This window comes from Micromonospora sp. NPDC049679 (genome assembly GCF_040659735.1).
In the GTDB taxonomy this organism is placed as follows: domain Bacteria; phylum Actinomycetota; class Actinomycetes; order Mycobacteriales; family Micromonosporaceae; genus Micromonospora_I.
On the sequence record NZ_JBFANZ010000012.1, the window covers coordinates 56,976 to 114,646 of the forward strand.

Sequence of the window (57,671 nt, forward strand, 5' to 3'; positions counted from 1 at the left end):
GACGTCCTGGGGCGACAGAACCCTTTTCCCTCGTTCGCCGACGTGCTCTACCAACTCTTCTACGGTCTGCTCCTGGCCGGCCTGCTCCTGCTCCCGGACCGCGGGCTGCGTGGGCGCGACCGCCCCAGCCTGCTCGACGCCCTGGCCCTGACCGCGGGGCTCGGCCTGCTCTCGTGGATCTTCCTGATCAGCCCGCACATCCAGGCTCAGCACGTCACGCCGCTGCAGCGCGCCGCGTCAATCTCCCTACCCCTGTGGGATGTGCTGATCCTGGCCGCCGGAGCGCAGCTCATCTCGTCGGCCCGGCGCAATCCGAGCGTGCTGCTGCTCGCCGTCGGCGGCGTGGGGGTGCTCATCTCGGACGTGCTCTACGGGCTCAGCCAACTGCGCGGTTCCTGGGAGATCGGCGGCCCGGTGGACCTCGGCTGGACGGTGTTCTACGTGAGCTGGGGGGCGGCCGCGCTGCACCCGTCGATGGCCGCACTGACCGAACCGCGCACCAGCCGGCCCCGCGAAGCCGGCAACCTGCGTCTGTTGCTGCTCGGGCTCTCCTCCCTCATCCCGCCCGCGGTGCTGCTCGTCGAGGCGACCGCCGGGCACGTCAGCGACGGTGCGGTCATCGCGCTCCTCTCCGCGCTGATGTTCCTGCTCGTCCTGGCCCGACTCGCCGGAGTGATCGCCACCCACCGCCAGGCCGTCGCGCGGGAACGGGGGATCCGCCGGGCCAGCACGGCCCTGGTCTGGGCGACGAGCGCGGAGCAGGTCGCGACCGCCATCCGGGTCGCGCTCGCCGAACTCCTGCCCCGCGGCGTGGATTACCGGGTGGTGCTCGCCGAGGAGCCGACGTCCGGGCCCTGGCCGGCGCCGACGGACGGTGGCCACGTGGCGCGGTTGGTGACGACGGCGAGCCTCGATCGGGCACTCGCCGCGCTGCTCGGTGACTTCGACGCGGCATGGCAGTGTCACATCACGGTGACCGGCCGCCCGGCGGGGAACCCGCACATCGGCACGCTCTACGTCGCGGCGCCCCGTTCCGCGCTGCTCACCGTGCACGAGTCCGTCGAGGCGCTGACGGCCCAGGCGGCGCTGGCGCTGGAACGCATCGCACTCAACCAGGAGATCAACCGACGGAGCAGCGAGGAATACTTCCGCACGCTCGTGCACAACACCGCTGATGTCATCCTGATCGTCGACGGCGAGGACCGGATCCGCTACGACAGTCCCTCGGCGGCGACCGTGTTCGGGCCGGACCCGCTGGCCGGTCGCGCGCTCCCCGAGCTCATCCATCCGCAGGACCGTGCCGATGCCCGCGAGCTGCTGACGCTGATGCGGGCGGGCAGCGGCGACACGGCCGACGCCGACTGGGCGGTGGTCACGGCGACCGGTCGCCGCATCGAGGTCGAGGCCTCCTGTCGCGACCTGCGCGCCGATCCCACCGTCGATGGTCTGGTCATCACCCTGCGCGACGTCACCGAGCGGCGGGAACTGGAACGCGAGCTCACCCACCGCGCCTTCCACGACTCGCTCACCGGCCTGGCGAACCGCGTGCTGTTCCAGGAGCGGGTCCAGCAGGCGGTGACGCGCTCCCGCCACGCCGGCACCGTCGCGGCGGTGCTCTTCATCGACATCGACGACTTCAAGGTGGTCAACGACACGATGGGGCACTCCGCCGGCGACGAACTGCTGATCGCGGTCAGCCGGCGGCTCGCGCGGTGTCTGCGCGCCCATGACACCGCCGCCCGGCTCGGCGGGGACGAGTTCGCGGCGGTCGTCGAGGACGCGGCGGATCCGGCCGAGGTGGAGGAGGTGGCGCAGCGGCTGGTCGCCGCGTTCGCCGAGCCGTTCCGGCTCGCCGACGGCGTGGTCAGCACGACGGCGAGCGTGGGGGTGGCCACGACCGCCGAGACGTGCGAGGGGCAGGATCTGTTGCGCCACGCCGATCTGGCGCTCTATGTGGCCAAGGGCGCGGGGAAGAGCCAGTGGCGCCGCTACCAACCGGCCCTGCACACGGCTGTCCTCGACCGCATGCAACTGCGCACCGAACTCGACCAGGCGCTGGCGAGCCCGGAGTTCGCGGTGCAGTACCAGCCGATCGTCGCGCTGGAGACCGGCCGACCCGTCGGTCTCGAAGCCCTCGTACGCTGGCACCACCCCACCCGCGGCCTGCTCACCCCGGCGCAGTTCATCGACCTCGCCGAGGAGAGCGGCCTGATCGTCCCGATCGGTTACTGGGTGCTGGAGCGGGCGATCACCGACGCGGTCGCGTGGTCGACGGAGCTCGGCCCGGAAGACGCCCCGTACGTCACGGTCAACGTCTCGGTCCGACAGTTCCGCTCCCCCGGCTTCGTCGAGCGGGTCCTCGGTCAACTCGACGAAGCGGGCCTCCCACCCGAGCGACTGGTTCTGGAGATCACCGAGAGCCTGTTGCTCCGCGATGACGAGCGGGTCTGGACGGACCTGGCGGCGCTGCGCGCCGCCGGCGTACGGCTCGCGATCGATGATTTCGGCACCGGCTACTCCTCGCTGAGCTACCTGCGCCAGGTACCCGCCAACCTGCTCAAGATCGAAAAGTCGTTCATCGACACGATCCTGGTCGAACCCGACCAGCGCTCGCTGGTCGAGGGGATCCTCGGGCTCGCGCACACCCTGGGACTCGAGATCATCGCCGAGGGCATTGAAGACCCCGCCGAACGGCGGGTGCTCGCCGAGATCGGCTGCCAGTTCGGCCAGGGCTACCTCTTCGCGAAGTCGATGGACTACGACGACATGATCAAATGGACCCTCGCCGCACGACACGCCATCTGACCAACCGCGAGGTCCCCCGTGACGTCCACCCCGCATCTTGCCGACCTGGCCCGCCTTTCCAGCAGCAGCCCGATCTACGACGCCGTGATCGAGGAGGTCCGAGGGCGGCACATCCGCATCGGCGACCGGTGGTTGGTCGACTTTGCCTCCTGCAACTACCTCGGCTTCGATCTCGACCCCGAGATCATGGCCTCGATCGGCGAGCAGGTCCGCCGCTGGGGCACCCACCCGAGCTGGTCCCGACTCCTGGGCAACCCGCGTCTCTACCCGCGGATCGAGGAACGCCTGGCCGCGCTGCTCGGCGCTCCGGACACGCTCGTCCTGCCCACCGTCACGTTGATCCACATGGCCGTGGTGCCGCTCCTCGCCGACGGAGGCACCGTCTTCCTCGACAGCCGCGCGCACAAGACGATCTACGACGCCGCCCGGTACGCGCAGGGGCTCGGCGCGACGCTCCGGCCGTTCCGCTCCGGCGATCTGCAACAGCTGGACGAGTTGCTGGGCAGCGCCCCCGCGACCGGGCCCCGGCTGGTCTGCATCGACGGCGTCAACAGCATGACCGGCAACCTGCCCGACCTCGAGGGTCACCTGCGGATCTGCCGGCAGCACGGGGCGCTGCTCTACGTGGACGACGCACACGGCTTCGGCGTGATCGGCGAGCGGCGCGAGGACGAGAGCTCCCCGTACGGGAGCCGCGGCAACGCCGTCGTCGCGCATCTCGGACAGAGCTACGACGACCTGATCCTGGTCGGCGGCTTCTCCAAGGCGTACTCGTCGATGCTGGCGTTCCTGGCCCTGCCGACCGCGCTGAAGGAGCAGCTGAAGCTCACCGCGCCCCCGTACCTCTACTCCGGTCCCTCCCCCACCGCGTCGCTCGCCACGGTGCTGGCCGGCTTCGACGTCAACGAGGCCCGCGGCGACGCCCTCCGGGCCCATCTGCACCGCCTCACGGCGCGGGTCCTCGACCACGTCCATGCGAGGGGACTGACCACGCCGAACACGACCGGCACGCCGATCGTCGAGTTGCCGCTCGCGCCCGGGCGCGACCTGGGCGAGATCGCCGACGCGCTCTGGCGACACGGCATCTACGTCACCTTCGCCGCCCATCCCCTGGTGCCTCTCGCCGAGGTGGGCATCCGCCTGCAGTTGACGGCCGCGCACACCGACGCCGACGTCGACCAGCTCGTCGCCGCGCTCGACGGGCTCGCGGAGGAGGAGTTTCTGCGCCGCGTCGGGTGAGATCCGACCGGCGTAGGACGAGTACCAGACCAGGACGCGCGCGACATTCCGCTGGTGATCCTCAGCCGGGACGGAGGCGCCGCTGACTACTGTGGTGGCGTGCAGCCAGAGACCAGCCCGGACAGCGGGCCGCTCGACGCCGTCGAGCAGGAGCTCACGGTGCTGCTCCGACGGGCGCGTGGGGCGTATCACCGCGCGGCCCAGGAATTCGATCCGGACCTCGACCCGGCGGCGTACGGGCTGTTGCTGCGATTGGACGAGGTCGGCAGCTGCCGGGTGACCGACCTCGCCGTCTTCTTCGGGATCGGCAAGCCGACCGTGAGCCGCCAGCTGCAGCTACTCGAACGGGCGGGCATGGTGCATCGCCGGCCGGACGCGGAGGACGCCCGCGCGGTCCGCTTCGCGCTGACCGCGCTGGGGTCCGGACGGCTCGCCGCGGTACGACAGGCGCGCCGCGACCGCCTCCGCGCCGGCCTGTCGGTGTGGCCGGCACACGATATCGAGCTGCTCGGCCGCCTGCTGGCGCGCTTCAACGCGATCGAGTTCTGACTTCCTCCGCAGTAGCCCACCTCTCCACTTATTTGGTTGTCTCAAGCAATGACAGTGATATCGTTGCCTCAGGCAACTACAAGGGAGACGTGATGGGTAGCCGGGAAGCCGCGTGCGCCGCTCTGGCGTCCGAAGTCAACGCGCTCGGATCGGCCCGTCGCGACCTCGTCCGTCACGTCGCCGCCGGCACCGTGAGCATCGGTTGCCTCGCGCCACTCGCCGCCCTCAGCGGGACGGAGGGGCTGCGCATCAGCGAGATCGCCCAGCGGACCCGGGTCGACATCTCGGTCGCCAGCCGGCAGATCACGGCGATGGAGGCCGCCGGGATGGCGCAGCGTTGCGCCGACCCGCACGACCGGCGGTCACACGTCGTCCGCCTGACGGACAAGGGGCAGCGGGAGCTCGACCGCCTCCGGAGCGAGGCCGGCGCCTTCGTCGAGAGCACGCTCGCGGACTGGTCGCTGAATGAGATCGACCAGCTCATCGAAGGGGTACGCCGGCTGCGCCGGACGTGGGAAGAGGCGCTGACGGCGCCGGGCAGCACAAACCGATCGTGAACCGACGGGCCACGCCCCGGTTCGCAAGACACCTGAACCAGCAAAGGAAGTCATGACTGTTTCCACCGAGGCGGCGCCGACCGCGCCACCCAAGGTCCGTCGCGAGGTGCTCGAATCACTGATCGGCCTCATGCTCGGCATGTTCGTCGCGATCCTGTCGAGCTCGGTCGTCTCCAGTTCGCTGCCGAAGATCATCTCTGACCTCAACGGTTCGCAGGCGTCGTACACCTGGGTGGTGACCGCGACGCTGCTGGCGATGACCGTCAGCACGCCGATCTGGGGCAAACTCGCCGACCTGTTCAACCGCAAGCTGCTGGTCCAGCTCTCGTTGATCCTCGTCGTCGTCGGCTCCGGGCTCGCCGGACTCGCGCATTCCACCGAGATGCTCATCGGCTTCCGGGTGGTCCAGGGCCTCGCCGCCGGCGGCCTCACCGCGCTCTCGACCGTGGTGATCTCCGACCTGATCTCGCCGCGGGAACGCGGCCGCTACATGGGCATTCTCGGCGGCGTGATGTCCGTCGGCATGGTCGGTGGCCCGCTCCTGGGCGGCGTCATCACCGACACGTCCTGGCTCGGCTGGCGCTGGAACTTCTACGTGGCGGTTCCCTTCGCCGTGCTGGCGATCATCGTGCTGCAGAAGACGCTGCACCTGCCGAAGCTGCCCCGGCGGGCGGTGCGGATCGACTATCTGGGCGCGACGCTCATCGCGGCCGGGGTCTCGCTGCTGCTGATCTGGGTCACTCTCGCCGGCCAGAAGTACGCGTGGGCGTCCTGGCAGACGGCGGCCATGGTGATCGGCGGAGTGGCGGTGTTGGCCGCTGCGGTCGCCGTCGAGCTGCGCACCGCCGAACCGATCATCCCGATGCGGCTGTTCCGCAACCGCACCGTCGTGCTCGCCATCATCGCCAGCGTCACGGTCGGCGTCGCCATGTTCGGCACCTCGGTCTTCCTGAGCCAGTACATGCAGATCGCGCGGGACAAGACACCGACCCAGTCCGGGCTGCTCACCCTGCCCATGGTGCTCGGCTCGCTCGCCGCGTCCATCGTCGTCGGGCAGATCATCAGCAAGACCGGCCGGTGGAAGCGGTGGATGGTCATCGGTGGTCTGCTGACCATCGCCGGGATCGCCCTCATGGGCACGATCGGGTCACACACCAGCTTCGTGCTGCTCTCGGTCTACATGGCGGTGCTCGGTCTCGGCGTCGGCATGACGATGCAGAACCTGGTGCTGGTCGTGCAGAACTCGATCAACATCCGCGACATGGGCGCGGCGACCGCCACGGTCACCTTCTTCCGCAGCATGGGCGGCGCGATGGGGGTCTCGGCGCTCGGCGCCCTGCTCGGCAACCGGACCGCGACGCTGATCGCCGACGGGTTGACCCGGCTCGGCATCCCGACGCCCGGCGGCTCCGGCGGACACGCCATCCCCAACCTGGCGGCCCTGCCGGGCCCGGTCCGGACGGTCGTCGAGGACGCGTTCGGTCAGGGGGTGGCGGAGCTGTTCCTGGCCGCGATTCCGCTCGCGGTGATCTCGCTCGTCGCGATCCTCCTGCTCAAGGAGGTGCCACTGGGCACGAAGACCGGCGTCGAGCTGGCCCGCGAGGAGCTGGCCAACGAGGCGGCCGGGCAGGCCGGCGTGCCAGCCGACCTGGCGCCGTTGACGTCCGCCCCGACCCGCGCCGCCGACAGCCCCCGCTGAGTTCGCCGATCTTGCAGCTGTGGCCCGCACATATCGCCACGGGACGCCGGATAGAGCCGGCCACGGCTGCAAGATCGCGGGCAGCGGTCGCTACTCCGGTCGCACACCCGCAGCGACCCAGATCGTCAGCGCGGCGAGCAACTCCCCCCGCGCGGCCGCCCCGTCCACCGCCGCGAACCAGCCCTCCCACATCTCGTCGGGCACCATGCCGGCCGGCATCAGAGACCGACGGTCAAACATGGGCAGCACCGCCGCGGCGTCGTCGGGATCGGTGAAGCAGCAGGTGACAGGCTCGGTGATCACGTCGACGAGCCCGGCCCGCACCAGCCGGCGGCGCAACGTGCGCCCCATCGAGCGGTCATGCAGCATGCTCCCGCTGGCCACGTGCCGCCGCAGCGCCACGGTCAGCTCGTCCGGGATGCCGTCGGTGGTCAACGACTCCCAGTCGGTGTCGACCAGACAGACCCGCCCGCCGGGACGCGTGATCCGGACGAGTTCCGCGACCGCCGAGTCGGGATCGTCGAGGTGCTGCAGCACCCGTTCCGAGCGGACCCGGTCGAAGGTCCGGTCGGGAAACCCGAGCGCCGTCATGTCGCCGACGACGTACCGCACCCGGCTCCCGTCGTGGCGCAGCGCGGCGATCGCCACCGTGGCGGCGGAGAAGTCGGCGGCCACGACCTCACCGGTCGGCGCCACCAGCGCGGCGAGCTGCCGAGCCACCTCCCCGGCGCCGCAACCGGCATCGAGCACGCGCTGGCCCGGCAGGGGCAGTAGCGCCGTCTGGGCGGCCCGGCGCACCCGTCGGATCTCCGGCTGGGCGGCCAGCGCGTCGAGGCTGGCGATCAACCCGGCCAGCACCTCGGGCGGCAACTGGTCGAGCTGGGCGAAGGGTGTCCGGGTCGGCGGGTCGTCCCCCATGCCGCCATTCTCGCCACCCGCGCCCGCCGCAGCGGCCCATCCCCGATTACGACGCGGTATTCAGCGGGAGAAAGACCGCCGACGGATGCTCCGGATCATGGAAGATGTCCCGCTCGCCGGCGTACCGGCGGCCCCGGGTCTTCCACCGCTGGCGGCGCAGCCAGTCGAGCGTGTCCATGCCGTCGGCGTGCTCGTGCAGCGCGCGCCACGGTCACGGCCGGCTCCCCTCCCGCGAGGCGTTTCACCGGTTATCCCTGGTGTTCGTCGGGGCGGGTCAGAACGCCAGGCACTCGCACTCGGTCATCAGCGCGCGCACGTTCTCCACGTAGCGGGGATTGGGGATGACGATCCCGTCCTTCTCCGTGTCGACCGCGCCGTAGCCGTAGTTGTAGCTGGCGATGATGGCGTTGAGTAGGCAGGGACTGCGGTGGTCGGCGCAGTCCGCGGCGTCGAGGGTGTAGTCGCCGTCGAAGTAGACGTCGCCGAAATACTTGATCAGCCAGGCGAGGACGTTGGCCCCGAGCGTGGCGTTGTCGCGATAGTCATTGATGTCGTACGACTGACCGAACCGGCCGTTCATCCACTCGGCGGTGTCCGGCATGACCTGCATCAGCCCGACCCCGGTGTCACAGGCGATGATGTTGGACTGCCAGCCACTCTCCTGCCAGGCGGTCGCCTTCACGAGGTTGAGCGGGACCCGGATGCTCGGCGCGGAGGTGGGCCAGTACGTCCTGCCCGCCGCGTCGGTGAGCGCCTTCTTGGCCTCCGCCCGGGAAACCTGGGTACCCACGCGCTTGGGCGTGCAGTTGCTCGCCGCGGGCTTTGGCACCGGAGGCGGGAGCTTGACCTCGGTGGGCGGCTTGCGGCGCGGCGCCGGCTTGGCGGGCGCCTTCGTGGTGCGACTCGGGCGCGGCGTGGGGCTCGCGGTCGCGCTCCGCGTCGGCGCGGCGGTCGTGGGCACCACGGTCGGCTCGGTCGTCGGCGAGGCCGCCGCGACGTCCGACGTGATCGCGACGGGTGACTGCCCTTCGGCTGGGCGATCGTTGCCGCAGCCGGCAACGACCGACGCCAGCATCGTCAACACCACCACCGCCGCGCCGCCGCGTGCACCGCTTCTCATTGACCCTCCCGGGCAATCCGCGCGGCGCTGCGATCCCCACGCGCCGCGACCGCACCCTAACAGCGATGCCCGTCACAGTTGGGGGCCCGCTCGCGCGCCCGGTCTGCGCGCACACGGCCGGCCGAGGCGCGTGGCCTGAGCCCCCGACCCCTGTTTTCCAGGGCGGCGTGGCACGGCCACCCGCCCCGCAACGGCCCCGAACGGCCCGGAACGGCCGAGACGTGACACAGGCCACGGCCCCGCGCGGGTAGCAGGGCACCGCCGCGGCGGGGCACAATGCCGGGTCGCGGCGTACGCTAGGAAGCCGACCAGCAGCAGGGTGGCCGCATCGGGCACCAACAGCCCGACGATCACCGCGCCGCGACGATCAACGCGGCGACGACGGAGACCAGGAGCGACGCCACCACCCTGCAGCAGCGTCATGACCCACGTCGGGCCGCGCCCCCGCGCCGCAGATTCCCACGGAACAGACATTTGTCGGAACATCCTGGGCAACCGCAGGTGACCCGGCGTCAAGCCACGACCTACCGCCACGAGAATGGAACCCATGCAGACCCGCTCCGACCTCCGCAACGTCGCCATCGTGGCGCACGTCGACCACGGCAAGACCACCCTCGTGGACGCCATGCTGCGCCAAGGCGGCCAGTTCCACAGCCGCGCGGAGATGACCGACCGCGTGATGGACTCGATGGACCTGGAGCGGGAAAAGGGCATCACGATCCTGGCCAAGAACACCGCGATCAGCTACGTCCCGGGTGACGGCGAGCCGGTGGTCATCAACATCATCGACACCCCCGGCCACGCCGACTTCGGCGGCGAGGTCGAGCGCGGGCTCACCATGGTCGACGGCGTGGTGCTGCTGGTCGACGCGAGCGAGGGCCCGCTCCCGCAGACCCGCTTCGTGCTGCGCAAGGCGCTCAAGGCGCGGATGCCGATCATTCTCGTGATCAACAAGGTCGACCGTCCCGACGCCCGGATCAAGGAGGTCGTCGACGACACGTACGAGCTCTTCCTCGACCTCGACGCCGACGCCGACCAGATCGACTTTCCGATCGTCTACGCCTGCGCCCGCGACGGCATCGCCTCGATGACGCAGCCCGCCGACGGCACCGTGCCGACCGACAGCGACAGCCTCGAGCCGCTCTTCCGCACCATCCTGGAGACGATCCCGGCGCCCGCTTTCGAGGAGGGCGCGCCGCTGCAGGCGCACGTGACCAACCTTGACGCCTCGCCGTTCCTCGGCCGGCTGGCGCTGTGCCGGGTGCGCGAGGGCATCATCCGCAAGGGCCAGACCGTGACCTGGTGCCGCACGGACGGTTCGATGCAGAAGGTGCGCATCTCCGAACTGCTGATGACCGATGGGCTGGACCGCAAGCCGGCCGAGCAGGCCGGGCCGGGCGACATCATCGCCGTCGCCGGCATCCCGGAAATCATGATCGGCGAGACGCTCGCCGATGCCGACGACCCGCGGCCGCTGCCGCTGATCACCGTCGACGAGCCGGCCATCTCGATGACCATCGGCACCAACACCTCGCCGCTCGTCGGCCGGGTCAAGGGTGCCAAGGTCACCGCACGGATGGTCAAGGACCGGCTGGACAAGGAACTGATCGGTAACGTCTCGCTGCGGGTCCTGCCCACGGAGCGGCCGGACGCCTGGGAGGTGCAGGGCCGTGGCGAACTCGCCCTGGCCATCCTGGTCGAGCAGATGCGCCGCGAGCAGTACGAGCTGACCGTCGGCAAGCCGCAGGTGGTCACCAAGGAGATCGACGGCAAGACCTGCGAGCCGGTGGAGCGACTGACCATCGACTCGCCGGAGGACTTCCTCGGCGCGATCACCCAGCTCCTCGCGACCCGCAAGGGCCGGATGGAGCAGTTGGTCAACCACGGCACCGGCTGGATCCGGATGGAGTGGCTGGTTCCGGCGCGCGGCCTGATCGGCTTCCGGACCGAGTTCCTGACCGAGACCCGCGGCACGGGCATCCTGCACCACGTCTTCGAGAAGTACGAGCCGTGGTTCGGCGAGCTGCGCACCCGCAACAACGGGTCGCTGGTGGCCGACCGCTCCGGCGTGGTCACCCCGTTCGCGATGATGAACCTGCAGGAGCGCGGCACGCTCTTCACCGAGCCGACCACCGAGGTGTACGAGGGCATGATCGTCGGGGAGAACTCCCGCGCCGACGACATGGACGTCAACATCACCAAGGAAAAGAAGCTCACCAACATGCGCGCGGCCAGCTCGGACGAGACCGAGAAGCTGATCCCGCCGCGCAAGCTGTCGCTGGAGCAGGCGCTGGAGTTCTGCCGCGAGGACGAGTGCGTCGAGGTCACCCCGGTGGCCGTGCGTATCCGCAAGGTGGTGCTCGACCAGACCGCCCGCGGTCGCGCCGCCGCTCGACGCAAGCACCAGGGCTGACGGCCGGCTCAGCCGTTACCTCTTCGTCGCCGGTCAAGGGCGTGTTCGTTCGATCTCCGATCGGGTGAGCATGCCCTTGACCGGCGCGAAAGGCCTTGATCCACGCGAAAGTCCTTGATCGCGTAGTCTCCGCGCATGACGTGGGAGAGCCTCGACGCGCGACTCGCCGCCACGCCGGGCACCGTCTCGGTCTACGTCGCCCGGCTCGGGCACGCCCCGGCGTACACCCGGCTGCCCGACGTGCCGCACTACGCCGCGAGCACGATGAAGATCGCCGTCCTCGCCGCGCTCCACCGCGCCGCCGAGGCCGGCACGCTCCACCTCGACACCCCGGTTCCGGTCCGCGACGTGTTCGACTCGGCGGCCCCCGACGCGCCCCGATTCGCCTGCCAGCAGAGCTACGACAACGACGACGCGGTCTGGGCGCGGGTCGGCGGCGAGGCGACGCTGCGATGGCTCGCCCAACGGATGATCATCAAGTCGAGCAACCTCGCCACCAACATCGTCCTCGGACACGTCGGCCTGCCCGCCGTCGCGCGGGTCTGGGACCTGGCGGGCGCCCGGCACAGCGTCACCGGACGCGGCATTGAGGACTTCGCCGCCCGCGACGGCGGCATCACCAACGAGGTCACGGCCGCGGATCTCGCCGCGCTGCTCGGCGCCATCGCCCACAGCGCGCGCCCGGCCGAGGCCGATCCGGGTCAGCGCGACCCGATCGCCGGCCCGCAGGCGTGCCGCGAGATGCTCGACGTCCTCTTCGCGCAGGAACACCGCGAGGACCTGGCCGCCGGGCTGCCCGACGGGACCCGCATCGCCCACAAGAACGGCTGGGTGCACGGGGTGCGCCACGGCGCCGGTGTGGTCTTCCCCGACGACGCTCCCCCGTACGCCGTGGTGGTCTGCACGACCACCGAGTTGGCCGACGGCAGGGCCGCCGAGGGCGGGCACGGCGATGACGAGGCCTGCCGGCTGATCGCCGCGGTGTCGGCCGCGGCGTGGGAACACCGGCAGCGGCTCACTCCAGCAGGTGCGCCCGCAGCGCCGTGATGATCCGGTCATCGAGCCCGAGACCCACTCGCAGGTAGCCGTCGAACGAGCCGTACACCCGCTCCACCTCCGCGTACGCCGCGTCCAGGTACTCCGCCCGCACCTCGAGCACCGGGCGGACCGCGTCGACGTCCAACTCGGCGTGCCGGCGCCGCATCGCCCGCAGGATCGCCTCCTGCGTCCCCGCGCTGAGGTCGTTGCTGCGCAGGTAGTCGGCGCGGATCGCCGCCTCGTCGACGCCGAGCGCGGTCAGCAGGATCACCGCCAGCCATCCCGTGCGGTCCTTGCCGGCGCTGCAGTGGAAGAGCAGTGGCAGGTGCGCCGGGTCGGCCGCGAGCCGCACAGCCCGGGCGAACCCGTCCCGCGCCCCGGCCCCGGTGACGAACCAGCGGTAGATGTCGGCCATCGCGCCCGACGTCCCCTCGGCCGCGAGCGCCGCGTACGCGCCGAGATCGTGGCCGGACAGCACCGCCGACAGATAGGTGAAGACCGGATGCTCCGCGTCGAGCACCGGCAGGTGGACCACCCGCGGATCGCCCGGCAGGCGGTCCGGAGCCCCCACCGAAATCTCCGACACGTCACGCAGATCCAGTACGCACGCCACACCGAGCTTGCCGAGTACGGCCACGTCGTCGTCGCCGAGCCGACCGAGCGCGCCGGTGCGGACCAACATCCCGGTACGCACCCGCCGACCGCCGGCACCGACCAGCCCACCCAGGTCGCGACTGTTCGGCGCGCCCACGAGAGTCCAACCCTGCTCCGCCATTCGCCCCTCCGAGGTGACGATCATCTGGGGATAGGGTGCCTCACATGACGATCGCGGAGGTACGCACCCACCGGCTCAGCGCACCCCTGCACACCCCGTTCGTCACCGCGCTGCGCCGGGCCACCACAGTGGAGACCCTGGTGGTGGAGATCATCGACACCGACGGGCGATCCGGGTTCGGCGAGGCGCCCCAGGTGTGGCAGGTGACCGGGGCGTCGATCGACGGGTCGGCGGCGTGCGTGCGCGAGTTGCTCGGTCCGCTGCTGACCGGCCGCGACCCGGATGATCTGGTGACCCGCTGTCGGGAGGTGCAGCGGGCGGTGGCCGGCAACGAGGCGGCGAAGGGCGCCGTCGACGTGGCGCTGCACGATCTGGCCGCGCGGCGGCTCGGCGTACCCCTGGTCCGGCTGCTCGGCGGCACGGCGCTGCGGGTGCCGACCGACGTGACCCTCTCCGCAGGGGACGCCGACGCGCTCGGCGCGGCGGCGCGCGAACGGGTCGGCGAGGGTTTCGCGATCCTGAAGGTGAAGGTCGGCACGGACGCCGCCGGCGATCTGGCGCGGGTGCAGGCGGTTCGCGACGCGGTCGGGCCGCGGGCACGGATCCGACTCGACGCCAACCAGGGCTGGACGCCGCGCGAGGCGGTCCGGGTGATCCGCGGCATCTCCGACGCCGGCCTCGACATCGAACTCGTCGAGCAGCCGGTGCCGCGCTGGGACCTGGACGGGCTCGCCTGGGTCAGCGACCGGGTGGACGTGCCGATCCTCGCCGACGAAGCGGTTTTCGGCGTACGTGACCTGGTCGAGGTGATCCGACGGCGCGCTGCCGACATGGTCAACGTCAAACTGGCCAAGTGCGGTGGCCTCGCCCCGGCACGCACGCTGCTCGGGCTGGCGGAGGCGCATGAGCTCGGCACCATCGTGGGCTCGATGATGGAGACGCAGATCGGGCTGGGCGCGGCGGCGAGCCTGGTCGCGGCGTACGGCACCACCGCGGTGAGTGACCTGGACGCGGCCTGGTGGCAGGCATCGTCGCCGGTGCGGGGCGGCATGCGGTACGAGGGCGGCGAGGTGGTGCTCCCCGACGCGCCGGGACTCGGCGTCACCGGACTCGGGTGACGACGCGTTGCGGACATTCGTTGACGTACACGATCGTTTCCAGCGGGTCGACTCACCCGCGGAAGGTGAGGGGTGGACCGTGGTTCTGCAGCCGGGCCGGGAGGCCCTTGTCCGGGTCGCGGTCGCGACCCTGTGGGCGCGCCCGGAGGCCGTCCGTCCGATCGACGCTCCCGCGCTCGCGCCGCTGACCGATCTCCCCGCCTGGGTTTCCGGCATGGACGCCGACCAGCAGGTCGGCGACGCCGTGCTCAGCCAGCTTCTGCTCGGCGAACGGGTGCTGGTCGAGGAGGTGCGCCCGGACGGTTGGGCGCGCATCGTGGCGGTCGAGCAGCCCGCGGCGAAGCTCGACCCCCGCGGCTACCCGGGTTGGCTGCTCGCCACCCAGCTGGCGCCCGCGCCGGATCCGACCTCGAAAGACGGAAGCCTGGTGGTCGACGCGACGGTCACCGCTCTGCGTTCCGCGCCGGACGGCGACGTGGTGCTTCCCGGTGTCATTCTCGGCACCCGGCTCACCCCGGACGGGCCGGCGCAGCAACGATGGCGACCGGCGCGGGTGCCCGGGCATCCTGTCCCGCTCTGGGCGCCGACGGAGGACCTGGCGCCGCTACCGGACCGCCCGCCGACGGCCGCCGAGGTCCTCGCGGTCGCCTCCCGGCTGCGCGATGTGATCTACGTCTGGGGCGGCGTCTCCGCGTACGGGATCGACTGCTCGGGCCTGGTCCACCTGGCCTGGCGCCGCTTCGGCGTGCGGTTGCCACGCGACGCCGACGACCAGGCGCGGGCGACGACCCCGCTGGCGCTGGGTGACGAGCGCCCGGGCGATCTCTACTTCTTCGCCCGCCCCGGGAAGAACATCCACCACATCGGGATCGTGACCGCCGAGCCGGACGCGGACGGGCGGCGGATGCTGCACGCCTGCTACACGAGGCGTCGGGTGGTGGAAGAGCGGCTGCCGGAGGACCGCACGGCGACCCTGGTCGGCGCGCACCGCGTCTGACAGCGCAGGGGCCCCGCATCGCGGGGCCCCTGCATCGTGCTGTGGCGATCAGCTCACGCGTCGATCAGCGCGCGCTTCTTGTCCTTGCTCGACTTGATCAGGCTGGCGACCGTGGCCGTGCCGAGCGCCCCGATGATCACGGCGAGCGAGAGCCAGATCGGCACGTGCGGCGCCCACGGGATCGGCTCGCCACCGTTGAGGAACGGCAGGTTGTTGTCGGCGAGGGCTTCCAGCACCAGCTTGACGCCGATGAAGCCGAGTACGGCGGCGAGGCCGATGTTGAGGTAGACCAGTCGGTCGAGGAGGCCGCCGAGCAGGAAGTAGAGCTGGCGGAGCCCCATCAGGGCGAAGACGTTGGCGGTGAAGACCAGGTAGGGCTCCTGGGTGATGCCGAAGATCGCCGGGATGGAGTCGAGCGCGAAGATCAGGTCGGTCGTGCCGATCGCGATCATCACGATGAGCATCGGGGTGAAGAGGCGCCGTCCGGCCGCGTCGGTGGTGGTGATCCGCGCGCCGTCGTAGCTCTTCGACAGCGGCAGGGCGCGGCGGCTCCACCGGATCAGCATGTTTTCCGAGAAGTCATCCGCGTCCGGCTCGCCCTGCTTCAGGAAGTTGATCGCGGTGTAGACAAGGAAGGCGCCGAAGATGTAGAAGACCCACGAGAACTGGGAGATGAGCGCGGCGCCGGCGGCGATGAAACCGCCGCGCATGATCAGCGCCAGCACGATGCCGATGAGCAGCACCTTCTGCTGGTACTGCCGGGGCACCGCGAAGCGGCCCATGATGATCACGAAGACGAAGAGGTTGTCGACCGAGAGGCTGTATTCGGTGAGCCAGCCGGTGTAGAACTCGCCGGCGCGCACGGCTCCGGAGGTGACCCAGATCCCGACACCGAACAGCAGCGCGAGCCCGACGTAGAAAACGACCCAGAGGCCCGATTCGCGCATGCTCGGCTCGTGGGGCCGGCGGCCGATGATCAACAGGTCGACGGCGAGCACTGCGGTCAGCGCGACCAGAGTCGCGATCCACACCCAGGTAGACACGTTCAAGCTTAACCTCCGGCAGACACGCGACACCGCCGAGCGGGCCCGCCCGCGGAAGGACGTGCCTCGATGACGATGTGCATTGGGGTGACTGTCGGAGGTCTCTTCCGCCACCGACCCGCCGGCCGCTCAGGGCCGATGGTGCGGTGACCGACGGCGCCGGGTCGAGACCGGCGAACCGGCCGACGACCGTGCTGACGACGCAGTCGCGGGGGAATACTCCCCTCCTTCACCGCCATTCTCCCTCAGTCCCGCAGGAAAGCGCGAATCGACTCCCCTGCGATCTTTGTGCCGCTGCACACCCCGTACGGCGTCCTAGGAGGCTGGGCTGAAAGGAATGATCGGCTCCGCCAGCGCCCATCCCCCGGCGAGCAGGTCGTCGCAGGCCGCCACCGCCCTGCGCAGCCGCTCCTCGTGCCCGCCGCGCAACTCCAGCACCGGCACCCCGGACGCCGCCAGCACCTCACGGAACCGCCCGGTCATCCACGCCCGCAGGTGCTCTCCGTCGCGCAGCCCGTCGTCGGCGAACGGCACGTCTCCGTGATCGGTCAGCAGGTAGAGATCGGGCTGCCGGGCCGCCCCGCGAACCGCGGCCGACGCGGAGCCCAGGTAGCGCTCCTCCCACAACGCCGTCGCCCGCGCATCCGTGTCGCAGAAGAGCAGCGGCCCGCTGCGCCGCGCGGCCGCGTCCTCGGCCGCCTGCTGCTCCCGCACCACCTCGGCGAAGTCGGCCCGGTCCCAGCGCACGTCGAAGACCGTCGCCGCCGGCTCCACCGCGCGCAGCTCCGCCAGCTTGCGCGCGGTCAACTCGCGGCCGTACTCCGGCACCCACACCGTCCGGTAGTGCGCCGCGAGCGCCCCGGCCATCGTCGTGGTCCCCGTGGACTCCGCGCCGACCACCACCACCCGGCGGACGAACCAGGCCCGCACCGGCGCGCTGAGCCACCGCCAGGCCGCGACCGGGTCCGCCCGCACCGCGGTGCCGGAAACCGGCACGGCCACCCGATCAGGATCAACACACACGGGTACGGCCGAGAAGCGACGCGCCAGCTCCTCGCCGTACGCCTCCGACGTGAACACCGCGTCGACCCGTGCGTCGCCCGCGGCCGCCCGGAACAACGCGCAGTGCGCGTCCCACACCGCCGGGTCGGCGTAGTCGACCGGATGGTCGTCGTAGACCCCGACGACCGTGACGTGCGGGCTGCCGCCGTGCACCTCGCGCATCCAGGACACCCGCAGCTCCAGCGGGATCGACTCGCGGCGTGACGGCGCCACGACCACGGTGACCCGGTCACAGCGTGCCGCCGCGGCATCGATCAGCGCGTGGTGCCCCGCGTGCGGCGGGTAGAACTTCCCCACCACCAGCCCGTGGCCGAACCGGCTCATGCGTTGACCGGCGCCGGTCCAGCCGCGGCCGGCCGCGCGTCGGCGACCCGGCCCAGGTCGGCCCGCCAGGCCCGCAGCCCCAGCACGCAGAGCGCCAGGAAGACCACGTAGAGGCCGGCGGTCAGGTAGAGCCCCTTGTAGGCGTAGAGCGGGATGTAGATCAGATCTGCCGTGATCCAGATCCACCAGCTCTCCACCCGCTTGCGCGTCTGCCCGTACGTGGCCAGCAGCGACAGCGCGGTGGTCAGGGTGTCCGCCAACGGGACGGTGGAGTCGGTCACCCGGGTGAGCAGCACCCAGAGCGCCGCGGTGAGCAGCATGCCCGCGACGGTCAGGCCGACCCACTCCCCCCGGCTCGTACGGCTCACCGTCAGCCGGCTCCGCTCCGCGCCGCCGAAGAGCCAGTGCCACCATCCGTACAGGCCGAGCGCGACGTAGACCAGCTGCAGCCCCGCGTCGGCGTAGAGCCCCGCGGTCCAGAACAGCAGCATCAGCAGCAGCACGTTGGCGATCCCGGTGGGCCAGTTCCAGACCTGCTGACGGGCGACGAGCCAGACGTTGACCACGCCGGTGACAAATCCCAGTACCTCCCCCCAGCTCGTCGGCGTGCCGGCCACCGTGAACGCCGCACTGGTCAACCACTCGATCACTGCCCCGCTCCCCTCCCCTAGATCATCTGGCGGCTAACGGTAACCCCGGTCTGTCCACGGCTGGCGCGCCGTGCGAGGCTGCCGGAATGGTGCTTGAGGTTGCGCTGATCGACGTGGTCGCCGGTCAGGAAGACGATTTCGCGGTGGCGTACGCGAAGGGGCATGAGGTGCTCGCCGGCACTCCGGGATGCCGATCGGTGCGGATGACCCGCGGCATCGAGTCGCCGTCACGGTTCGTGCTGCTCGTCGAGTGGGACTCGATCGCCGCCCATGAGGAGAACTTCCGGGCCACGGAACGCTTCACCACGTGGCGTTCCCTGATCGGCCCCTACTTCGCCGGCGCGCCGCGGGTCGAGCACTTCACCGACGTCGCCCCCGACCCGGTTCCGCCAGCCACGCGGTAGCCGCGCGGAGGTGGCATGCGGCTCCTGATCGTCACCGCCGGATCGCGGGGAGATGTCGCGCCGTACACCGGGCTCGGCGTACGGCTGCGCGCGGCCGGCCACGACGTCACGCTCGCCGCCCACGAGTCCTTCGCGAAGATGATCACCGGCGTCGGGTTGGGGTTCCGACCGATGCCCGGCGACCTACGCGCCCTGCAACACACGGCCAGCGGGCAACGGCTGCACCGTGCGGGGCCGACGGCACGGGGACTGATCGAATTCGTCCGGCTCGGGCATCGCCTCATCGACGAACTCGGTGACGGCATCGCGGCGGCCGCCGAACCCGGCGCGGACGCCCTGCTGCTCTCCGCGACCACGGCGCCGCTGGGCTACTCCGTGGCCGAGCGCCACCGCATCCCGACCCTGGGGGTCTTCCTGCAGCCGATCCACCCCACCGGGGCCTTTCCACCGGTCATGATCGCCCGCTCGCTCGGGGGGTGGGGCAACCGGACCGCGGGGCGGCTGCAGTTGGGCGTCGCCCGCACCATCTATGCCGCGCCCTCCCGCCGGCTGCGCGCGCGGTTGGGGCTGCCACCGACCTCCCTCGCCGCCCTGGAACGGCGCTCCGAGGCCGCGCACCACCCCATTCTGCACGGCTTCAGCCCGACGGTCGTTCCGCGCCCCACCGACTGGCACCCTGGGCTGGACGTGGTGGGCTACTGGTGGCCGGCGACCCTCTCCGGCTGGGCCCCGCCGCCGCGGTTGGTTGATTTCATCGCCGCCGGGCCGCCCCCGGTCCTCGTCGGCTTCGGCAGCATGGCCAGCGAGCGCGACGGGCTCAGCGAGCTGATCGTTCGCGCGCTGCACCGCGCCGGCGTACGGGGCCTCATCCAGTCGGGCTGGGCCGGAATCTCGGGAGCCAGCGCCGGCAGCGACACGATCATGACCATCGGCGACGTGCCACACGAGTGGCTTCTCCCGCAGTTGGCGGCCGTGGTCCACCACGCCGGCGGCGGGACGACCGCCGCAGGGCTCCGCGCCGGCCTGCCCGCGGTGCCGGTCCCGATGCTCGCCGACCAGCCCTTCTGGGCGGCGCGGCTCGCCGCGCTCGGCGTGGCCGCGGACACCATCCCCGCCAAGCAACTCAGTGTGGACCGGCTCGCCGCCGCGATCCGCGCCGCCGTGTCGCAGCCGGCCTACGCCGAGCGGGCCCGCGCCCTCGCGGCGACGCTGGCCGCCGAGGACGGGGCGGGCGCGGTCGTCCGGGCCGTCGAGCGCGTCGCGCGATCGCGCGGAGGGTGACTGGTCGGTGAGAGCGGAGCCGGACGGTCCATGGCGTGGAGGACCATCCGCCGTCCGCCGTCCGCCGTCCGCATGCGCCGCAACGCCTGGACCACGAGTGCGGTGCGGATTGCGCGGCGTACCCGGCGGTTTGCTGCGGACGCACTGCGGCCACCGCGACCGGGCCTCCGTCGGCGTGTGCCGCCCCGACCGACCGCGCCCTCGGCGGCGTAGCGGCGCCGGAGGAACGTCTCCGCCGTGGCCATCGGCAGCCCACGGTCGACCGCGAGGCAGCGGGCAGCTCAGGCCGGGGCCGTGGGAGCGGCCCATCGTAGTTCCGTGGCGCGACGGCGGTCAGCGGACCCCGGCGACATCCATCGCGCGCAGTTCCTTCTTCAGCTCCTGCACCTCGTCACGGATCCGCGCCGCGAGCTCGAACTGCAGCTCGCGGGCCGCCCCCAACATCTGGTCGTTGAGCTCCTGGATGAGCTGGGCCAGGTCGGCCCGCGCCATCCCCGCCCGCGATGGTGTCGCCGCGGCCTTACCGCGGCTGCGGGTCTCCGGCACCGGCGCCTTGCCCCGCGAGATCTGCCGGCCCGCCCCGCCGACGATGGCGCCCCCGGCTCCGTGGCCGGCCAGCGCCCCCTCGGTGTCCTCGGACTCACGGTAGATGTCGTCGAGAATGTCGTGGATCTTCTTGCGGAGCGGCTGCGGCGAGAGGCCGTTGGCCTCGTTGTGCGCGACCTGCTTGGCCCGCCGTCGGTTGGTCTCGTCGATCGCGTCCGCCATCGACGGCGTCATCTTGTCGGCGTACATGTGCACCTGGCCGGAGACGTTGCGCGCCGCCCGGCCGATGGTCTGGATCAGCGACCGGCCGCTGCGCAGGAAGCCCTCCTTGTCGGCGTCGAGAATGGCCACCAGCGACACCTCGGGCAGGTCGAGCCCCTCCCGCAGCAGGTTGATGCCGACCAGGACGTCGTAGTCGCCCTTCCGCAGCTCACTCAGCAGCTCGACGCGGCGCAACGTGTCGACCTCGGAGTGCAGGTAGCGGACCCGGATGCCGTGCTCCAGCAGGTAGTCGGTCAGGTCCTCGGACATCTTCTTGGTCAGCGTGGTGACCAGGACCCGCTCGTCGCGCTCGGTGCGCAGCTTGATCTCGTGCATCAGGTCGTCGATCTGGCCCTTGGTGGGCTTGACGATGACCTCGGGGTCGATCAGCCCGGTCGGTCGGATGACCTGCTCGACCACCTCGCCGGCCGCCTGCTCCAGCTCCCATGTGCCGGGCGTCGCGGAGAGGAACACCATCTGACCGACCCGCTCCAGGAACTCGTCGAAGCGCAGCGGGCGGTTGTCCTGCGCGCTCGGCAGCCGGAAACCGTGGTCGATCAGCATCCGCTTGCGCGAGGCGTCGCCCTCGTACATGCCACCGATCTGCGGAATGCTCACGTGGGACTCGTCGATGACCGTGATGTAGTCGTCGGGGAAGTAGTCGAGCAGGCAGTGCGGCGGGCTGCCGAAGTCGCGGCCGTCGATGTGCATCGAGTAGTTTTCGATGCCCGAGCAGAACCCCACCTGCCGCATCATCTCGATGTCGTAGGTGGTACGCATCCGCAGCCGCTGCGCCTCCAGCAGCTTGCCCTGCCGATCCAGCTCGGCGAGCCGGTCCGCCAGCTCCGCCTCGATGTCGCGGATCGCCCGCTCCATCCGCTCGGGGCCCGCCGCGTAGTGCGTGGCGGGGAAGATGAGCAGCTGGTCGACCTCCTTGATGATGTCGCCGGTGAGCGGGTGCAGGTAGTAGAGGCGCTCGATCTCGTCACCGAAGAACTCGATCCGGACCGCCAGCTCCTCGTAGGCCGGGATGATTTCCAGGGTGTCGCCGCGCACCCGGAACGTGCCCCGGTTGAAGGCCAGATCGTTGCGCGCGTACTGGATCTCCACCAGGCGGCGCAGCAGCTTGTCGCGCTCGATCTCCTGACCGACCTTGACCTTCGCCGCCCGGTCCAGGTATTCCTGCGGGGTGCCGAGACCGTAGATCGCCGACACCGTCGCGACGACCACGACGTCGCGGCGGGTGAGCAGCGACACCGTCGCGGAGTGGCGCAGCCGCTCCACCTCCTCGTTGATGGAGGAGTCCTTTTCGATGTAGGTGTCGGTCTGCGGAATGTAGGCCTCGGGCTGGTAGTAGTCGTAGTAGGAGACGAAGTATTCGACCGCGTTGTGCGGCATCAGCTCGCGGAACTCCTTGGCGAGCTGGGCGCAGAGAGTCTTGTTGGGGGCCAGCACGAGGGTGGGGCGCTGCAGCCGCTCGATGAGCCACGCCGTCGTCGCGCTCTTGCCGGTGCCGGTCGCGCCGAGCAGCACGTTGTGCCGCTCGCCGCGACGGACCCGTCGCTCAAGCTCGGTGATGGCCGCGGGCTGGTCGCCCGCGGGCTGGTAGTCACTGACAACCTGGAAGCGGCCGTCGAGTCGCGGAATGTCAAGCGCCATGCCAACAAAGTTACGCCGACCCTGTGACAACCTGGCGCGGACGACGATCCGTGCACGATCAGCTTCGATATGGCCATTGTGTGCTGGAGATCACCGGACTACCGTGCTAGAGGTAGGCCGCTCGCGGCGGCCGACCGGGTTAACGATCGGGCCTCCACACCGGCTGGTCGACCCGGACGCTGTGGTTGCTGCCCCGGCACCTCGCTGGCGTGCGCACCAGACGCGGTCGCGCAGAGGCGCAGATCGGTCGCCGCGAGCGCCCCTGAGGCCACTCCGTTACCTCCCGGTTGATCCCGCAAACGTCACCTTCGACCGATAAAAGCGTTCAACTACGCGTGACGTCCTCGCCCCCGGGCGCAAAGCCGCCGCACGCCGACCGCCGTCGACCGGTGGCTCTCGCCACGCTCCTGTGCCTCGCCGCCGGCGCCGCCGTCGGCCTCGCCGGTGGCCTGCGCTCGTGTGCGCCGACCGCCACACCGGTCGACCAGACCCGCCCGCTCTCCACCGCCGAAGCCCAGCGGCTGGCCACCATGCGGGTGCACAACTACCGCGACGCCCGCGCCGGCCTGCGGGCCACGCTCGGACGGCCCGGCAGTGAGCTCCGCCTCACCGGGTGGGTCGACTGGGGCCGTACCCTGGCCTATTTCGCGGTGAGCGGGCCGGGGGCGCAACAGCAGTACGGCCTACTGCAGGCCGTACCGGGGGTGATCGCGACCCGCGCGGCCGCCCCGACGCCGCAGGCGGGCGCCGCGACCCCGCAGGCTGCGGGCCCCGCCCCCGCGACGCCGCCGCCGGCGCCGCCACGGGACGCGTGGCGGGTACGCCCGGCGAGCGCCGGCACCCCGCACCCCGGCCCGCTCGACTCGTTCATCGCGCTTCTCTTCGCCATCGCCCATACCCGCCCCGACCCGGTAGACCTGCTCGCCCGGAGCGACGCCCGATGGCTCGGGCGGGAACGGACCGGCGGAGCGGCGGTCGATGTGCTGCTGGGGCCCGCGGTTCCGCCCCAGGCAGCACCCGCCACGCCGGCCGGGCCGGGCCGGCAGGCCGCGCCACCGAGCACCGGGACGCCGGCCCACCGCACTCCCGGCCCGACGCCCCCCACCTCCCTCGCGGCGATGGGCGGCGCGGTCCGCTACTGGCTCGACGGGGACGCCCGGCTGCACCGGCTCGAGGCCCTGCTCGCCGACGACATCCCCGTAACGGCGGATTTTGATCGGACGCAGCGCCCGACGCTCACCGCGATCGCCGCCCTCGGCGGACGTCCGGTGACCCCGCGCGCGGTGACCACCGCCGAGGCACGACTCCTGGCCCGCATGCGGCAACGCAACCTCGGCAACGGCGGGGCGCGGGTCGCCCTCGCCGTGCCGACGGTGCCCGACGCCAACCTGCGCGGCACCGGATGGGTCGACTGGCGCGAGCCCACGCTCTACCTCCGGCTGCGCGACCTCGACCGCCCTGCTGAACCGGCGCTGTTGCGCGCGGCCCAGGCCGGCGTGGCGCTCCGCCCGGCGCCGCAGAAGGCACCTACAGGCAACGACGCCATGCCTCCACTTCCCCCACCGGCCGGCGGCTGGACCGTCGTGCCGTGGGAACGGCGCGGCGACGCGCGCGGCGGACTCGACCTCGACCTGCTGGTCAACGAGGCGGTGTCGATGGGAAGCCCGAGTCCGGACGACGCGCAGGCGCTGCGCCGCTCCGCGGCGTGGCTGCGGTCCGACCGCATCGGCTCGACCAGCGTCGCCGTCTTCGAGATCCCGAAGCCGGCCGAAAAAGGGGGTGCGCGTGGGAGCGCACGGCTGCGCTACTGGGTCGACCGTTCCGGGCTGCTACGCCGGCTGGAGCTGCGCACCCGCACCGGCGCCTTCGCGCAGCTCGATCTGACCCCCGCGGAGGTGCCCCGGCTCCGCGCGCTCCCCGCGCCCTGAATGGCGGTGCCGCCTACGGCTGCCAGCCGGTGCTCGCCGCCCAGCGTTCCGCCCGCCCGAACACCTCGTCGAACCATGGTTCCTTCGCGGCCGCGTACGACTCCGCCGAGCCGCCCGCCGCGGCGAGTTCGCGCTTGAGCGCCAGGTATCCCGACCGGGCGCCCTCCTCGGCGCGCAGGTAGTCGCGGAGCAGCAGGGCGTACCGCCACCCGGGCGAGCCGACCACGCGCACGTGCAGGTGGGCCGGTCGGGCGGGGTCCGCGCTGCCGTGCAGCCGCTTCCCCCACGCCGCCGGGTCGGACGCCGACGGCTTCGGCGCGTCCCACCAGTCGCCGGGGCAGGGCGGGAAGCCGGCATCGGCGAGCCGGTCGGCCAACGCGTCCGCCTCGTCCAGCGATTCGACGGTGAGTTGAAGGTCGATGACGTCCTTGGCGGGCAGTCCCGCCACGGCGGTCGAGCCGATGTGGTCGACCCGCCGCGAACCGCCGAGCGCGTGCCGGATCCGGTCGGCGAGCCGGACGAACTCCTGCGGCCAGGTCGGGTCCGAGTCGGCGAGCACCACCAGCGGCGCGCGGCGGGCGGGCCGCCGCGCGCGCAGATTCCGCTCGTACGGGACCAGCCGCTCGTGCCACACCGCGTCGACGGCGGCTTCCAGCTCCGCGAGGGGCCCGTCGTTGCGCAACAGCACGTCCGCGACCGCCCGCCGCTGCGCGTCCCCGGTCTGCGCCTGGATGCGGGCGTACGCCTGTTCCTCGGTCATGCCCCGGTCACCGACGAGCCGGCTGATCCGGATGTCCTGGGCGGCCTCCACCACGATGACCAGGTGATAGCTGGGCGCGAGCCCCACCTCGACGAGGAGCGGCACGTCGTTCACGACGATCGCGTCGGGGCCGGCCGCGGCGGCGAGCTGCTCGGTGCGGGCCCGGACCCGGGGATGGGTGATGGCTTCGAGCCGGCGGCGGGCGGGGTCGTCCCCGAACACCACCGCCGCCAGGGCGGGCCGGTCCAGCGTGCCGTCGGGGGCGAGCACGCCCGGCCCGAAGGCCGCGACGATCTCGCGGAGCCCGTCGCTGCCCGGCGCCACCACCTCGCGGGCGATGCGGTCGGAGTCGACGATCACGGCACCGTTGGCGGCGAACCGCGCGGCCACCGCGCTCTTGCCGGCTCCGATCCCGCCGGTGAGTCCCACCATGAGCATCCGGACAGTCAACCGGATCGCGCGACGCGCCACCGTCGCGGGGTCGATGTTCACCCCCGGCAGACCGGCTTTGCCGCCGCGCTCGCATGATCGCCGTGACCGGGGAGGTGATGACCGGACACGCCGGGGCAATCCCTGATCGCTCGGGTCGCGGGACGGAAAATGGCGGAGGCCCCGCCCGCGACGTGTGTCGCGGGCGGGGCCTCCGCCGTTGTGCGGGCTAGCTCAGCTCTTGCCGCCGGCGAGCTTCTCGCGCAGAGCGGCGAGCGCCTCGTCGGTAGCCAGGGTGCCGGCGGGCTCCTCGGCCTGACGGGCCGGGGCCGGGGTCGACGACGAGGTCGCACCGGCGCTGGGCGCGGGCGGGTTGGCCGCCGCGTCCGCGTCGGCCTCGCGAGCCGTCTGCACCTGCTTGGTGTGGGCCTCCCAGCGGGTACGCGCCTCGGCGTACTGGGTCTCCCACGTCTCGCGCTGCTTGTCGAAGCCCTCGAGCCACTCCCCGGTCTCCGGGTCGAAGCCCTCGGGGTAGATGTAGTTGCCCTCGGGGTCGTAGGTCGCAGCCATGCCGTAGAGGGTCGGGTCGAAGTGCTCCTCGCCCTCGACGAAGCCCTCGTTGGCCTGCTTCAGCGACAGCGAGATCCGACGACGCTCCAGGTCGATGTCGATGACCTTGACCATGACGTCCGAGCCCACCTGGACGACCTGCTCCGGGAGCTCGACGTGCCGCTCGGCCAGCTCGGAGATGTGCACCAGGCCCTCGATGCCGTCGTCGACGCGGACGAACGCACCGAACGGAACGAGCTTGGTGACCTTACCCGGGACGATCTGCGCGATCGCGTGCGTCCGGGCGAACTGACGCCACGGGTCCTCCTGCGTCGCCTTCAGCGACAGCGAGACCCGCTCGCGGTCCAGGTCGACGTCCAGGACCTCGACCTCGACCTCCTGGCCGACCTCGACGACCTCGGACGGGTGGTCGATGTGCTTCCAGGAGAGCTCGGAGACGTGCACGAGGCCGTCCACGCCGCCCAGGTCGACGAACGCGCCGAAGTTGACGATCGAGGACACGACGCCCTTGCGGACCTGGCCCTTCTGCAGCTTGTTGAGGAACTCGGTGCGAACCTCGGACTGCGTCTGCTCCAGCCAGGCACGGCGGGACAGGACCACGTTGTTGCGGTTCTTGTCCAGCTCGATGATCTTGGCTTCGAGCTCGCGGCCGACGTACGGCTGCAGGTCGCGCACGCGGCGCATCTCGACCAGGGACGCGGGCAGGAAGCCCCGCAGCCCGATGTCGAGGATGAGGCCACCCTTGACCACCTCGATGACGGAGCCACGGACGACGCCGTCCTCCTCCTTGATCTTCTCGATCGTGCCCCACGCGCGCTCGTACTGCGCCCGCTTCTTCGAGAGGATCAGACGCCCCTCCTTGTCCTCCTTCGTGAGGACCAGGGCTTCAATGTGGTCACCGACCGACACCACCTCGGCGGGGTCCACGTCGTGCTTGATCGACAACTCGCGCGAGGGGATGACGCCCTCGGTCTTGTAGCCGATGTCGAGCAGGACCTCGTCCCGATCGACCTTGACGACGGTGCCTTCGACAATGTCGCCGTCATTGAAGTACTTGATGGTCTCGTCGATCGCGGCGAGGAAAGCTTCCTCGGAACCGATATCGTCGATGGTGACCCTGGGGGCGCTCGAGGTGGCCTCGATGCTGCTCGTCATGTGGGCGGTTGCTCCGGATCGGATGGGTGTCACAGCTGGCTTGGGTGTCGTCGCAGTGACCTGTTTGCGCCAGCGGATCTGTCGCCGGGCCCAGCACGTGAATCACCGAAGGAATCTTGTGCTGTGTCCGTCGACCGCGGACCTGCTCCCTGCCGAGGCACACGATCCGCGAGCGCATCGACTAGCTTACCGTGCGCATTACCACAGCGTGCAAGGCCTCCCAGCTTGTCACGGAAGAGCGTTTCCAGATCGCAGGAAAACGCCCTGACTGGGCGGTATGACTGTCGCCGGCATCACACTCCACGGCCGCGCGCGGGCACCCCGCACCCCGGCCGTAGCGTGCTCGTCGTGAGTGACGACGGAGCGCAGCGCGCCGACGGACCGGGCGTGGAGCGGCGGGAGGTGAGCGACGCGCAGAGCCGCGTCGCGAGCCGGCGCTGGTGGGACCAGGACGCGGACGACTACCAGGCCGAACACGGTTCCTTCCTGGGCGAGGTCGACTTCGTGTGGTGCCCGGAGGGGCTCCGCGAGGCCGACGTCCGACTCCTGGGCGACGTGCGGGGGCAACGGGTGCTGGAGCTGGGGTGCGGGGCCGCGGCGGCCGCGCGGTGGCTGGCCCGCGAGGGTGCCGCCGTGGTCGCGCTGGATCTCTCCGCCGGCATGTTGCGGCACGCCGCCACGGCGGCACAGGCCTCCGGCGTACGGGTGCCGCTGGTCCAGGCCGACGCCCTCACCCTCCCCTTCCCCGACGCGGCGTTCGACACCGTCTGCACGGCTTTCGGCGCGGTGCCGTTCGTGTCCGATTCGGCGGCCGTGATGCGCGAGGTGTTCCGGGTGCTGCGCCCCGGCGGACGGTGGGTCTTCTCGGTCACGCACCCGATGCGCTGGATCTTCCTCGACGACCCGGGCGAGGGAGGCCTGGTCGCCGTGCACTCGTACTTCGACCGCCGGCCCTACGTCGAGTACGACGCCCACGGCGTCCCCACCTACGTGGAGCAGCACCGGACGCTCGGCGACCGGATCCGGGAGATCGTGGGAGCCGGCTTCACGCTGCGCGACGTGATCGAGCCGGAGTGGCCGGAGGGACACGACCAGATCTGGGGGCAGTGGAGCCCGCTGCGCGGCCGGCTCTTCCCCGGCACGGCGATTTTCGTGGCCGACAAACCGGATCGGGATGCGTAGGCTGACCGGGTGAGCGCCGAACCGATCGCTGACGAACTGCCCGCGCCGTGGCAGCCGGACCCCGTGCGGCAGCGGCTCGCCGACTACACCCTCGAAGACCTGCTCAACCTCCCCCCGGACGCCCCCCGCGTCGAGCTTGTCGACGGAGTCATCCACGTGGTCCCCTCCCCCACCGAAGACCATCAGGACATCACCGGTCTGCTCTGGTCGTGGCTGCGCACCCACGCGCCCCGCGAATACAAGGCCGTCATGGCGGTCGGCGTCGCGGTCACCGCGCGGGACACCCGCGAGCCCGACGTCCTGTTGCGGCACGCCGGCGGCGAGACGAGCCGGCACTTCTTCACCCCCGAGCAGGTGGTGCTCGCCGTCGAGGTGGTCTCGACCAGCACCCGGCGAACGGACCGGCTGATCAAGCCCGTCGAGTACGCCGCCGCCGGCATCCCGTTCTACTGGCGCGTCGAGCAGGACCCGGTGCACGTCTTCGCCTACCGGCTCTCGGCGCAGCCGGGTCTGAGCGGGCGGCGCGAGTACGAGTTGGTCGCCGAGAGCGCGCAGCTGCTGGAGTTGCCGCAGCCTTTTCCGCTCGCACTGCCGATCGCGGAGATCACCCCGTAGGCGCCACCGCACTCCGCCACACTCCGTGACGACCACCCGGCAAATCCGTAATGGATCCGTGGTTGGTGCCATCCGGCCCGGGTATTCGATGGGCGAAGGCAGGTAGTCATCACGGAGGAGGGCACAGTGACTGACAGGAACGCTCGTTCGGTGCGGACCGGTGAAGTTCAGCAGCGCGCCCGTGAGGCCGGGATCCAGGACGTCGAGGCGAAGAACAAGCGGCAACTCCTGGACGAGATGAGTGCCCGGCAGGGCGCTGGAGCCAGCCGTGGTGGTGGCCGTGGTGGTGGCGGTGGCGGGCGCCGCCGATAACGCCGAGTGATGCGGTGGCCGGCCGGCGCCGCGTGGACAGCGGACCATCAGACCGGCCACGAACCACAGCGGCGGGCGCATCGGCTACGGCCGGCGCGCCCGCCGCCATTGTGGCGTGGATCAGTGGTCGGCGCTGTTCCAGTCGCGGCCCAGTCCCACCGACACCTCCAGCGGCACCGAGAGCGGATAGGCGCCCCCCATCTCCCGACGCACCAACGCCTCCAACGCCTCGGTCTCGCCGGGCGCCACCTCGAAGATGAGTTCGTCGTGGACCTGGAGCAGCATCCGCGAGCGCAGGTCGGACGCGCGCAGCGCGGTGTCGACGTGCAGCATGGCGACCTTGATGATGTCGGCGGCCGAACCCTGGATAGGCGCGTTGAGCGCCATCCGCTCGGCCATCTCCCGCCGCTGCCGGTTGTCGCTGACCAGGTCCGGCAGGTAACGCCGACGACCGAGGATCGTCTGCGTGTAGCCGTCGCGGCGCGCCTGCTCGACGACCGCCTCCAGATAGTCGCGGATCCCGCCGAACCGACCGAAGTAGTCGCCCATCAGCCCGCGGGCCTCGTCGGCGGAGATGTTGAGCTGCTGGGAGAGGCCGAAGGCGCTCAGGCCGTAGGCCAGGCCGTAGTTCATCGCCTTGATCCGGCGACGCTGCTCCCCGGTGACCTCGTCCACCCCCACCCCGAAGACCGACGAGGCCGTGGTGGCGTGGAAGTCCGCGCCCGAGTTGAACGCCTCGATCAGCGCCTCGTCCTTGGACAGGTGCGCCATGATGCGCATCTCGATCTGGCTGTAGTCGGCGGTCAGCAGGCACTCGTAGCCCTCGCCCACCACGAACGCGCGCCGGATGCGACGCCCCTCCTCGGTGCGGATCGGGATGTTCTGCAGGTTGGGGTCGGTCGACGACAGCCGGCCGGTGGCCGCCACGGTCTGGTTGAACGTGGTGTGGATGCGCGCGTCGTCGGAGACCGACTTGAGTAGGCCGTCCACCGTGGACTTGAGCTTGGCGACATCGCGGTGCCGCAGCAGGTGTGCCAGGACCGGGTGCGGGTTCTGCGCGTAGAGCCACTGCAGGGCGTCGGCGTCCGTCGTGTAGCCCGTCTTGATCTTCTTGGTCTTGGGGAGCCCCAGCTCGGTGAAAAGGATCTCCTGCAACTGCTTGGGCGAGCCGAGGTTGAACTCCCGCCCCACCACCTCGTACGCCGACTGGGCCGCCGCCTTGACCTCGGCGGCGAAGTGCGCCTCCAACTCCGACAGGTAGTGCGTGTCCGCGGCGATGCCGACCCACTCCAGCCCGGCCAGCACGTCCACCAGCGGGAGCTCCACCTCGGCGAGCAGCCGTCCGGACTGCTCGCCGTCGCGGGACAGCTCCGCGTCGATCGCGTCGGCCAGGTCCAGGGTCGCCCGGGCCCGCAGCATCAGGTTCTGCTCGGCCTCGCCGTCGTCCCCCAGTCCGTCGAGGGTGAGCTGACCGCTCTCCGGCAGGTCCACCCGCAGCTCACGGTGGAGATAGCGCAGCGCCAGGTCGACGAGGTCGTAGGAGCGCTGGTCGGGACGCGCCAGGTAGGCCGCGAGCGCGGTGTCGCGGACCACCCCCCGCAGAGTCCAACCGTGCGCCGAGAACGCCAGCAGCGCCGGCTTGCTGTCGTGCAGCACCTTGGGGCGCTCGCGGTCGCCGAGCCATTGCGCCACCGCGACCTCGTCGGCGGCGTCCAGCCCGGCCGGGTCGAACGACGCGGCCGTCCCGTCGGCGGTCGCCAGCGCGATCCCGGTCAGCGATCCGGTGCCCCGGCCGAAAGCGCCGGCCACCGCGACCCCGACCGAAACGCCCGGGCGGGCGTGCGCGGCCAACCACGGCGCCACCGCGCCGGTGGCCAGGATCTCCCCGGACAGCTCGAAGCCGGCTTCGGCCTCGGGCTCCACCGACTCCAGGTACTGGTAGAGCCGGTCGCGCAGGATCCGGAACTGCAACGCGTCGAAGACCTGGTGGACGGCCTCACGGTCCCAGCCGGGCCAGTGCGCCTCCGCCGGCCGCACCGGCAGCTCGAGATCGGAGACGAGACAGTTGATCTCGAAGTTGCGGATCACGTCGGCCAGCCGCTCGCGCAGGCTGTCCCCCGCCTTGCCCTTGATCTCGTCGGCGTGCGCGATGACCCCGTCGAGGCCGCCGTACAGGTTGATCCACTTAGCGGCCGTCTTCGGTCCCACACCCGGCACGCCGGGCAGGTTGTCACTGGACTCCCCGACGAGCGCCGCCAGATGACGGTAGTGGTCGGGGCCGACACCGTATTTTTCGGTGATCGCGGCGGGGTCCATCCGCGCGAGGTCGGAGACGCCCTTGCGGGGGTAGAGCACGGTGACCCGGTCGCCGACCAACTGGAAGGCGTCGCGGTCGCCGCTGCAGATCAGCACCTCCATGCCGGCGTCGCGCCCCTGACAGGCGAGCGTCGCGATCACGTCGTCAGCCTCGTAACCCGGCATCTCCACCGCCGGGATCCGCAACGCCGTGAGGACCTCCTTCACCAGGCTGACCTGGCCGGCGAAGTCGGCCGGGCTCTCCGCGCGCCCCGCCTTGTATTCGGCGTAGCGCTCCGTGCGGAACGAGCGGCGGGAGACGTCGAAGGCGACCACGATGTGCGTGGGCCGCTCATCGCGGAGCACATTGATCAGCATCGAGGTGAAGCCGTAGACCGCGTTGGTCGGCTGCCCCGTCGAGGTGGAGAAGTTCTCCACCGGCAGGGCGAAGAACGCCCGGTAGGCCAGCGAGTGGCCGTCGAGAAGGAGCAGGCGGGGAACGTTGTCGGTCACGTCAGACGACTCTAGTCGGGGACTCCGACGAAACGACGCCGCGCCCCGCGCTCCGAGCGCGGGGCGCGGCGTCGACGCGTGAGCTAGAGCACCTTGCCGAGAAACGCCTTGGTGCGATCGTGCTGCGGATTCGCGATCACGTCCCGCGGCGCGCCGGCCTCGACCACCACGCCGTCGTCCATGAAGATCAACGAATCCCCGACCTCGCGGGCGAAGCCGATCTCGTGGGTGACCACGACCATCGTCATCCCCTCCTGCGCGAGGTCCTTCATCACGTCCAGGACCTCACCGACCAGCTCGGGGTCGAGCGCGCTGGTCGGCTCGTCGAAGAGCATCAGCTTCGGGCGCATCGCCAGCGCCCGGGCGATCGCCACCCGCTGCTGCTGCCCGCCGGAGAGCTGACCCGGATAGGTGCCGACCTTGTCACCCAGGCCGACCCGCGCCAGCAACGCGGTCGCCCGCTCGCGGACCTCGGCCTTCGACTCCCGCCGGACCCGCAGCGGCGCCTCCATGACATTTTCCAGCGCCGTCATGTGCGGAAAGAGGTTGAACCGCTGGAACACCATGCCGATCGACTGGCGTTGCGCGGCGACCTCCTTCTCGCGCAGCTCGTGCAGCTTGCCGCCGCGCTCGCGGTAGCCCACGAGGTCACCGTCGACCCAGATCCGGCCGCCGTTGATCTTCTCCAGGTGGTTGATGCAGCGCAGGAAGGTCGACTTGCCGGAGCCGGACGGGCCGATCACGCAGCAGACCTCGCCCGGCCGGACCGCCAGGTCGATCCCCTTGAGCACCTCGAGCGGGCCGAAGGACTTGTGCACGTTCTCCGCCCGGACCATCAGGTCCGCTGTCGATTCCGTCATGCCTCCCCCATCCGACCGCCGGTCTCCGCGGTGATATTGCGCAGCCGCATCCGGGCCCGCTGGCTCTGGCCGTAGCCCCGCGAGAAGTGCCGCTCCAGGAAGTACTGCCCGACGAGCAGGACGCTGGTGAGCAGGAGGTACCAGAGGCAGGCCGCGACATACATCGGGAAGGGCAGGAAGGTGCGGTTTCCGATCGCGTCGAGCTGGAAGAACAGCTCGATGGAGTACGGCACCGCCATCAACAGCGACGTGTCCTTGAGCATGGCGATGGTCTCGTTGCCGGTGGGTGGGATGATCACCCGCATCGCCTGCGGCAGCACGACCCGGCGCAGCGTCTGCCCCCGGCTCATGCCCAGTGCCGTCGCCGCCTCGCCCTGCCCCTCGTCGACCGACTGGATGCCGGCCCGCACGATCTCGGCCATGTACGCCGCTTCGGAGAGCGCGAGCCCGAGAAGCCCCGCCATGAAGCCGGTCAGCAGGTCACGGGAGGTGAACCCGAAGGCCCGGAGTTCCAGGTTGTCGATGCCGAACAGCTTGCCGATCTGGGTGTCGAACGGCACCCCGAACTCGATACGGCTCCACAGGATGCCCAGGTTGCCGAAGACCGCCAGCAGCACCAACCGGGGCACCGCCCGGAAGAACCAGGTGAACAGCCACGCCACCACGCGCAGGATCGGGTTGGTGGACAACCGCATGACCGCGACAATGACGCCCAGGATCACCCCGAGGGTCATCGCAGTGACCGTCATCAGGATGGTGCCCTGGACCAGCCCCTGGATAACCGGCGGCCGGAACATGTTGTCGACCATGAACGACCATTGGAAGGCGTCGTTCGTGAGCAGTACGTGCACGAACATCGCGGCCAGTACGGCCAGCACGGCGACCGCGGCCCATCGGCCGGGATGCCGCACGGGCACGGCCTTGATGGGTTCAGGCCGTGCCCGCTCGGGTGTCACTTGCGTCATCGTCATGACAGTGAAATCAGGGGTTGATCGCCGGATCGGTGATCGCGCCGCCCTGAACCTTCCATTTCTCGAGGATCGTCTTGTAGGAGCCGTCGGAGATCAGGGCCTTCACCGCGTCGCGGACGGCCTCGGCGAACGCCGTCTGGTCCTTGCCGACCACGTACCCGTACGGCGCGGCCTCGTAGGGGTCGCCCAGCAGGTCCAGCTGCCCGTTGGACTGCGTCACCGCGTAGACCCCGACCGGGTAGTCGGCGAGCATCGCGTCGTCCTTACCGGACACGACCGCGGTGGTCGCCTGGTCCTGGCCCGCGTACTGGTCGATCGTGATCGCCGGCTTGCCGGCATCGGTGCACGCCTTGGACCGCTTGGTGATGTCCTCGACCTGCACGGTGTCCTTCTGGACGGCGATCTTCTTGCCGCACGCGTTGTCGATCGCGACGCCGGCGGCGTTGCCCTTCTTGGTCGCCCACTGGGTGCCGACCTGGAAGTAGCTCACCATCTGCGCCGTCGCCTTGCGCTCCGGGTTGACCGTGAACGACGAGACACCGATCTCGTACTTTCCGCTGCCGACACCCGGGATGATGTCGCCGAAGGTCGACGGCACGAACTCCGCCTGCAGCCCGAGCTTGCCGGCGACGGCCTTGAACAGGTCGACGTCGAAGCCGATGACGGTCTTGCCGTCGGTGTCCATGAACTCGGCCGGGGCGTAGGTGGCGTCCGTGCCCACCAGGATCTTGCCGTCCGACTTGATGGCGTCCGGCACCTTGGCGGCGAGGGCCGCGTCGACGGACGTCGCGACACTGGGTCCGCCGCCCGGCTGGCTCGTGCTCTCCTTCTCACCGCACGCGGTGAGCGAGAAGGCGAGCGCGGCGGCGCCGGCGAGACCCACCGCGGCACGGCGGCCGCGGCTATTTGTGATGAACATTCATTTCCTCCACGAGTTGCCAAACGTACCCGACGACCTACGCGACGCCCAGGTACGCCTCTTTCACGGCCGGGTCGTGCAGCAGTTCCTGGCCGCTGCCGCTCTTCACGATCCGCCCTGTTTCCAGGACGTACGCGCGGTGCGCCCGGGAGAGCGCCTGCTGGGCGTTCTGCTCGACGAGCAGCACGGTCGTGCCCTGCTGGTTGATCTCCGTGATGATGGAGAAGATCTGCTGGATCAGCATCGGCGCGAGCCCCATGGAGGGCTCGTCGAGCAGCAGCAGCTTCGGCCGGCTCATCAGCGCGCGACCGACGGCGAGCATCTGCTGTTCGCCACCCGACAGCGTGCCGCCCGCCTGCTTGCGCCGCTCGGCCAGCCGCGGGAAGAGCTCCAGCACCCGGTCGAGGTCGGCCGCGATGCCGGCCCGGTCCCGCCGCGTGTAGGCCCCCATGTCGAGGTTCTCCAGCACGGTCATGCCGGGGAAGATCCCCCGCCCCTCGGGCGCCTGGCAGAGCCCGCGCCGCACCCGCAGGTCGGCGCGGAGCTTCGAGATGTCCTCTCCCTCGAAGCGGATGCTCCCCCCGGCGATCGGCCGGATCCCGGAGATCGCCCGCATGGTGGTGGACTTACCGGCGCCGTTCGCGCCGATCAGGGCCACCACCTCGCCCTCGTTGACCGTCAGGCTGATGCCGTGCAGCGCCTGGATCCGCCCGTAGAGCAGGCTGACGTTCTCGATCTCAAGCAGCATCGTCCGGCACTCCCAGGTAGGCCGCGATCACCTTCGGGTCCTCCCGCACCTCGGCGGGGAGCCCTTCGGCGATCTTCTTTCCGAACTCCAGCACCACGATCCGGTCCGTCACGCCCATCACCAGCCGCATGTCGTGCTCGATGAGCAGCACGGTCACGCCCCGGTCCCGGATCTGCCGGATGAGCTGGAGCAACTCCTCCTTCTCCGCCGGGTTGAATCCGGCGGCCGGCTCGTCCAGGCAGAGCAGCACGGGATCGGTGGCGAGCGCCCGGGCGATCTCCAGGCGCCGCTGCTCGCCGTACGACAGGTTGCGCGCGGTCTCGTGCATCCGGTGGGCGATGCCGACGAACTCCAGCAACTGCCGCGCCTTCTCCAGCCCTTCGCGCTCCTCGCGCCAGTGCCGCGGCAGCCGCAGCAGCGCGGAGATCACGCTGGTCTTGTGATGCGCGTCCGCGCCGACCTGCACGTTCTCCAGGGCGGTCATCTCGGGGAAGAGCCGGATGTTCTGGAACGTCCGGGCCATCCCCATCTTGGTGATGTGGTGGCGCTTCTTGCCGGCCAGCCGCTCGCCGCGGAACCGGATCTCGCCCTCGGTGGGCTGGTAGATGCCGGTCATCGCGTTGAAGCAGGTGGTCTTCCCCGCGCCGTTGGGACCGATCAGCCCGAGGATCTCTCCCTTGTAGAGGGTGAAGTCCACGTTGTTCAGCGCCACGACGCCGCCGAAGCGCAGCGTCACGTTGTCGACCTCGAGCAGGGGCTCGCGCCCGCTCTCGGCCGCGGCCGCCACGCTCTCGCTCTGCGGGGCGTCGGTCTGCACGGTGTCACTCACCGACGGTCACCTCCTTGCGGCGATCCTTGAACTCCGCCGCGCGTCGTCGGTTCGGGATCAGCCCCTGCGGCCGGAAGATCATCATAATGATCAGGACGAGGCCGAAGAACAGGAACCGGTACTCGTAGAGTTCGATCCCGAGAAGCTCGATGTCGCGGAACCGCTCGATCAGGTAATAGGCGAGGCCGCCACCGACGATCGCGCCGACGAGGTTGCCGGACCCACCCAGGATCACCGCCGCCAGAATGATGATCGAGTTTTCCAGGGCGAAGGGTTGCGAGTTGACGAAGTTCTGCTTTCCGGCGTAGAGCGCGCCGGCCAGACCAGCGATCGCCGCGCCCGAGGCGAACGCCCAGAGCTTGAACTTGAAGGTCGGCACGCCCATCAGCTGGGCCGCGTCCTCGTCCTCGCGGATCGACACCCAGGCCCGACCGACCCGGCTGTGGGTCAGGTTCCGCACGCCGATCACCACCAGGATGATGATGGTGAGGACCAGCCAGTAGTAGGGACGGGCGTCCAGCACGCCGAAGACCGGCTTGCCGTCGGCGTACGTGCCGGGCGGATGCGGAATCTGGTTGAGGCCGCGCTGTCCCTTCAGGAACTCGGAACTGGTCGCCGCGATCCGGATCATCTCCGCGAAGCCCAGGGTCACGATCGCCAGGTAGTCACCACGCAGTCGCAGCGTGGGGGCCCCCAGCGTCACCCCGGAGATCATCGTGGCGGCAATGGCGAACGGCACCACGAGCAGCCACGGCCAGAGCGTCTTGATGTCACTACTCGGCGAGGTCAGCACGGCGACCGTGTAGGCGCCGACCGCGTAGAACCCGAAATACCCCAGGTCGAGCAGGCCGGCGAAGCCGACCACGATGTTGAGCCCGACCGCCAGCAGCACGTAGATGGAGACCATGAACAGCACCTGGCCGAAGTTGGAACCCGTCGTCGGGATCGGCCCCAGATACTGGTAGAACTCCCTGTTCGGCAGGGCGTAGAAAAACGCGATCACCGCCGCCAGGACGGCCCAGCGCACCCAGCGCGGCGACCCGCGCCACCGCTCGCCGGCGGCCTCACGCCCCGCGCGCATCTTGTCCACGATGGCCGTCATGCCCGCGCCCTCCCCAGAGACTCGCCGAGCAGACCGGTCGGCCGGAACATCAGCAGCACGACCAGGACCGCGAAGGCGGTGAACTCCCGCCAAGCGCTCCCGAAGAGCGAGGAGGCGTAGTTCTCGGTCAGCCCCAGCAACAGACCGCCGAGGAGCGCGCCGCGCAGGTTGCCGATGCCGCCCAGTACGGCCGCGGTGAAGGCCTTGAGCCCGAGCAGGAAGCCGGCGCTGGAGGCGAGCACCCCGATCCGGACGTTGTAGAGCATGCCGGCAACCCCGGCCATCAAACCGCCGACGATGAACACGATCATGATGATGCGGTCCTTGTTGACCCCCATCAGCGCCGCCGTGTTGGGGTCCTGGGCCACCGCCCGGACGCCCCGGCCCAGCCGGCTGCGGTTGATGAAGACGTCCAGGCCGATCATCATCACCAGCGCGGCGCCGACGGTCAGCACCTGCACCGGGTAGATCGGCACGCCGGCGATGCTGAAGAGTTCCTTATTGCTCACCAGTTCCGGCACGCCCTGCGGCAGCCGGCGGGTGTGGATGCCGAACGCCTCGGCGATGACGAACGAGGCGCCGATGGCGGTGATCAGGAAGGCCAGCGGCGGCGCGTTGCGCTTACGCAGCGGCCGGTAGGCGACCCGCTCGACGACCGTCGCGGTCGCGGCCGAGGCCAGTGCCGCGGCGAGCATCGCGACCAGCAGATAGAGAACGATCGTACCGAACCCGCTGACTGTCGAGTTCTGGTCGAGGCCGAACGCGCTCCACGTCCACAGCGCGGCGAACGCACCGGCGATGAAGACCTCGGAGTGGGCGAAGTTGATGAGTCTCAGCACGCCGTAGACCAGCGTGTAACCCAGCGCGACGAGGGCGTAGATCGCGCCCTGCGTCAGGCCGTTCGTGGTGAGTTCTCCGAAGTTGGAGAACAATCCGTTGAAGTCCAAGGAGGGTGCTCCATCAGGCTTGGAAAAGACAATCGGGTGCGGCCGGGAGTGCTCCCGGCCGCACCCGCGATCAGAGCATGACTGCGGCAGAAAGCCGGTCAGTTACTCCTTCGGAATCTCCTGGTCCGGCACGACCTGGCCGCCCTTGACCTTGAACGCCCAGACCTTGACCTCCGCCGGGTCCAGCTCGCCGGTCTCGGTGAACTTGTACTTCGCCGCGACCCCCTCGCCGGTGTACGACTTCACGTAGTCCAGCATCGCGGAACGGGTGTTCTTCCCCGCCTTGATACCGCTGAGCAGGATGTTCGCCGCGTCGTAGGCGGTGTCGCTGTAGGTGCCCGGGTCGGTGCCGTGCAGCGCCTTGTAGTCCGCGGCGAACGTGCCGCGGGCCTCGGCGGCCGGCGCGCACGGACAGGTCAGGATCGTGCCCTCGGCGGCCGCCTGGCCGGCCGACTTGATGTAGGAGGGGTCGTTGGTGCCGTCGCCGGCGACCAGAACGGCGGTCACGCCGGCAGCGGTGAGCTGCTTGCGGATGATGCCGGCCTCCTGGTAGTAGCCACCGTAGAAGATGGCCGTGGCACCGGAGGCCTTCACCTTGGTGACCGTCGCGGAGAACTCGGTCTGCTTGCCCTCGCCCTGGACCTTGTCCGTGCCGACGACCGCCGGGCCGAGCACCTTCTTGACCTCGTCGGCGAGACCGGCGCCGTAGGCGGACTGGTCGTCGATGACGAAGACCTTCTCAGCCTTCATCACGTTCTTGATGTACCGGCCGGCCGCCGGGCCCTGGCTCAGGTCGTTGCCGACCGCGCGGAAGAAGGTCTTCCACTTCTGGTTGGCGAGGCTCGGCCGCGTCGCGGACGCGGTGATGTGCACCAGACCGGCCTCGGAGAAGAGCGGGTTGGCGGCTTCCGACTCACCGGAGTAGGCCGGCCCGACGATGCCGAGGATCTTCTCGTCGTCGATCGCCTTCTGCGCCAACTGCGGCGCCTGGTCCGGGCTGCCCTGCGAGTCCAGGGGCACCAGTTCGACCTTGCAGTCCGCGTTCTCCTTGTTGTACTTGTCGACCGCGAGCTTCACGCCGTTGTTCTCGTTGATGCCGAGCGCCGCCGAGCTACCGGTCAGCGCCCCAAAGAAAGCGATCTTGCTGCCACAAGATTCGCCACCAGCCGTATCGTTGCCGCCCCCGCTGTTGCAGGCGGCGACTCCGGTGACGAGCGCCAGAACGGCGACGCCCCCGAGCACGCGTGCGAGCTTCTGCCTCAAGGCTCGAACCCCTCCTCGTCCAGTGCCCCGTGCCACCCACCGCCGATTGGCTCTTGCGGGTGTGACGAAGCTGACCATCAACCGGTCTTGGGCCGGGACGTTATCCCACCAGCGAGGTTGGCCGTAAGGTCTAGGCGTCGGCGTTGGCTAAACCGTTACGTAGTGTGCCCGTATCGACGTGATCCTTGTAATACGCATCTACTGTTGTGGCTGGCCAGAGCCGCTCGGCGTCTCCGTCAAGATCCGTTCGGCTACTTCGCGCATGGTCATGCGGTGATCCATCGCCATCCGCTGGATCCACTTGAACGCCTGCGGCTCCGTCATGCCGTAACTGGTCATCAACGCGCCCTTGGCCCGCTCCACCGCCTTGCGGGTCTCCAGACGGTCACTCAACCCGGCGACCTCGGACTCGAGCGTGGCGATCTCCGCGTAGCGGGAAAGCGCGATCTCGATCGCCGGGACCAGGTCGCTCTTCTGGAAGGGCTTCACCAGGTACGCCATCGCGCCCGCCGCCCGCGCCCGCTCAACCAGGTCACGCTGGCTGAACGCGGTCAGAATGATGACCGGGGCGATACGCGCGGCGGCGATCCGCTCGGCGGCCGCGAGCCCGTCCATGATCGGCATCTTGATGTCGAGGATGACCAGGTCCGGCTTCACCTCCTCGGCGAGGCGTACGGCGGTCTCACCGTCGCCCGCCTCCCCCACGACGTCGTAGCCCTCCTCGACGAGCATCTCCGCGAGATCGAGGCGGATGAGCGCCTCGTCCTCCGCGATCAGCACCCGCCTGCGCTCGGCACCCGCCTGCGTCTCGGCCACGAACCCCTACCCCCAACAACATGTGTCCCCGACACCACCGCACCGGGTGTCGCCACCCATAGCGTAGTGGGTAGGCTTATGGAGGCCATCGCACAGACCGGCCGGAAAGTCCCCGTACTCCAACGGCAGAGAGACGGAGCTCAAACCTCCGACAGTGTGGGTTCAAATCCCACCGGGGGCACCGAAGAAGCATCGAACACGCGTTCGACTATAAGCATCTGGATCGAGCACCGCCGAGCACTGGCCGTGCCTGTTCCCACAGCCCGGCCCCGGAAAGAAGCACGAGCGACCGATTGTCCTGACCGACTGGCAACGGGAGTTTGTCACCACCCATCCCGGGCATTCTGTGCAAGGGTTCATCCATTCCGACGGCTGCCGGATCGCCAACCGCATCGTCAAGCGCGACAAGGTCTACGTCTGTCCGCGCTACCTGTTCACCAACGAGTCCCGCGACATCATGGGGCTCTGTCAGTACGCCGCCGTCGCCGCGCTCGACCGGCATGTCGGGGCGAAACCGTGATGACCTGGAACAAACACCGTCCGAACCGGGTTGGAGGAACGTGTGATCGACGTACCCCTCTCTGTTCTTGACCTCGCACCCGTCGCCGCCGGCACCAGCGCCGGCGACGCCCTGCGCCACACCACCGAACTGGCCCGCCGCACCGAGCAGTTGGGCTACCACCGCTTCTGGGTGGCCGAGCACCACAACATGCCGGCCATCGCGAGCTCCGCGCCGGCGGTCCTGCTCGCGCACCTCGCCGCCGCGACCTCGACGATCCGGGTCGGATCCGGTGGGGTGATGCTGCCCAACCACGCGCCGCTCGTGGTCGCCGAACAGTTCGGCACGCTGGAGGCGTTGCATCCCGGCCGCATCGACTTGGGCATCGGGCGGGCGCCCGGCACCGACCAGGGCACCGCGCTCGCGCTGCGGCGGACGATGGAAGGGCTGTCGGCGGAGGGTTTCCCGCAGGAGCTGGGAGACCTGATCGGCTACTTCGCCGGTGACCCGCGGCAGCGCATCATCGCGACGCCGGGACGCGGCGACATGCCGACGATCTGGCTGCTCGGTTCGAGCGGCTTCAGCGCGCAGCTCGCCGGGATGCTCGGGTTGCCGTTCTCGTTCGCGCACCACTTCAGCGCGCAGAACACGCTGCCGGCGTTGGCGCTCTACCGCGAGCACTTCCGGCCGTCACAGTGGCTCGATCGGCCGTACGCGATGGTGGCGGTGAACGCGATCTGCGCGGAGACCGACGAGCGCGCGGAGTGGCTGGCCGGGCCGAGCGCGCTGTCGTTCCTGCGCCTGCGGGCGGGGCGGCCGGAGCCGTTGGCGACGCCGGACGAGGCCGCCGCCTACCCGTACACGGACGTCGAGCGGGAGTTCGTGCTCGACCGCCGGGAGGGGCAGGCGACCGGGTCGCCGGAGACCGTCGAGCGGCAGCTGTCCGAGCTGCTGGAACGCACCAAGGCGGACGAGCTGATGCTGACCGCGATGGTCTACGACATCGACGACCGGGTCCGGTCGTTCGAGCTGATCGCCGAGAAGGTGGCGGGCGGTCTCACCCGCCGCGGATGAGTCGACGCTGAGCAGGGCGCCCCTTCCCGTACGGAAGGGGCGCTTCGGTTTACGAGATGGCGAAGCGCCTGCCGGGGCGCGGCCGGTGCGACGCCGCCCGGCGGACGGCAGGGATCAGACGGGGCGGGCGGTGATGGGAGGAGCGGCTCCCCTGCGCGAGTCCGGCGATAGCAGCGACCGGCCGGCATCCAGGAGCGTCCACTTCCGAGCGCATACGCCCCGCGGCTTTGCGGGTCGCCGATCGCGCTCCGCTCCGGCGGTGCGACGACGGACACGACCGGGCGCGGGATGCCCGGCAAGGCACCCGATGCGACCACGGCAGCACCATCCGTGTCCGGTCTGCGGCGCCGCAGGCGCTACCGTGGGCTGTCTGACGTTCGTCGATGGGATGGCCCCCGTCACCAGGGGCCGGGCGACCGTGGTGACGGACGCGGCGGGGCCGGCCACGACCGGCCCGGGCTGAGGATGGAGGCGCCCAGTGTCCGACGCATCGTCCGCGCGCACCACGGGGGAACCGACCGGACAGCCGGGCGCCCACCCACAACCGCCCCGCCAACCCGCCAAGCGCGCCGACATGGTCACCATCGCCGACGTGGCCCGGCACGCCGGAGTGGCGGTGAGCACGGTGTCCTATGTGCTCAGCGGTAAGCGGGCGATCTCCGCCATCACACGGCAACGGGTGCTGGCCAGCATCCGCACCCTGGGTTACCACCCGAACGCGGGGGCACGAGCGCTCGCGAGCAAGCGCGCGAACGTGATCGCACTGGTGCTCCCGCTGCGCTCGGCCATGCACCTGCCCGTACTCATGCAGTTCGCGACCGCGGTGGTGACCACCGCCCGGCAGTTCGATCACGACGTGCTGCTGGTGACGGCGGACGAGGGGCCGGCGGGGCTGCGCCGCATCGCGGCCAGCGCGATGGTCGACGGCGTCGTCGTGATGGACGTGGAGATGCGCGACCCACGGGTGCCGTTGCTGCGCACGCTGGAGCGGCCGAGCGTACTGATCGGCTTTCCCGCCGACGCGGCCGGCTTGACCTGCGTCGACCTGGACTTCTACCGGGCCGGTCAAGCCTGCGTCGAGCATCTCGCCGCGCTCGGCCACCGCCACATCGCGCTGCTCGGCGCGCCGCCCGTGGTTTACGAGCGGAACACCGGCTTCGCGCACCGCACGCGCGCCGGGGTGACCGAGACCGCCTTGCGGCACGGCGTCGCGGCGGTGACGCAGCCGTGCGAGGAGCACGTGGACGCCGTGCGGCACGAGCTCGCAGGACTGCTGCATCGGCATCCGGAGCTGACCGGCCTGGTGGTGCACAACGAGGCGGCGGTCGGTCACGTGCTGACGGCGCTGCCGGCCCTGGGGCGCGCCGTGCCGCGCGACGTGTCGGTAGTGGCGATCTGCCCCGACGAGGTCGCGGAGCGCACCACGCCGGCGCTGTCGTCGGTGCTGATCCCGGCGGAGGAGGTGGGGCGTCAGGCCGTTTCGATGCTCATGCGCAAGCTGGCGGGCGAGGCGGTGCCCCCCGCGACCCTGCTCCAACCCCGGCTGACGGTTCGGGCCAGCACCCGCCTACGCCTGCCCGGACAGCGCCAGCCGCAGGCGGGGTGAGCGGGCCGTCGTTGCCGCTGCCGCCACCCGACGTAACCACCCGCTGCGGACCGGCGCGCTGCGCGGACCGGGCCGACGACGGTGTCGCCGCAGGTCACAGTGTTTCGTTTCGCCGATTCAGGCAACAGAGGACGGTAGGCGGGGGCGGTTGCCGTCAGCGACCGGCGGACCGACGGTTAGCCGGCCGCGGTTCCGGGAGCTTCGGCGCCGGAGCCGGAGAACGCCGCGGCGGTCCGTGATGCGAGCTCCGGACCGTCGTGGCCCATCGCGCCGTCCCCGCTCCCTGCTGTGCCACGTCGCCACGTCGCCACGTCGCCGCGCCACGCCCCCCGGCCGGTCCCCCATGACGCCCGCCGATCAAGGACTTCCCCGTCGATCAAGGGCGTATTCACACCATTAGAGATCATTCCGTGCGCATCTGCCCTTGATCGACCGTAGAGAGGGGTGGGGCGGGGTGGGGTGGGTGGGGCGGGGTGGGTGGGCGATCAGACGGGGAGGGGCTCGTGGGTCGGCTCGGCGGCGGTGGCCGCGGCCGCCGCCTCGCGGCGGGTGCGGAGCAGGGCACGGACAGCGAGTGTGGTCGCGAGGATCCAGCCGGCCACGATCGTCACGTAGACCACGGGGCGGGCGCCGGGGGCCACGTCGAAGGCGCGCATCAGGGTGCGCGCGTTGGTCAGCACGATCATGCCGCCGACCACGGCGCCGAGCAGTTGGGCGGGGACGATGCGGACCAGCCAGGCCGCGATCGGCGCGGCGATGAGGCCGCCGATCAGCAACGCCGCGACGGTCGGCAGGACGAAACCCTGCGTGCCGAGCCCGATCAGGAAACCCAGGCTGGCCGCGCCGGCGACGAGAACCTCGGAGGTGTCCACCGAGCCGATCACCTTGCGTGGCTCCATCCTGCCCGAAACGAGCAGTGACGGGGTGGCGACGGGTCCCCAGCCGCCCCCACCGGTGGCGTCGACGAAGCCCGCGACCAGGCCGAGCGGGGCCAGGAAACGGGCGCGCAGCGGCCGACGGGACCGGGACTGCCGGAGCGGCCGGGAGAAGCGCACGAGCAGGTAGGTGCCGAGGGCGAGCAGGATTCCCGCCATCCAGGGCGCCGCGGCTTCCGTGGAGATGGAGCTGAGGAAGGTGGCGCCGGCGAAGGCGCCGACCGCACCGGGGACGGCCATCCGGGTGACGACCCGCCAGTCGACGTTGCCGAACCGCCAGTGCGCCACCCCGGACGCGAGCGTGGTGCCGATTTCGGCGAGGTGCACGGAGGCCGAGGCGGAGGCCGGTGCGACGCCGGCGAGCAGCAGCAGGGTCGAGGACGTGACTCCGTATGCCATGCCGAGTGCGCCGTCGACCAGTTGCGCGGCGAGCCCCACCAGCGCCAGGACCAGCAGCTTGCGCACGGCCCACCCCCCTTAGCCATCTTTCCTATCGACTTAGTGGAGAATGCCGCAGGGAGGGATCCCCGTCAAGCCCTTGTCCGGCTGATGAGAGCGGCGAATCAGAGCGCCCGACGGGGGCTGCTCAGCTCCAGGCGCTGGGGTCGGCGACCAGATCGCGCACCCGGTCGGGCAGCTTGCCCGTGGCCACGTCGGCGACGGTGACCAGTTCCAGAATCTCCCGTTCGCTGGCCCGCAGGGCGATCCAGACCTCCTGCAGCGCGCTCGCCGCCCCGCGGTAGCCGAGGTCCTCCGGGCGATGCCCGCGTACGTGGGCCAGGGGTCCGTCGATGATCCGGATCACCTGGGCGAGCGAGATCTCCGCGGCCGGACGCGCCAGCCAGTAGCCGCCTTCGGGGCCACGCTGGGCGTGCACGATGCCACCCCGCCGCAGCTGCAGCAGGATGCTCTCCAGGAACTTCGGTGGGATCTCCTGCGCCCGCGCGATCTGCTCCGCGGTGACAGGGGTGCGGGGGCGGTCGGCAGAGGCGTCCGCGGCCGCGGCCAGTTCGGCGACGGCCCGTAGCGCGTAATCGACCCGGGCGGAGAGACGCATACCCGCAAGGCTATCGGGGACGGGTCGGTGACGGCGAAAGCGCCCTATTCGCCGACCCGGCGCAGCAGTCCCTCCTGGACCACGGTGGCGATGTTGCGTCCGTCGACGGTGAACATGCGGCCGGTGGCGAGGCCGCGGGCGCCGGAGGCGGACGGGCTCCAGCAGTCGTAGAGGAACCACTCGTCGGCGCGGAACGGCCGGTGGAACCAGAGCGCGTGATCGAGGCTCGCGCCGACCACACCGCCGGGACCCCAGACCTCGCCGTGCACCGAGAGGACCGAGTCGAGCAGGGTCAGATCCGAGGCGTACGTCAGGGCGCAGGCATGCAGCAGCGGGTCGTCGGGGAGTTTGCCGTCGATGCGCATCCAGACCCGCTGGTAGGGATCGGCCGGCCGGTCACCGGGGCGGACCCAGCCGGGCTCGCCGACATAGCGCACGTCCATGGGGCGCGGAATGATCGACCAGATGCCGAGCCGCTCGGGATAGCGCGAAAGCCGGTCGGCCATCGTCGGCACCTCGTCGGGCCCCGGCACGTCCGGCGGCTGCGGCGCCTGATGTTCGAGCCCCTCCTCGAGCCGCTGGAACGAGGCGGACATGAAGAAGATCGGCTTGCCGTGCTGCAGGGCGACGGACCGGCGTACCGAGAAGGAGCGCCCGTCCCGGACGTTCTCCACCTGGTATTCGATCGGCTCGACGGGGTCGCCCGGACGCACGAAGTAGCCGTGCAGCGAGTGGACCAGGCGCTCGGGGTCGACGGTGCGGCCGGCGGCGACCAGGGCCTGGCCGGCGACCTGCCCACCGTAGACCCGTTGCGGTCCGACCGGCGGGCTCATCCCCCGGAACGTCGCCGCGTCGAGCTTTTCCAGGTCGAGCACGTCGAGCAGCTGGTCGACGGCGGCCTGCCCGACGATCGGCGCGTCGCCCATCACTGGATCGCCCGCACCGCGGCCGCCGCGTCGACCAGCGAACCGAGCTGGTGCACGCGCAGGGTGTTGGTGGAGCCGGGGGTGCCGGGCGGGCTGCCCGCGACGATCACCACGTAGTCGCCGGGGTTGGCCCGGCCGAGACCGAGCAGGGCCTGGTCGACCTGGCGGAACATCTCATCGGTGTGCTGCACGAACGGCATCAGGAACGTCTCGACACCCCAGGACAGGGCCAGCTGGCACCGGACCTCCGACACCGGGGTGAACGCGAGCAGCGGCAGTTCGCAGTGCAGCCGCGAGAGGCGCCGCACGGTGTCGCCGGTCTGCGAGAAGGCGACCAACGCCTTGGCGCCGATGTTGCGGGCGATCTGCGAGGCCGCGACGGTCAGCGCGCCTCCGTGGGTGCGCGGGTCGTGCTGCAGCCGGGGCACGCCGATCGAGCCGGATTCCGTGGTCGTGATGATCTTCGCCATCGTGCTGACCGTGAGGACCGGGAACTTTCCGACGCTCGTCTCGCCCGAGAGCATCACCGCGTCGGCGCCGTCGAGCACCGCGTTGGCGACGTCCGAGGCCTCGGCGCGGGTGGGTCGCGAGTTTTCGATCATCGAGTCGAGCATCTGGGTCGCCACGATGACCGGCTTCGCGCTCTCCCGCGAAAGCTGCACCGCGCGCTTCTGCACCAGCGGCACCTGGTCGAGCGGGAGTTCGACGCCGAGGTCGCCGCGGGCGACCATGATGCCGTCGAAGGCGTCCACGATCGCTTCGAGGTGGGTCACCGCCTCCGGCTTCTCCACCTTGGCCAGGACCGGCCGGCGTACGCCCACCTCGTCCATGATCGAGTGCACGAGCTTGATGTCCTCGGGCGAGCGCACGAAGGAGAGCGCGACCAGGTCGACGCCGAGCCGCAACGCGAAGCGCAGGTCCTCGCCGTCCTTGTCCGACATGGCCGGCACACTCACCGCGACGTTGGGCAGCGAGACGCCCTTGTTGTTGGAGACCGGGCCGCCCTCGATCACCAGACAGCGGATGTCGCTGCCGTTGACCGCGCTGACCTCCACCGCGACCTTGCCGTCGTCGATGAGCAGCCGGTCGCCCGGCTTCACCTCCTGCGGCAGCTTCGCGTAGGTGCAGGAGACCCGGTCACGGGTGCCGACGATGTCGTCGCTGGTGATCACGACGGAGTCACCGGTGCGCCACTCGTGCGGCCCGTCGGCGAAGCGGCCGAGCCGGATCTTCGGACCCTGCAGGTCGGCCAGGACCGCCACGGCCCGCCCGGAAACCTCGGCGGCCTGACGTACGAGCCGGTAGACCTGCTCGTGGTCGCCGTGCGTGCCGTGGCTGAAGTTGAGTCGGGCCACGTCCATGCCCGCCTCGACCAAGCCTCGGATTCGCTCGGGCGATGAGGTGGCGGGGCCAAGTGTGCAGACGATTTTCGCGCGGCGTGTCACGCCCATCAGGCTAGTCTCTCCCCTGGGTCGGCCCCCCGGCCGACCCCCCGTCGGATATCCGAACAGTTACCCAACGTCGCGTGATTTCTGCCTGACGCGGCGCGCGGCGGCGATCCGCAAACGGTGGCGGCGGGCATCGACGACCGCGCCGACAGCTTACCGACCCACCGACGGGGCGGACAGGCAGCGTCGACCGGCGTGGCGCGCCCGAAACGCCATCGCCCGCGGCACCGACCGCCGGTTCCGCCGACGATCCGGCGTGCCGCACGCTCCGGACGGGGAAAGATGACTCTCGCTGCACGGGAGACGCCCCAGCAAACGGAGTGAGCATGCGCGACGTGACGGACCTGATCCTCGACGACCACACGGAGATGCGCCGGCAGTTCGCCGACCTCGACGACGCGGCGACGCCCGAGCAGCAGCGCAACATCTGGGCGAGCCTCTCGGTTCTGCTGGACCTGCACGCGGCCACCGAGGAGGCGGTGTTCTATCCGCACCTGCTGCGGCACGGCAAGGAGGCGACCGAGGAGACCGACGACGCGATCCGGGACCACAATTCGATCCGTGACGCCGTACAGGCGGCGGCGCGCGCCGAGGTCGGCAGCGACGAGTGGTGGCGGGCGGTGCGCAAGGCCCGGGAGGAGAACGACGAACACATGGCCGAGGAGGAGCACGACGCGCTCCCGGACTTCCGTCGCAACGCCCCTGATGACCTGCGTCAGGAACTCGGCACCCGCTTCCTGGCCTACAAGGCGGATCACCCGGGCGGGCAGGGCGCGGACACCGGCGACAAGGACCCCGAGCGCTACATCGCGGACAACACGTAGCGGGACGGCGCCGGCAGGCGCCGTCCCGCGTGTGCTCCAGCGTCAGAGACCCGCGGAGTTGAGTGCGGCGAGGTAGCCGTACCGGTAGCCGTTGGCGTTGGGGTGGTAGGCGCTGGAGTTCAGGGTCAGGCCGTTGAGCCACGGGCTGGACGCGCAGACCCCGTGCCCGGCGAAGGCGGAGCGGACGTCGACGTACGTCGCGCCCGCCGCGCCGGCCCGGCCCGCGATCACGGCGGCGAGGTGGTCGGCGCCCTGGTTGATCACCGTGCGCTTGTAGAGGCTCATGCCGAACAGCCCGCAGCTCGAGCTGAGCTCGAAGATCCGCGGATAGCCGAGCACGATCAGCCGGGCGTTGGGGGCGCGGCCGCGGATCGCGGCGTACGTCTGGTCCAGCCGCGCCGGCAGCTGATTGGTCGCGAAGGTCTTGCCGTTGTTGACCGCGGTGGCGCAGGCGGAGTCGCTGCCCAACTGGCAGGTGGTCAGCACGCTGGCGAAGCCGGCGTCGTTGCCGCCGATCGTGATGGTGACCCGGTTGACGGTCGCGTCGAGGCCGGAGAGCTGGTTGTTACGGACGTCCGCGGTCACCGCGCCACTGCAGGCGGCGAAGCGGAAGCTGGTGACGCCGTTGGCCGCGGCCCAGAGCGGCCCGTACGCCTTCTGGCTGCGCTCGCAGCCGGAGGAGTCGTACGGCGGGGCTCCGGTCCCGGAGGAGTAGGAGTCGCCGAGCGCGGCGTAGGTCAGGGCGGGGGCGGCCTGAGCCGGGGCGGCGACGAAGACGGCGGTGAAGGCGAGGGTCAGCGCCAGAACGGCGCGGACCAGCGGCGGACGGAGTCGCATGGACGTACCTCCACGAGGGCTGGGTGGTGCCTCGTGGCCGCGCGCGTGGCCGGTAAGTAACAGTTGTTACTTGGCGGTAATGATATCGAAACATATCGTTGTCGGGAAGACACGAACGAGGGACATGTCCGCGACATGTCCCTCGTTCAGGGGAGCCAGGTTCAGGAGCGCTTGACGCTGCGCACAAATGCCCGCCACGACGTCGGGTCGAAGGTCAGCGCGGGCCCGGTCCGGTCCTTGCTGTCCCGCACGCCGACCACGCCGGGCAGGTTGTCGGCGACCTCGACGCAGTTGCCGCCGTTTCCGCTGCTCCGGGAACTCTTGAGCCACAGGGCGCCGCTCAGGTCCATGTCCGCGTCGCCTCCGTGATCAGGTCCATCGTCTGCCCGTGGGACAGCGCCTCCGCCCGCACAGACTCCCACGTCTGTCGAACCGACAACACGTCCGCCGCCCGGTCCACGACCTGACCCTGGAGCTGGTTGTCCAGATAGGCGACGTCGTCACCGTCGGGTGGGGTCGCGACCACGAAGGCTCCGTTGAGGCCGGCGTAGGCGCCGACGCCGGCAGGGACGACGTGCAGGTGCACGCGGCACCGCCGGCCCACCTCGGCCAGGTGGCGGAGCTGGTCGGCCATCACGGCCGGCCCGCCCACCGGGCGGCGCAGCACGTATTCGTCCAGCACGACGACGAGCTGCGGCGGATGGTCTCGGGTCAGCACGGCCTGCCGCTCCATCCGGGCGGCCACCTGCGGCTCGATCTCGTCCTCGGTGAACCGGCTCGCGCCGTCGAGCAACGCCCGCGCGTAGCCCTCCGTCTGCAGCAGACCCGGCACTACCAACGGCTCATACGACCGCAGCGTGGTCGCCTCGCGCTCGATCGCCAGCCACTCCCGGAACCAGGGCAGGACGGTGTCGCTGAGCGTGTCGTGGATGCGGGAGAGCAGGCCGCCGGTGTCCAGGGCCGCGTCGCAGCGCTGGGCGAAGTCACGACCGGGCCGCCGCTCGGAGAGCTCGATCTTCGCCACCAGGGACGCCGAATAGTTGATCTGGTGGCTCAGCGCGTCCTGCGACATCCCCGCCGCCGCCCGGGCGCGACGCAACTCGTCGGCGAAGAGGTGCAACGTCGTTGGCTGACCCACGGACAACTCCCTACGCCGAGCGGCGCACGCCATTACCGTCCGTCGATCCTAGTGCCGCCCTGACCGGGCTGTCAGCACGCAATTCCGTGATCGTGAAGGATCCGTGGGGCGTTAACCCCACGGAACGTTCGCGATCATCGCGCCCGCTCGCCACTGGCTGACGCGCCCGTGACATTGCTCTGCTTCCGCCGACCACACATGGCAACGGGGGACATGTCAGGTCGACATGTCCCCCGCGCCAAAAAACGATCAGTGTACGGCGAGCGGCTGCTGTGCGGCCGTCACCGGCGCGGGGAGCTCCCCCGCCCCACCCAGGTAGGAGTGGATGGCCGCGGCGGCCGACCGCCCCTCGGCGATCGCCCAGACGATCAGCGACGCGCCCCGGTGCATGTCCCCGGCGACGAAGACCCCCGCCGCGTCGGTCTGCCAGTCGCCGGCGGCGTCGATCGCGCCGCGCGCGTTGCGGGCCAGGCCGAGCTGGTCGAGGAGCGGCTGCTCCTCGGTGCCCTCGAATCCGATCGCCAGCAGCACCAGATCGGCGGGAAGCTCCCGCTCCGAACCGGGGGTGATGGTGACGATCCGCTGGCCGTCCCGGCGCTCCACGGTGACCTCCGCGATCCGGATCGCGCGCAGCGCGCCCGTGGAGTCGGCGACGAACTCCTGCACCGCGACGGCGAAGACGCGCTCGCCGCCCTCCTCGTGCGCCGGGTAGTTGCGCACCACCCAGGGCCACGTCGGCCACGGGTCGCGCGTCTCGTCCCGGTCGGTCGGCGGCAGCGGGTACTGGTCGAGCTGGGTGACGCTCGCCGCGCCCTGCCGGTGGGCGACGCCCAGGCAGTCCGCGGCGGTGTCGCCGCCACCGATGATGATCACGTGCTTGCCGGCGGCGTCGATCGGCGTCGCCGCGGCCCTGCCGCCCACCACCCGGTTGGCCGCCACGAGGTGGTCCATCGCGAGGTGAACGCCGCGCGCCGCCCGCCCCGGGGTCTGCGGCGTGTCCCGGCCGGTGAGCGCACCGCAGGCCAACAGCACCGCGTCGTGCTCCGCCCGCAACTGCTCCGCGGTCACGTCCACGCCGACGTTCACCCCGGTCCGGAAGAGCACGCCCTCGGCAGAGAGCTGCGCCAGCCGCCGGTCGATGTGTTCCTTCTCCAGCTTGAAGTCCGGGATCCCGTAGCGCAGCAGACCGCCGACCGCGTCGTCGCGCTCGTAGACGGTCACCGCGTGTCCGGCCCGGGCGAGCTGCTGGGCGGCGGCGAGCCCCGCCGGCCCGGAGCCGACCACGGCGACCCGCTTGCCGGAGGGCTCCGGCACCGCCTGCGGCGTCACCAGCCCGGCGTCGAACGCCCGGTTGATGATCTCCACCTCGACCTGCTTGATGGTCACCGGCTGCCCGCCGCCGATGCCGAGCACACAGGCCGCCTCGCACGGCGCCGGGCAGAGCCGCCCGGTGAACTCGGGGAAGTTGTTGGTCGCGTGCAGCGACTCGATCGCCGAGGCCCAGCCGCCGGTGCGCACCAGGTCGTTCCAGTCCGGGATCCGGTTGCCCAGCGGGCAGCCGTCGTGGCAGAAGGGAATGCCACAGTCCATGCAGCGGGTGGCCTGCTCGCGGATCAGCTCGTCGCTGGCCGGCGGGTAGACCTCCCGCCAGTCGGAGATCCGCACCGGCACCGGTCGGCGGGCGGGCAGCCGGCGGTCGTACCGCAGGAAACCGTTCGGGTCAGGCACGAGCAACCTCCATGACGGCCTGGTCGACGTCACGGCCGGCGGCTTCGGCGGTCCGCATCGCGTCCATCACACGCTTGTAGTCGCGCGGCACGACGACGGTGAACTCGTCGACCGCCTCCGGCCAGCGCTTGAGCAGAGCTTCGGCCACCGCCGAATCGGTCTCCGCGAAGTGCCGCTCGACCAGGTCGCGCAGGCTCACCGCGCCCTCGGCCGAGACCGGCTCCAGCTCGACCAGCTCCCGGTTGACCAGCGACGGGTCCAACCGCCACAGGTACGCGGCGCCGCCGGACATGCCGGCGGCGAAGTTGCGCCCGGTCGGGCCGAGCACCACCACGGTGCCCCCGGTCATGTACTCGCAGCCGTGGTCGCCGACCCCCTCGACCACCGCCGTCGCGCCGGAGTTGCGCACCGCGAAGCGCTCCCCCACCCGGCCACGCAGGAACAGCTCGCCGCCGGTCGCCCCGTACACGATGGTGTTGCCGGCGATGATCTGGTCCCCGCCGCCGGCGTCCTCGCTGAGGTACGGCGCGGCCCGGTGCGGACGCACGATCAGCCGGCCGCCGGAGAGGCCCTTGCCGACGTAGTCGTTGGCGTCGCCGAAGAGGCGCAGCGTGACTCCGCGCGGCAGGAACGCGCCGAACGACTGCCCGGCCGTCCCCTCCAGCGTGATCTCGATGGTGTCGTCGGGCAGCCCCTTGCCGCCGAACCGGCGGGTGACCTCCCCGCCGAGCATCGCGCCGACGCTGCGGTGCTCGTTGCGGACCGGGACCAGCGCCCGCACCGGCGAGCCGTCGGCGAGCGCCGGGGCCGCCAGCGCGATCAGCTCGTTGTCCAGCGCCTGCTCCAGCCCGTGGTCCTGGGCCCGGATGCCGCGGCGGGCGGCCCCCTCGGGCAGTTCGGGCACGTGCAGCACCGGGGTGAGGTCCAGCCCGCCGGCCTTCCAGTGCGCCACCGCGGGCGCGGTGTCGAGCAGCTCGGCCTGGCCGATCGCCTCCTCCAGCGAGCGGAAGCCCAGCTCGGCGAGGTAGCCCCGGACCTCCTCGGCGAGGAAGAGGAAGAAGTTCTCCACGAACTCCGGGCGGCCGGTGAAACGCTCCCGCAGCACCGGGTTCTGGGTCGCGATCCCGACCGGGCAGGTGTCGAGGTGGCAGACCCGCATCATGATGCAGCCCGACACGATCAGGGGTGCGGTGGCGAAACCGAACTCCTCCGCGCCGAGCAGCGCCGCCACCATCACGTCGCGGCCGGTCTTGAGCTGCCCGTCGACCTGGACGGTGACCCGGTCGCGCAGCTTGTTGAGCAGCAGCGTCTGCTGCGCCTCGGCCAGCCCCAGCTCCCACGGGGTGCCGGCGTGCTTGAGCGAGTTCAGCGGGGAGGCGCCGGTGCCGCCGTCGTGGCCGGAGATCAGGATGACGTCGGCCTTGAGCTTGGCGACGCCGGCCGCGACCGTGCCGACCCCGACCTCGGAGACCAGCTTGACGTGCACCCGGGCCGCCGGATTGACGCACTTGAGGTCGTGCACCAGCTGGGCGAGGTCCTCGATGGAGTAGATGTCGTGGTGCGGCGGCGGAGAGATCAAGCCGACTCCCGGAGTGGCGTGCCGGGTCTTGGCGATCCACGGCCAGACCTTGTTGCCGGGCAGTTGGCCACCCTCGCCGGGCTTCGCGCCCTGCGCCATCTTGATCTGCAGGTCGTCCGCGTTGACCAGGTATTCGCTGGTCACTCCGAAGCGGCCGCTGGCGATCTGCTTGACCGACGAGCGGCGGGCCGGGTCGTAGAGGCGGTCGACGTCCTCGCCGCCCTCGCCGGTGTTGGAGCGACCGCCGAGACGGTTCATCGCGACCGCGAGGGTCTCGTGCGACTCGGCGGAGATCGAGCCGTACGACATCGCGCCGGTCGCGAACCGCTTGACGATCTCCGAGACGGGCTCGACCTCGTCGAGCGGCACCGGCGGCCGTACCCCGGTCCGGAACGTGAACAGCCCGCGCAGCGAGCCGGCCTGCGCGGCCAACTCGTCGACCTTCGCCGTGTAGCGCCGGAACACGTCGTACTGACGGGTGCGGGTGGCGTGCTGCAGCAGGAAGACCGTTTCGGGGTTGAACAGGTGCAGCTCCCCCTCGCGGCGCCACTGGTACTCGCCGCCGACCTCCAGCCGCCGGTGCGTGCGCTCCGCGGAGTTGGCCGGGTAGGCGCGGGCGTGCCGCGCGGCGATCTCCGCGTGCAGCTCGGCCAGGCCCGCTCCGCCGAGCTTGCCCGGGGTGCCGGCGAAGTAGCGCTGGACCAGCTTGGCGTCGAGGCCGACGGCCTCGAAGACCTGCGCGCCGCAGTACGACGACACCGTCGAGATGCCCATCTTCGACATGATCTTCAGTACGCCCTTGCCGAGCGCCTTGACGTAGTTGCGCACCGCCTTCGTCGGCTCGATGCCGGTGAGCCCGCCCGTGGCGATCAGGTCCTCGACGGATTCGAACGCGAGGTACGGGTTGACCGCCGCCGCGCCGTAGCCGATCAGCACCGCCGCGTGGTGCACCTCGCGGCAGTCGCCCGACTCGACGACGAGCGCGACCTGGGTGCGGGTCTGCTCGCGGACCAGGTGCTGGTGCACCGCGGCGGTGAGCAGCAGCGACGGGATCGGTGCGAGATCGACGGTGGAGTCCCGGTCGGAGAGGACGAAGATCCGTACGCCGTCCTCGATCGCCTCGGAGACGTGCCGGCAGATCTCGGTCAGTCGCGCCTTCAGCCCGGCGCTGCCGTCGCGCAGCGGGTAGAGGCCGGAGACGCGGACGGCCTTGAAGCCGGGGAGGTCACCGTCCTCGTCAATGGAGAGGAGCTTCGCCAGCTCGTCGTTGTCGATCACCGGGTGGGGCAGCACGATCTGACGGCAGCTCGCCGGGCCGGGGTCCAGCAGGTTTCCCTCCGGCCCGATCGTGGACTGCAGGCTGGTCACCATCTCCTCGCGGATCGCGTCCAGCGGGGGGTTGGTCACCTGGGCGAAGAGCTGGTGGAAGTAGTCGTAGAGCAACCGGGGCCGGGTCGACAGGGGCGCGATGGGGGTGTCGGTGCCCATCGAGCCGAGCGGCTCGGCGCCGCTGCGGGCCATCGGCGCCAGCAGGATCTTCAGCTCCTCCTCGGTGTAACCGAAGGTCTGCTGCCGACGCTGGACCGAGTCGTGGGTGTAGACGATGTGCTCGCGGGGCGGGAGCTCCTCGAGGTGGATCTGGCCCGCGTGCAGCCACTCGTCGTACGGCTGCGCCGCGGCGAGCTCCGCCTTGATCTCGTCGTCCTGCACGATCCGGCCGGCCACGGTGTCGACCAGGAACATCCGGCCCGGCTGGAGCCGGCCCTTGGCGACGACCGTCGCCGGGTCCAGGTCGATCACGCCCGCCTCGGAGCCGAGCACCACCAACCCGTCCTCGGTGCGCCACCACCGGCCGGGGCGCAGGCCGTTGCGGTCGAGCACCGCGCCGACGATCTCGCCGTCGGTGAAGGCGACCGCCGCCGGCCCGTCCCACGGCTCCATCAGGCTCGCGTGGAAGCGGTAGAACGCCCGCTTCGCCGGATCCATCTCCGGGTCGTTCTCCCACGCCTCGGGGATCATCATCAGCACGGCGTGCGGCAGGGTGCGGCCGGCCAGGTGCAGCAGCTCCAGCACCTCGTCGAAGTTGGCCGAGTCGGAGGCGCCCGGGGTGCAGACCGGGAAGACGCGCTTGATGTTGCCGGGCAGCTGCGGGCTGGCCAGCAGCGCCTCGCGCGCGTTCATCCAGTTCTTGTTGCCGCGGATCGTGTTGATCTCGCCGTTGTGCGCGATCAAACGGTAGGGGTGCGCGAGCGGCCACGACGGGAACGTGTTGGTGGAGAAGCGGGAGTGCACCAGCGCGATCGCGCTGGTGACACGCGCGTCGGTCAGGTCCGGGAAGAACGCCGGCAACTGGTCGGGGGTGAGCATTCCCTTGTAGACCATCGTCCGCGACGACAGCGACGGGAAGTAGGCCGGCACGCCGCGCTCGGCGCTCTCCCGCTCGGCCTGCTTGCGCACGCAGAACGCCACCCGGTCGAGGTCGAGGCCGGTCAGGGCGGCGCCCGCGGGCCCGGCGGGCGACCCGGTGAGCCGGCGCGCGGCGAGGAAGACCTGCCGGATCCGGGGGCGGGCGGCGAGCGCGGTCTCACCGAGGTCGTCGGCGTTGACGGGCACGTCGCGCCAGCCGAGGATCTCCGCCCCCTCCACCAGGGCGTACTTCTCCACCACGGTGCGGGCGCGCAGCTCGTCGGCGTCGCCGGTGGGGAGGAAGACGAGGCCGGTGGCGTAGTGCCCCGCGGGCGGCAGCGGAAAGTCGACGACCGCGCGCAGGAACCCGTCGGGGACCTGCAGCATGATCCCGGCGCCGTCGCCGGTGTTCTGCTCCGCGCCCCGGGCGCCGCGATGGTCCAGCCGGCACAGGGCGGAGAGGCCCTTGCCGACCACGTCGTGCGACCGGCGGCCGTTGAGATCCGCGACGAAGGCCACACCGCAGGCATCGTGCTCGTACGCCGGGTCGTAGAGCCCCTCGCCCGGGCGGGTCTGCCACGGGGAGCGGTGCGGTCCCTGGGGATGCGGAAGAGCCACCGGGCCTCCTGTCGTCACGTGCGGTGTTCAAGGTCGGGACGACGTCGGCCCTAGCTGGGTTCTTGAGTCTACGTTAGGGTCCGGTGCACTTCACCAGTGCGAATAGATCACAGGTCCACGATCTGGGACGTGTAGTCTCGCCCGGTGGCGCTCCGTGACAGCGAACTGTTCGACCGGTTGGACCGCTTCTACGACGCCGTGCCGCGCGACCTGGCGCGGGCGGAGCAGATCGGCGGGCTGGTGCTCTTCGTCCGCGACGGTGCGGGTCGGCCGTTCTACGCCCGGCCCCGGCGGGACGCCGATCAACCGCCGTCCGCCGCCGAC

49 protein-coding genes and 1 tRNA gene (2 of these 50 cut by a window edge) are annotated in these 57,671 nt (G+C 70.8%); 21 read left to right on the plus strand and 29 right to left on the minus strand.

All coding sequences use genetic code 11. The features are described from left to right. From AB0J06_RS10535 to AB0J06_RS10555, 5 genes are all read left to right on the plus strand, one after another. Positions 1-2,805, plus strand: the 3' portion of a protein-coding gene (locus AB0J06_RS10535; protein ID WP_357426897.1) for an EAL domain-containing protein. Its footprint begins 237 nt before the window's first position; only the last 2,805 of its 3,042 coding nucleotides appear in the window; its start codon lies beyond the left edge, outside the window; the stop codon is at positions 2,803-2,805. Positions 2,806-2,823: 18 nt separating this feature from the next. After that, a complete protein-coding gene (locus tag AB0J06_RS10540) occupies positions 2,824-4,044 on the plus strand; it encodes a pyridoxal phosphate-dependent aminotransferase family protein (RefSeq protein WP_357426899.1) in 1,221 nt (406 codons plus the stop codon). Between the two features lie 99 nt (positions 4,045-4,143). Next, the gene (locus tag AB0J06_RS10545) at positions 4,144-4,593 is read left to right on the plus strand and encodes a MarR family winged helix-turn-helix transcriptional regulator (protein WP_357426901.1); all 450 of its coding nucleotides are present in this window, start codon (positions 4,144-4,146) and stop codon (positions 4,591-4,593) included. A gap of 92 nt (positions 4,594-4,685) precedes the next feature. After that, complete coding sequence (locus AB0J06_RS10550) at positions 4,686-5,150, plus strand: MarR family winged helix-turn-helix transcriptional regulator (protein ID WP_357426903.1); 465 nt, start codon at positions 4,686-4,688, stop codon at positions 5,148-5,150. A 52-nt stretch (positions 5,151-5,202) separates the two neighbouring features. Next, positions 5,203-6,849, plus strand: coding sequence for an MDR family MFS transporter (locus tag AB0J06_RS10555; RefSeq protein ID WP_357426905.1), 1,647 nt, complete (start codon positions 5,203-5,205; stop codon positions 6,847-6,849). 90 nt (positions 6,850-6,939) lie between these two features. Here the strand turns inward: AB0J06_RS10555 and AB0J06_RS10560 are convergent, their stop codons facing one another. The 3 genes from AB0J06_RS10560 to AB0J06_RS10570 form a co-directional block, all read right to left on the minus strand. Beyond that, complete coding sequence (locus AB0J06_RS10560; RefSeq protein ID WP_357426907.1) at positions 6,940-7,767, minus strand: methyltransferase domain-containing protein; 828 nt, start codon at positions 7,765-7,767, stop codon at positions 6,940-6,942. A 46-nt stretch (positions 7,768-7,813) separates the two neighbouring features. Then, positions 7,814-7,945, minus strand: a complete 132-nt coding sequence (locus tag AB0J06_RS10565) for a hypothetical protein (RefSeq protein ID WP_357426909.1) — start codon at positions 7,943-7,945, stop codon at positions 7,814-7,816. Between the two features lie 96 nt (positions 7,946-8,041). Beyond that, entirely contained in the window at positions 8,042-8,887 is an 846-nt protein-coding gene (locus AB0J06_RS10570) for a transglycosylase SLT domain-containing protein (RefSeq protein ID WP_357426911.1), read from the minus strand. 547 nt (positions 8,888-9,434) lie between these two features. On the opposite strand from AB0J06_RS10570, the gene typA reads away from it, so the two are divergent. Together typA and AB0J06_RS10580 are read left to right on the plus strand one after the other, a co-directional pair. Continuing rightward, on the plus strand, positions 9,435-11,300 hold the full coding sequence (typA, locus tag AB0J06_RS10575) for a translational GTPase TypA (RefSeq protein ID WP_357426913.1): 1,866 nt from the start codon (positions 9,435-9,437) through the stop codon (positions 11,298-11,300). Positions 11,301-11,435: 135 nt separating this feature from the next. Next, positions 11,436-12,347, plus strand: coding sequence for a serine hydrolase (locus AB0J06_RS10580; protein ID WP_357426915.1), 912 nt, complete (start codon positions 11,436-11,438; stop codon positions 12,345-12,347). Here AB0J06_RS10580 and AB0J06_RS10585 read toward each other — a convergent pair. After that, positions 12,316-13,113 carry a tyrosine-protein phosphatase gene (locus tag AB0J06_RS10585; RefSeq protein ID WP_357427052.1) on the minus strand — a complete coding sequence of 266 codons (798 nt, stop codon included), beginning with the start codon at positions 13,111-13,113 and terminating at the stop codon, positions 12,316-12,318. The two genes, AB0J06_RS10580 and AB0J06_RS10585, sit on opposite strands and share 32 nt — an antisense overlap. Positions 13,114-13,157: 44 nt before the next feature. On the opposite strand from AB0J06_RS10585, the gene AB0J06_RS10590 reads away from it, so the two are divergent. Next, complete coding sequence (locus tag AB0J06_RS10590; RefSeq protein WP_357426917.1) at positions 13,158-14,231, plus strand: dipeptide epimerase; 1,074 nt, start codon at positions 13,158-13,160, stop codon at positions 14,229-14,231. Between the two features lie 79 nt (positions 14,232-14,310). Continuing rightward, positions 14,311-15,228, plus strand: coding sequence for a C40 family peptidase (locus AB0J06_RS10595; RefSeq protein ID WP_357426919.1), 918 nt, complete (start codon positions 14,311-14,313; stop codon positions 15,226-15,228). A 53-nt stretch (positions 15,229-15,281) separates the two neighbouring features. Here the strand turns inward: AB0J06_RS10595 and AB0J06_RS10600 are convergent, their stop codons facing one another. The 3 genes from AB0J06_RS10600 to pnuC all read right to left on the minus strand — a co-directional run bounded on the left by AB0J06_RS10600 (position 15,282) and on the right by pnuC (position 18,307). Next, on the minus strand, positions 15,282-16,277 hold the full coding sequence (locus tag AB0J06_RS10600) for a TerC family protein (RefSeq protein ID WP_357426921.1): 996 nt from the start codon (positions 16,275-16,277) through the stop codon (positions 15,282-15,284). 309 nt (positions 16,278-16,586) lie between these two features. Further along, entirely contained in the window at positions 16,587-17,657 is a 1,071-nt protein-coding gene (locus AB0J06_RS10605) for an AAA family ATPase (RefSeq protein WP_357426923.1), read from the minus strand. After that, positions 17,654-18,307 carry a nicotinamide riboside transporter PnuC gene (gene pnuC, locus AB0J06_RS10610; protein ID WP_357426925.1) on the minus strand — a complete coding sequence of 218 codons (654 nt, stop codon included), beginning with the start codon at positions 18,305-18,307 and terminating at the stop codon, positions 17,654-17,656. Before pnuC ends, AB0J06_RS10605 begins: the two co-directional genes overlap by 4 nt. Positions 18,308-18,393: 86 nt before the next feature. Here pnuC and AB0J06_RS10615 point away from each other — a divergent pair, with 86 nt between their 5' ends. After that, a complete protein-coding gene (locus tag AB0J06_RS10615) occupies positions 18,394-18,711 on the plus strand; it encodes an antibiotic biosynthesis monooxygenase family protein (protein WP_357426927.1) in 318 nt (105 codons plus the stop codon). Positions 18,712-18,726: 15 nt separating this feature from the next. Next, entirely contained in the window at positions 18,727-19,992 is a 1,266-nt protein-coding gene (locus AB0J06_RS10620; RefSeq protein WP_357426929.1) for a glycosyltransferase, read from the plus strand. 333 nt (positions 19,993-20,325) lie between these two features. Here AB0J06_RS10620 and uvrB read toward each other — a convergent pair whose 3' ends face one another. After that, positions 20,326-22,458 (minus strand): excinuclease ABC subunit UvrB, encoded by a 2,133-nt coding sequence (gene uvrB, locus AB0J06_RS10625; protein ID WP_357426931.1) that lies wholly within the window; start codon positions 22,456-22,458, stop codon positions 20,326-20,328. A 389-nt stretch (positions 22,459-22,847) separates the two neighbouring features. Here uvrB and AB0J06_RS10630 point away from each other — a divergent pair, with 389 nt between their 5' ends. Then, a complete protein-coding gene (locus tag AB0J06_RS10630) occupies positions 22,848-24,386 on the plus strand; it encodes a hypothetical protein (RefSeq protein ID WP_357426933.1) in 1,539 nt (512 codons plus the stop codon). 13 nt (positions 24,387-24,399) lie between these two features. Here the strand turns inward: AB0J06_RS10630 and coaE are convergent, their stop codons facing one another. Together coaE and rpsA are read right to left on the minus strand one after the other, a co-directional pair. Continuing rightward, entirely contained in the window at positions 24,400-25,584 is a 1,185-nt protein-coding gene (coaE, locus tag AB0J06_RS10635; RefSeq protein ID WP_357427054.1) for a dephospho-CoA kinase, read from the minus strand. 225 nt (positions 25,585-25,809) lie between these two features. Further along, on the minus strand, positions 25,810-27,300 hold the full coding sequence (rpsA, locus tag AB0J06_RS10640; protein ID WP_357426935.1) for a 30S ribosomal protein S1: 1,491 nt from the start codon (positions 27,298-27,300) through the stop codon (positions 25,810-25,812). A 348-nt stretch (positions 27,301-27,648) separates the two neighbouring features. Here rpsA and AB0J06_RS10645 point away from each other — a divergent pair, with 348 nt between their 5' ends. The 3 genes from AB0J06_RS10645 (at position 27,649) to AB0J06_RS10655 (ending at position 29,409) form a co-directional block, all read left to right on the plus strand. Next, positions 27,649-28,482 carry a class I SAM-dependent methyltransferase gene (locus AB0J06_RS10645; protein ID WP_357426937.1) on the plus strand — a complete coding sequence of 278 codons (834 nt, stop codon included), beginning with the start codon at positions 27,649-27,651 and terminating at the stop codon, positions 28,480-28,482. Positions 28,483-28,491: 9 nt separating this feature from the next. After that, positions 28,492-29,097 (plus strand): Uma2 family endonuclease, encoded by a 606-nt coding sequence (locus AB0J06_RS10650; RefSeq protein WP_357426939.1) that lies wholly within the window; start codon positions 28,492-28,494, stop codon positions 29,095-29,097. Positions 29,098-29,223: 126 nt separating this feature from the next. After that, entirely contained in the window at positions 29,224-29,409 is a 186-nt protein-coding gene (locus AB0J06_RS10655; protein WP_357426941.1) for a hypothetical protein, read from the plus strand. A 120-nt stretch (positions 29,410-29,529) separates the two neighbouring features. On the opposite strand, the gene polA is transcribed toward AB0J06_RS10655, so the two are convergent. From polA to AB0J06_RS10705, 10 genes are all read right to left on the minus strand, one after another. Beyond that, positions 29,530-32,217 carry a DNA polymerase I gene (gene polA / locus AB0J06_RS10660; RefSeq protein ID WP_357426943.1) on the minus strand — a complete coding sequence of 896 codons (2,688 nt, stop codon included), beginning with the start codon at positions 32,215-32,217 and terminating at the stop codon, positions 29,530-29,532. Between the two features lie 83 nt (positions 32,218-32,300). Beyond that, complete coding sequence (locus tag AB0J06_RS10665; RefSeq protein WP_357426945.1) at positions 32,301-33,077, minus strand: amino acid ABC transporter ATP-binding protein; 777 nt, start codon at positions 33,075-33,077, stop codon at positions 32,301-32,303. Beyond that, positions 33,074-34,048, minus strand: coding sequence for an amino acid ABC transporter permease (locus AB0J06_RS10670; protein ID WP_357426947.1), 975 nt, complete (start codon positions 34,046-34,048; stop codon positions 33,074-33,076). The genes AB0J06_RS10665 and AB0J06_RS10670 overlap by 4 nt, the downstream gene beginning before the upstream one ends. Before the next feature lie 10 nt (positions 34,049-34,058). Further along, on the minus strand, positions 34,059-34,967 hold the full coding sequence (locus AB0J06_RS10675; protein WP_357426949.1) for an ABC transporter substrate-binding protein: 909 nt from the start codon (positions 34,965-34,967) through the stop codon (positions 34,059-34,061). A gap of 37 nt (positions 34,968-35,004) precedes the next feature. Beyond that, the gene (locus AB0J06_RS10680) at positions 35,005-35,715 is read right to left on the minus strand and encodes an ABC transporter ATP-binding protein (protein ID WP_357426951.1); all 711 of its coding nucleotides are present in this window, start codon (positions 35,713-35,715) and stop codon (positions 35,005-35,007) included. Then, positions 35,705-36,502 carry an ABC transporter ATP-binding protein gene (locus tag AB0J06_RS10685; RefSeq protein WP_357427057.1) on the minus strand — a complete coding sequence of 266 codons (798 nt, stop codon included), beginning with the start codon at positions 36,500-36,502 and terminating at the stop codon, positions 35,705-35,707. The genes AB0J06_RS10680 and AB0J06_RS10685 overlap by 11 nt, the downstream gene beginning before the upstream one ends. A gap of 34 nt (positions 36,503-36,536) precedes the next feature. Continuing rightward, a complete protein-coding gene (locus tag AB0J06_RS10690; protein WP_357426953.1) occupies positions 36,537-37,646 on the minus strand; it encodes a branched-chain amino acid ABC transporter permease in 1,110 nt (369 codons plus the stop codon). Next, the gene (locus AB0J06_RS10695) at positions 37,643-38,593 is read right to left on the minus strand and encodes a branched-chain amino acid ABC transporter permease (RefSeq protein WP_357426955.1); all 951 of its coding nucleotides are present in this window, start codon (positions 38,591-38,593) and stop codon (positions 37,643-37,645) included. Before AB0J06_RS10695 ends, AB0J06_RS10690 begins: the two co-directional genes overlap by 4 nt. 102 nt (positions 38,594-38,695) lie before the next feature. Beyond that, positions 38,696-39,856 (minus strand): branched-chain amino acid ABC transporter substrate-binding protein, encoded by a 1,161-nt coding sequence (locus tag AB0J06_RS10700; protein WP_357426957.1) that lies wholly within the window; start codon positions 39,854-39,856, stop codon positions 38,696-38,698. Positions 39,857-40,054: 198 nt separating this feature from the next. Further along, entirely contained in the window at positions 40,055-40,672 is a 618-nt protein-coding gene (locus tag AB0J06_RS10705) for a response regulator (RefSeq protein ID WP_357426959.1), read from the minus strand. Positions 40,673-40,780: 108 nt separating this feature from the next. On the opposite strand from AB0J06_RS10705, the gene AB0J06_RS10710 reads away from it, so the two are divergent. From AB0J06_RS10710 to AB0J06_RS10725, 4 genes are all read left to right on the plus strand, one after another. Beyond that, positions 40,781-40,853, plus strand: a tRNA-Leu gene (locus AB0J06_RS10710). A 165-nt stretch (positions 40,854-41,018) separates the two neighbouring features. After that, positions 41,019-41,192 carry a hypothetical protein gene (locus AB0J06_RS10715; RefSeq protein WP_357426961.1) on the plus strand — a complete coding sequence of 58 codons (174 nt, stop codon included), beginning with the start codon at positions 41,019-41,021 and terminating at the stop codon, positions 41,190-41,192. A 42-nt stretch (positions 41,193-41,234) separates the two neighbouring features. Then, positions 41,235-42,245 carry an LLM class flavin-dependent oxidoreductase gene (locus tag AB0J06_RS10720; RefSeq protein WP_357426963.1) on the plus strand — a complete coding sequence of 337 codons (1,011 nt, stop codon included), beginning with the start codon at positions 41,235-41,237 and terminating at the stop codon, positions 42,243-42,245. Between the two features lie 478 nt (positions 42,246-42,723). Beyond that, the gene (locus AB0J06_RS10725; protein WP_357426965.1) at positions 42,724-43,851 is read left to right on the plus strand and encodes a LacI family DNA-binding transcriptional regulator; all 1,128 of its coding nucleotides are present in this window, start codon (positions 42,724-42,726) and stop codon (positions 43,849-43,851) included. Between the two features lie 485 nt (positions 43,852-44,336). Here AB0J06_RS10725 and AB0J06_RS10730 read toward each other — a convergent pair whose 3' ends face one another. The 4 genes from AB0J06_RS10730 to pyk form a co-directional block, all read right to left on the minus strand. Beyond that, entirely contained in the window at positions 44,337-45,251 is a 915-nt protein-coding gene (locus AB0J06_RS10730; protein ID WP_357426968.1) for a sulfite exporter TauE/SafE family protein, read from the minus strand. 121 nt (positions 45,252-45,372) lie between these two features. Then, positions 45,373-45,843 carry an Rrf2 family transcriptional regulator gene (locus AB0J06_RS10735; protein WP_357426970.1) on the minus strand — a complete coding sequence of 157 codons (471 nt, stop codon included), beginning with the start codon at positions 45,841-45,843 and terminating at the stop codon, positions 45,373-45,375. 44 nt (positions 45,844-45,887) lie between these two features. Then, positions 45,888-46,769 (minus strand): acyl-CoA thioesterase II, encoded by an 882-nt coding sequence (locus AB0J06_RS10740; protein ID WP_357426972.1) that lies wholly within the window; start codon positions 46,767-46,769, stop codon positions 45,888-45,890. Beyond that, positions 46,769-48,220: a pyruvate kinase gene (gene pyk / locus AB0J06_RS10745; RefSeq protein WP_357426974.1), complete on the minus strand. Its 1,452-nt coding sequence runs from the start codon at positions 48,218-48,220 to the stop codon at positions 46,769-46,771. Before pyk ends, AB0J06_RS10740 begins: the two co-directional genes overlap by 1 nt. Before the next feature lie 323 nt (positions 48,221-48,543). On the opposite strand from pyk, the gene AB0J06_RS10750 reads away from it, so the two are divergent. Next, on the plus strand, positions 48,544-49,041 hold the full coding sequence (locus tag AB0J06_RS10750) for a hemerythrin domain-containing protein (protein WP_357426976.1): 498 nt from the start codon (positions 48,544-48,546) through the stop codon (positions 49,039-49,041). A 42-nt stretch (positions 49,042-49,083) separates the two neighbouring features. On the opposite strand, the gene AB0J06_RS10755 is transcribed toward AB0J06_RS10750, so the two are convergent. From AB0J06_RS10755 to gltB, 5 genes are all read right to left on the minus strand, one after another. After that, a complete protein-coding gene (locus AB0J06_RS10755; RefSeq protein ID WP_357426978.1) occupies positions 49,084-49,878 on the minus strand; it encodes an SGNH/GDSL hydrolase family protein in 795 nt (264 codons plus the stop codon). Positions 49,879-50,039: 161 nt separating this feature from the next. Then, positions 50,040-50,228 (minus strand): DUF397 domain-containing protein, encoded by a 189-nt coding sequence (locus AB0J06_RS10760; protein WP_357426980.1) that lies wholly within the window; start codon positions 50,226-50,228, stop codon positions 50,040-50,042. Then, on the minus strand, positions 50,219-51,016 hold the full coding sequence (locus AB0J06_RS10765) for a helix-turn-helix transcriptional regulator (protein ID WP_357426982.1): 798 nt from the start codon (positions 51,014-51,016) through the stop codon (positions 50,219-50,221). The genes AB0J06_RS10760 and AB0J06_RS10765 overlap by 10 nt, the downstream gene beginning before the upstream one ends. Positions 51,017-51,265: 249 nt before the next feature. Further along, positions 51,266-52,744 carry a glutamate synthase subunit beta gene (locus tag AB0J06_RS10770; RefSeq protein ID WP_357426984.1) on the minus strand — a complete coding sequence of 493 codons (1,479 nt, stop codon included), beginning with the start codon at positions 52,742-52,744 and terminating at the stop codon, positions 51,266-51,268. Further along, positions 52,737-57,347: a glutamate synthase large subunit gene (gene gltB / locus AB0J06_RS10775; RefSeq protein ID WP_357426986.1), complete on the minus strand. Its 4,611-nt coding sequence runs from the start codon at positions 57,345-57,347 to the stop codon at positions 52,737-52,739. Before gltB ends, AB0J06_RS10770 begins: the two co-directional genes overlap by 8 nt. 144 nt (positions 57,348-57,491) lie before the next feature. Between gltB and AB0J06_RS10780 the strand changes: the two genes are divergently transcribed. Continuing rightward, positions 57,492-57,671, plus strand: the beginning of a protein-coding gene (locus AB0J06_RS10780) for a GNAT family N-acetyltransferase (RefSeq protein WP_357426988.1). The gene runs 666 nt beyond the window's last position; only the first 180 of its 846 coding nucleotides appear in the window; it begins with the start codon at positions 57,492-57,494; its stop codon lies off the right edge, out of view.

Bases quoted from the DNA above. Each gene is read 5' to 3' on its own strand.
- AB0J06_RS10735 (WP_357426970.1), bottom strand. From the start codon at position 45,843: ATGCGTCTCTCCGCCCGGGTCGATTACGCGCTACGGGCCGTCGCCGAA.
- AB0J06_RS10665 (WP_357426945.1), bottom strand. From the start codon at position 33,077: ATGACGGAATCGACAGCGGACCTGATGGTCCGGGCGGAGAACGTGCAC.
- AB0J06_RS10620 (WP_357426929.1), top strand. From the start codon at position 18,727: ATGCGGCTCCTGATCGTCACCGCCGGATCGCGGGGAGATGTCGCGCCG.
- AB0J06_RS10590 (WP_357426917.1), top strand. From the start codon at position 13,158: ATGACGATCGCGGAGGTACGCACCCACCGGCTCAGCGCACCCCTGCAC.
- AB0J06_RS10755 (WP_357426978.1), bottom strand. From the start codon at position 49,878: ATGCGACTCCGTCCGCCGCTGGTCCGCGCCGTTCTGGCGCTGACCCTC.
- AB0J06_RS10580 (WP_357426915.1), top strand. From the start codon at position 11,436: ATGACGTGGGAGAGCCTCGACGCGCGACTCGCCGCCACGCCGGGCACC.
- AB0J06_RS10555 (WP_357426905.1), top strand. From the start codon at position 5,203: ATGACTGTTTCCACCGAGGCGGCGCCGACCGCGCCACCCAAGGTCCGT.
- AB0J06_RS10570 (WP_357426911.1), bottom strand. From the start codon at position 8,887: ATGAGAAGCGGTGCACGCGGCGGCGCGGCGGTGGTGGTGTTGACGATG.
- AB0J06_RS10615 (WP_357426927.1), top strand. From the start codon at position 18,394: ATGGTGCTTGAGGTTGCGCTGATCGACGTGGTCGCCGGTCAGGAAGAC.
- rpsA (WP_357426935.1), bottom strand. From the start codon at position 27,300: ATGACGAGCAGCATCGAGGCCACCTCGAGCGCCCCCAGGGTCACCATC.
- AB0J06_RS10680 (WP_357426951.1), bottom strand. From the start codon at position 35,715: ATGCTGCTTGAGATCGAGAACGTCAGCCTGCTCTACGGGCGGATCCAG.
- pyk (WP_357426974.1), bottom strand. From the start codon at position 48,220: ATGGGCGTGACACGCCGCGCGAAAATCGTCTGCACACTTGGCCCCGCC.
- AB0J06_RS10675 (WP_357426949.1), bottom strand. From the start codon at position 34,967: ATGTTCATCACAAATAGCCGCGGCCGCCGTGCCGCGGTGGGTCTCGCC.
- AB0J06_RS10740 (WP_357426972.1), bottom strand. From the start codon at position 46,769: ATGGGCGACGCGCCGATCGTCGGGCAGGCCGCCGTCGACCAGCTGCTC.
- AB0J06_RS10760 (WP_357426980.1), bottom strand. From the start codon at position 50,228: ATGGACCTGAGCGGCGCCCTGTGGCTCAAGAGTTCCCGGAGCAGCGGA.
- AB0J06_RS10750 (WP_357426976.1), top strand. From the start codon at position 48,544: ATGCGCGACGTGACGGACCTGATCCTCGACGACCACACGGAGATGCGC.
- coaE (WP_357427054.1), bottom strand. From the start codon at position 25,584: ATGCTCATGGTGGGACTCACCGGCGGGATCGGAGCCGGCAAGAGCGCG.
- AB0J06_RS10560 (WP_357426907.1), bottom strand. From the start codon at position 7,767: ATGGGGGACGACCCGCCGACCCGGACACCCTTCGCCCAGCTCGACCAG.
- AB0J06_RS10690 (WP_357426953.1), bottom strand. From the start codon at position 37,646: ATGACGGCCATCGTGGACAAGATGCGCGCGGGGCGTGAGGCCGCCGGC.
- AB0J06_RS10605 (WP_357426923.1), bottom strand. From the start codon at position 17,657: ATGAGCCGGTTCGGCCACGGGCTGGTGGTGGGGAAGTTCTACCCGCCG.
- typA (WP_357426913.1), top strand. From the start codon at position 9,435: ATGCAGACCCGCTCCGACCTCCGCAACGTCGCCATCGTGGCGCACGTC.
- AB0J06_RS10565 (WP_357426909.1), bottom strand. From the start codon at position 7,945: ATGGACACGCTCGACTGGCTGCGCCGCCAGCGGTGGAAGACCCGGGGC.
- AB0J06_RS10585 (WP_357427052.1), bottom strand. From the start codon at position 13,113: ATGGCGGAGCAGGGTTGGACTCTCGTGGGCGCGCCGAACAGTCGCGAC.
- uvrB (WP_357426931.1), bottom strand. From the start codon at position 22,458: ATGGCGCTTGACATTCCGCGACTCGACGGCCGCTTCCAGGTTGTCAGT.
- AB0J06_RS10550 (WP_357426903.1), top strand. From the start codon at position 4,686: ATGGGTAGCCGGGAAGCCGCGTGCGCCGCTCTGGCGTCCGAAGTCAAC.
- AB0J06_RS10670 (WP_357426947.1), bottom strand. From the start codon at position 34,048: ATGACGATGACGCAAGTGACACCCGAGCGGGCACGGCCTGAACCCATC.